This is a genomic window from Dyella sp. 2YAF14 (assembly GCF_052114725.1).
In the GTDB taxonomy this organism is placed as follows: Bacteria; Pseudomonadota; Gammaproteobacteria; order Xanthomonadales; family Rhodanobacteraceae; genus Dyella.
This window is the reverse complement of record NZ_JBFRFH010000012.1, coordinates 1-57,033: the sequence shown is the minus strand read 5'-3', so window position 1 is coordinate 57,033 and position 57,033 is coordinate 1. Positions and strand designations below refer to the sequence as shown.

The following is a 57,033-nucleotide window of genomic DNA, read 5'->3' as shown; positions in this document are numbered from 1 at the left end:
AAGAAGCTCTCCAACCCGACCGCTGACGACAAGGCGATTGCCCAGGTCGGCACGATTTCCGCCAACTCCGACGCCAACATCGGCGACATCATCGCCACCGCGATGAAGAAGGTCGGCAAGGAAGGCGTGATCACGGTCGAGGAAGGCTCGGGTCTCGAGAACGAACTCGACGTCGTCGAAGGCATGCAGTTCGACCGCGGCTACCTGTCGCCGTACTTCATCAACAACCAGCAGTCGCAGCAGGTTGAACTGGACGACCCGTTCATCCTGATCCACGACAAGAAGGTCTCCAACGTCCGTGAGCTGCTCCCGGTGCTGGAAGCCGTCGCCAAGGCCGGCAAGCCGCTGCTGATCGTGGCCGAGGAAGTGGAAGGCGAAGCCCTCGCAACCCTCGTGGTCAACACCATCCGTGGCATCGTCAAGGTTGCCGCCGTGAAGGCGCCGGGCTTCGGCGACCGTCGCAAGGCCATCCTGGAAGACATCGCCATCCTCACCAATGGCGTGGTGATCTCCGAGGAAGTGGGTCTGGCCCTCGAAAAGGCCACGATCACCGACCTGGGCCGCGCCAAGCGCGTGGTGATCACCAAGGAAAACACCACCATCATCGACGGCGCCGGCGAAGCTGAGCGCATCCAGTCGCGCATCGGCCAGATCAAGGCGCAGATCGAAGAGACCTCTTCGGACTACGACCGCGAGAAGCTGCAGGAGCGTGTGGCCAAGCTGGCTGGCGGCGTGGCCGTCATCAAGGTTGGCGCTGCGACCGAAGTCGAGATGAAGGAAAAGAAGGCCCGCGTCGAAGACGCCCTGCACGCCACGCGCGCAGCCGTTGAAGAAGGCGTGGTCCCGGGCGGCGGCGTCGCGCTGATCCGTTCGCTGAAGGCGCTGGAAGGCCTGAAGGGTCAGAACACCGACCAGGACCTGGGCATCGCCATCACCCGTCGTGCGCTGGAAGCGCCGCTGCGCGCCATCGTCTCCAACGCCGGTGACGAGCCGTCCGTCGTCCTGAACAAGGTGAAGGAAGGCAACGGCAACTTCGGTTACAACGCTGCCAACGGCGAGTTCGGCGACATGATCGCGTTCGGCATCCTGGACCCGACCAAGGTCACCCGTTCGGCCCTGCAGTTCGCCGCCTCGGTGGCCGGCTCGATCATCACGACCGAAGCGGCCGTGACCGAAGTGCCGAAGAAGGACGAAGGCCATTCGCACGGCTCGCCGGGCGGTATGGGCGGCATGGGCGGCATGGACTTCTAAGTCCTCGCCTCCAGGCATCGCAACAGAAGGAAAACCCCGCCTCGTGCGGGGTTTTTCTTTTTGGCGGAAAGAAAATTCAAAAAAGTGGCGCCGGCCATTTCCGTTTTGACTCGCCTGGCCGTCTTAGTCCTTGTCACAGTCACCATGCGGGTCGGCGAGCCTTGAACGAACGGAATCTTCAGCCAGGAGAGGAACCCCTGGACGCCGATCTGGTGTTCGCCGCTAGCGGCTGCGCTTACGCGGCGCAACGCTCCCTGGAGCGCGAACTCTGGTGGGCGGGCTTGCCCGACCCGCAGGTGACTGGACCCAAGGAGAGTGCGGCCAAGGAAGGCCACCCTGGGCTGTCCGTATGGTGGCGTTCGTTGTGGGGACGCACCGACTGGCGTGGGCATCTGGGGCAACGCGTGCTGGCAGCGGCGAAATACGTGGCACGCGCGCTATCGATGCCGGTGTTGCACCAGTGGTACCTCGCGTTCCTGCAGTCGGACCCGCTGTTGCAGGCCTGCGTGGACCGCGATCCGCGGCTGCAGGAGCGACACCTGCATCGTTTCGTCAATCGTCAGTGGCATCGCGTGGATCGCGTGCTGGCCGTGCAGGCGCACTACCGGCTGTTGCTGCAGCGCTGGTCGGCGGAGCTGTTCGAGGCGGTGTACGTGGGCGGCCGCGCCACGCTTGGTTCCCTGCGACTCAAGGACGGCAGCGAACTGCGCCTGCATCTGTGCCCGAGTGTGCTCAAGTCATGCGAGGGCGAGCTCACCGTCGAGTTGACCGATGCGTACGACCGAACGCTCTATTGCCTGGTGATGACGCTGATCGATGACGACACGCTGGCCCTCGGCTGCATCCAGGGGCCCGCCGGCGTGGATGCGCGCGAGGTCGTGCGCGAGCTCACGCGCCAGATGCACGGCATGCGCCCCAAGCAGCTCTTGCTGGTACTGGCGTATGCATTCGCGGGCCAGTGCGGCCTGCGCCGGATCCTGGCGGTCGGCAACGTGGCGCACCCGCTGCAGGGACGCACGCGGATGTTTTCCGATTACGATGCCTATTGGCTGGAGCAGGGTGGTGTCGCCGTGCAGGGCGGTTGGTTCCTGCTGCCGGCCAGGTTGCACCACCGCACGGAAGTGGAGACGGAAAGCAAGCGCCGCGCCATGTTCAGGCGCCGCGCGGAGCTGCGCTGGGAAGCGGTCAAACTATTGAATGACGCATTGCGCCCGGTACCGTGGTGGCGCGATGCAACGGAGGCAGCGGCCGATCCGGCATCGTTGCCGCCGCTCCCCGACGTAACCAGGGCAGCCTAGTGGATAGACCCTCCAACACGCCTGCCAACGCGGGCGTGAACCTTGATCCGGCGTTCGCGATGCGCATCGCGGACCTGTTTCGCGATCACAACCGCGCGCTCGTGGCGTTCCTGCAGTGCCGCCTCAACTCGATGTCGGATGCCCAGGAAGTCGCGCAGGAGGCCTACGTGCGCCTGGTGACCATGGACCGGCCGGAGCAAGTGGATTCGCTGCGCGCCTACCTGTTTCGCATCGCCTCCAACCTGGCGGTGGATCGCCTGCGCGCGCGCCAGGTGCGCACCGATCATCCGCTGCTTGCACCGGACGAGGACCTGCACCTCGCACCGATTCCCGAGCGCCACGTGCACGCCGCGGGGCAATTGCAGCAGCTGTACAAGGCGTTGCGCGAGCTGCCGATCAAGACCGCGCGCGCCTTCGTCATGCACGTCATCGATGGCCGCGAGATCAGTGCGATCGCGCGGGCCATGAAAATCAGCGAGCGCATGGTGCGCTATCACGTCGCCAACGCCCTGGCTCATTGCCGGGCACGGGTGGACGAACCGGAGATGCCATGATGGCCAATACTTCCAAAGAACAAACCTTGCGCGTCGCCGCCGACTGGTGGGTACGACTGCGCGATCCCGCTGCCACGGACCGGACGACCGAGCAGTGGCTGGCCTGGGCCGAAGAAGACCTCGAGCACCTGGCGGCCTTCGAACGCGTGACCGAGCTGGCGGCACGGCTGCATGCGCTGGGCGAGGTCTCGCGCGAGCAACTGATCGCCGAATTTTCGCAAGCGCGTGTAGCTACGCGTCGCTGGTGGTTGCCGGCCGCCGCCGCGGCTGCGCTGGTGCTGGCGGTTGGCGGCTACGTCGGCTGGGGCGCCTGGCAGGGCGGCGCCACGCCCCAAACGTATGTCAGCGCCCTTGCCGCGCAACGCAAGGTCACGCTTGAAGACGGTACCCTCGTGACGCTGGGCGGCGCCACTCAGCTGAGCACGCGCTTCAGTCGCGGGCGCCGCCTGGTGGAGCTGGCCGAGGGCGAGGCCTATTTCGAGGTGGTGCACGACGCCGCGCGGCCCTTTGAGGTGCGCGCCGGCGATGTGACCATCGAGGACATCGGCACGGCGTTCAATGTTCGCCGCACGGGCAAGTACGTCACCGTCGCCATGGCAGAAGGGCGCGTACGTGTAGCTGACGCCACCGGTGGCGCCCACAACAGCCTGGAGGCCGTGGCCGGACAGTCGGTGATCTACGATCCCTCGCGTGCGGCCATGAACCTGATTGCCAGCGACCCGGCCAATGCCGCGGCCTGGCGCCAGGAGCGACTGGAATTCGACAACGAACCGCTGGCGGTCGTCGTGGCCAATATCAATCGCTATCGCGCGCAGCCGCTGCAGATCGCCGATGCCGATCTGAAAGCGCTGACGTTTACCGGCACGGTCAAGACCGACGCCATCGACGACTGGTTGAACGCGCTGCCCCAGGTGTTGCCGCTGCAGGTGAATGACAGCGGCGGCCAAACGGTGCTGTCCGATGCACGACGAAAACCGGCCCAACGATGACGCCGGCGTGCTGATCGGACAGCCTCTCGAAAGTCTGCGTTCACGCCGGTGACGTGAGCGCACAAGGGCCGCTGCGCGTGTCAAACTCGCGGTTTTCGCTTGCCATGAAGCGGGGACTATGAGGAAGCGTGCGAAGCTGCTGCTGTCGGGCGGCCTGTGGATGTTTGCGTGCCTGGCCGTGCCGGGCGCTTGCATCGCGCGCGCGTCAGTCATGTCTGATGCTGCGCCCATCGATTTCTCGATACCCGCGCAACCACTCGCCACCGCGCTGATCGCCTTTGGCAAGCAGGCCAATGTGCAGGTGCTCACGGCAGGTTGCACCATTGCGCGTTTTCGTTCGCTCGGCGCCACCGGCAACCTCAGCGCACCGGCGGCGCTTTCGAAGCTCCTTGAAGGCACGGGGCTTGTCTACGAGTTCACTGATCAGGGCACCGTGGTGGTGACCTTGCCCACGCCTGCGGGCAACACGGCATCGTCGAAACCGCGACAGGACGCCAAGCAGCTGACGCCGGTCGAGGCCAATGCCTTGCTCGGCCGCGACGTGGGCTTCAAGGCCTCGCTCACCAGCGTGGGTTCGCGCAACGACGCGGACTTGATCGACGTGCCGCAATCGGTGAGCGTGGTGACGCGCGAGCTGATGGATTCGCAGCAGTCGCTCACCGTGGAAGATGCCGTGCGCAACGTAGCGGGCGTGGCCTTCGTCGAAGGCTCCGACGGCCTGCCGTTGTTTCAGATCCGCGGCTTCTATACCGGCAACGGCCTCATCGACGGCATGCCCAACAGCAATGCCGGTTCCGGCGACTTTCCGCCCTTGATCGGCCTGGAACGCGTGGAAGTGATCAAGGGGCCGCAGTCCATCCTGGGCGATTCCACCGGCAACAGCTTTGGCGGCCTGGTCAACGTCACCACCAAGCAGCCGCAAAGCGAACCGGTGCACGAGGTCAGCTACACGCTGGGCCAGCAGGGCATGGTGCAGGCCGGCCTGGACATGACTGGGCCGCTCGGCCACGTGTCGGGGCTTACCTATCGGCTGGTCATGTCGGGCGATTACGCCGACCGCACGCCGCAGGGCTATCGCAATCGTCGCAGCGGCTATCTCGCGCCGTCGATCGGATGGACCAGCGGTGGCACGCAGCTGGTGGTGGGCGCGCAGCGCATCGTCAACCGGCTGCCGATACCCGACCATGTGGTGATGCTTGGCGACACACTGTCCAGCGCCACGCCGTTCGGCTTGCTCACTGGCAATGAGTACGACTACGCCAACTACCAGACCAACCGCCTCTACTACCTGCTCGACCAGCAACTGGGCAACGCCTGGACGTGGCGCAGCCGCGGGCAGTACGTCCAACAGCAGAACGACCTGCAGAGCTGGACGCTCTACAACCCCACGCCGATCGGCAACGTCTCACCGTATGCCGAAGCCTATCGCTACAACGACACCTACTACTCGCTGCAGAACGATTTCATTCGAGTGTTCGGCATGGGTCCGGTGACGCATACGGTGACACTCGGCATGGACTATTCGCGTTCGCGCGTCGGCCACACCGACGACTTCTGGCATTCGTACAACGACGGTGCCTACAACCTGTTCACTGACGCCGCGCTGCCACGTGTCTCCGCGGTCGTGCAGCCGGAAGACAATGTCCCGCTCTCGGGCACGCCGTGGTCGGTGGACAACGGGCTGTTCCTGCAGGATCAGCTGGCGCTGGGCGAACGCTGGGACATGCTGGTGGGGTTGCGCCGGTCCGCCTACGAAGTGTCGACCACCGATGCGCAAGGCAATCCGTGGACGCCCAAGCGGATCAAGTGGGTACCCAATGCCGGGATTGTCTACAAGCTGACCCCCGATGTCGCCGTCTATGGTTTCACCAGCAATGGCTTCCAGCCGTTGTCCTATCTCGGGGAAAACGGTCGCCCGCTGGTGCCGGCACTGTCACGCCAGCTGGAGACGGGCGCCAAGTTCAACCTGTTCCACGAGCAGGCATGGCTGACGGTGTCGCTGTACCGCATCATGCTCGACCACAGCTATCTGTTTCTCGAAGCCATGCCGAACGTCGCCAGCTTCGGGCCGGGACAGACCAATCGCGGCGTGGAAATCGAATTCTCCGGCCGCCTGGCGCCCGGTCTGGATATCAGCAGCAGCTACACCAACGCCCAGATCACCAACCACGACGGCACGCAGCCGACCGGTGCGCCACGCCAGCGCTTCAACCTGTGGGCCAGCTACTGGTTCCAGGGGGGCGGGCTGCAGGGTTGGGGCATCGCCGGTGGCGTACAGGCGCGTGGCCGATCGTTGGGGCAGAGCGTCGACTACACCACTTACTACGATTCGCCGGGTCAGGCGGAAGTCGACGCCAATGTGTCCTATCGCACCGATCGCTGGCGCATGACGCTGGGCGTCAAGAACCTGTTCGCACGCGACTTGTATTCGGCCGACTTCAACGAAACCTATGTGCCGCTGCGCACGCATCGCAGCGTGATGCTGTCGGGCACGTACGACTTCTGATCGTTGCCCACGAAAAACCCCGGGAGTCGCCTCCCGGGGTTTGGGGTTACATCGTGCGTAGCGACTTACTGCTGGGCGGCGGCCGGCGCGGCTGCCTCGGTCTTGCCGGCGTCGGTCTTGGTGGCGTCCGTCGCCGCAGCCTTGGCCTTGTGGCCGCTGTGCTTGGCAGCCTTGTGCGCAGTGTCGGTGGTCTTGCTGGCGGCCTGATCGGTAGCCTTGGCCGTGTCCTTCGCTGCCGCGCCGGCGGTGGTCGCGCTGGCTTCGGTCTTCGTCGCTGCAGCGGCGTCCTGGGCAAACGCGGGAACGGTCAGGACGGAGGCGGCGGTGACGAGGAGAGCGGCGAGCATGGTCTTGCGCATGAGGTAAACCTCCAGTGTGGGAATGCCAGCGAAGGCGTTGCTTCGTGGCTGGAATCGAAGCTAGACGCACATCGCCATACCGAAGCTGAACCGAACAGGCTCCCTTTAGCGCGCAGACAGATCGCTGAATCGCGGTTATGAAGCAGCGGAGAAAGCGTTTTCGTACCGCTTGAAAAGCGTGGAAAACAGCCGCCACGCTCATTTCGTTTGGACGTCCATTCAATCGGCGACGTTAGATTGCCGTTATTGATGGGCGCCCGCCGACTCGACCTCGCCCGCCCGATTGAGTGGCGTCTCTTCGATCAAACCTGCCGTCTGCGCTTCCGCCTTGGGCCAGAGCGCGTCGAGCTTGCCCTTCATGCGCAGCAGGGCGACGTTGGCCATATCGTCGTCTTCCTGGTGCTCGGCGTTGTCTTCGGCTTCCGGCGGTGCGCCAGGTGCGTGCGTCAAGGCGGCCAGTTGCGGTGCGATCACCTGGGTCAGGGCAAAGTACGCATCGTCACGCACACCGGCCTGTTCAAGCAGACGGCCGGGCAGCATCCATGAGGCCAGCGCCTCGTGCTTTGGCGCCGCGGGATTGCGTGGATTGACCAGCAGCCAGGTGCCGGCCTGGCTGAGCATGTCCTTGCCGTCGACAAACCCGGTGGTGTTGTAGGTATCGGTCAGCGCGGGCAGATGGTCGCCATAGAACAGCAGCAGGGTGGGACGCTCGCGCTGCGCGAGCAGGTCCGCCAGTCGGCCCAGCTCCTGATCGGCATGTCGCATGTGGTAGAGGTAAGTCTGCAGCTCGAGCTTGTTCTGGCCGGTGACGCCTTCGGGCACGGCGATCGCGTCGCGCTCGGCGGCGTGCGCCGGGGGCACGTCATAGGGGCCGTGCGCTTCGATGCTGATGGCAAACAGGAACTGGGGCGGCCCCGCATTCTTGAGCTGCGCCATGATTTCATCAGTCATCGCGCTGTCGGCCATGTACTGCCCGTCCATCGCGGCATGGGTGGGGAAGGACGAGCGTGACACGAAGCGGTCGAAACCGAGCGCCTGGAACGCGGTGTTGCGATTCCAGAAGCGCGGGTCGTTGCCATGCACCGCGATGGTCTCGTAGCCGTGCGAACGCAGCACGCGCACCATGCTCGGCACCACCTTGTGATTCATCTGCAGATACGGGAACTGCATGTCGTCGAAGTAGCGCAACGACAAACCCGTCAGCACTTCGAACTCGGTGCGAATGGTGCCCCCGCCAAAAGTGGGCACGTGCAGCGGGCCGCTCTCGCCCTGTGCAGCAAGGCGGTGAAGATTCGGCGTGAGGTCGGCGTGCTCGAATCCCTTCAGGATCGACGGATCGAAGAACGACTCGCTTTGCACCACGACGATGTCCGGTTCCTCGCCGTTGTTGCGTATCGGCGCCTGCAGATAGGCGCGCAGAGCAAGATCGGAGCGCTCGATCAGCTGCAGCGCGGCCGCCGGGTCAGGCTTCTTGCGCGCATGGCCCTGATGCAGGTGAAACATCATCAGCGAGCTGACCAGGCCCGAATGCTCCGCGGTGGCCGTGGCGGACCACGGTTCCATCCACAGATGGTGACCCCCATAGAGCTTCATCCAGCCGGGCAGGCCCGCGAACAGCGTGCCTATCAGCAGCAGCAAAGCCACACCCGATACCAGACGCTTGCCGCGCGTGCGGCGAGCGAACATGGGCGGTTCGATCCGCCATGCGACGACGATGACGGCCATGGCAGCCAGCAGTGCCAGATACGGCCAGGGACTGGTCGGCAGATAGCTGCCGAGCAACTTCAGGCCGCCGCGTCGCAGCTGGCCCAGCATGCGGAAGTCGGCGGGCATCAATGGCGTATTGAGGTTGCTCACCTTCAGCGCATTGATCGCGTAGAGCACCGTCTGCAGCAGGAAGGCGAGGCCGAACGACAGACATGCCCGGCGGCTCAACACCAGCAGCAACGACGCCAGCAGCAGGCCGGGCAGGGCGTTGGCGACCAGGAACAGAGGTTGGCTGAGCGCCTGCATCGGGCCAACGCCGATGCCGCCGTCGACCACACCAGTCAACAGCGTGAAAACCATGGCCAGCGCGAACACCAACGCAAGCCGGGCGGGCAGGGAGCGCGCACGCAGCGCGGCTGGAGTCGTTGAGGTGGTCATGGCACCCTGTGGGTTGGCTGTCATGGCTCGGAAACGGGAATGTAATGTCCTGGATCTGAACCAGTTGTTGGTGGAGCAGGCGTGTGTCCGTAACTGCCTCTATGGCAACGCCCGATGCGTCGTCGGCGTGCACGCGGTCTGTAAACAGTGCGGTATCCGGTCATGCGCCGGTCATACTGCGGAACCCTGGCTTGAGTGCGCGCGCAGCAAGGCGCAGGACTCTGCGGCAGAATGATCGGATGACTGTGATCCATAGGCCCACCGAATCCCCGGCGCTGCGCGCGCTGATCGACGATCGCTACCGCGACCTGATCGCGCGATGCCGCCAGATGGGCGTGCCCTTGCACGACGACGCCGGCGTGGCCGAGCGCATTCGACGCACCTTGCTCGCCAGCGACTTCGCCTTCGATACCTGGCTGCGCCAACCGCAGCTGCTTGCGCCGCAAGGACTCGAGCGCCTGCGCTCGGGCAGCGATGCCAGCGCACGCATCGATGCGCTGAAGCTCGCCGAGGACGAGGCAGCGTGCCTGACGCAGTTGCGGCGCTTTCGTCACGCCGAGGCGCTGCGTCTGGTGTTTCGCGATGTCAACGGCCTCGATGAGTTGCCCGAGACCCTGTCCGCCACCAGCGTGCTCTACGAAGTCCTGCTGGCCTCCTCGCTGCAGTGGTCCGAACGCGCGCTGGCCGCGCGTTATGGCCATAGCCGCAGCCACGACGGCGAACTGCAGCGCATGGTGGTGGTGGGCTTTGGCAAGCTCGGTGGCAGCGAGCTGAATTTTTCCTCCGACATCGACCTGGTGCTGGCCTATCCGCACAGCGGGCAGAGCGATGGCGCGCGTACGCTCGACAACAGCGAGTACTTCGTGCGCCTGGCGCGCCAGCTGGTGCGCCTGCTCAACGAACCTACCGTCGATGGCATCTGCGCGCGCGTGGACTTGCGCCTGCGTCCATTCGGCAATGCCGGCCGGCTGGCTTTGCCGTTCTCGGCGATGGAGCAGTACTACCAGAGCGAAGGTCGCGACTGGGAGCGCTATGCGTGGATCAAGGCGCGTCCCGTGGCGGGCGATCGCCATGCGGGCAAGGAGCTGCAGGATTTGCTGCGTCCCTTTGTCTATCGCAAATATCTCGACTACACCGCCTTCGCGGGCCTGCGCGAGATGAAGTCGCTGATCGACGCCGAAGTGGCGCGCAAGGATCTGGCGGACAATCTCAAGCTCGGCCCTGGCGGCATCCGCGAAATCGAATTCATCGTGCAGCTGGTGCAGTTGATACGAGGCGGGCGCGAACCCAGCCTGCGCGTGCGCGGGCTGTTGCCTGCGCTCACCGCCTGCGAAGCGCGTGGCCATATCAGCGCCGCGCGTGCGCGCGAATTGCGCGAGGCCTATGTGTTCCTGCGTCGCGTGGAAAATCGCGTGCAGATGTTGCGCGATGCGCAGACGCACGATATTCCGGCAGACGCTCTCAGTCGTGAGCGCATCGCGCTGGGCCTTGGCCTTGGCAGCTGGGAGGAGCTGGAAGAACAGCTGGCCGCCCATCGCGCCAAGGTCAGCGAGGAGTTCGCCGAAGTGCTGATGCCGCAGGGAGGGCGAACGGCAGCCGCGCCGGTGGCTGATGTGGCCTTGTGGCAGCAGGCGTGCGCTGAATCACTGAATGCCGGCGTGATGGAAGCGTCCGGCTTCACGCCAGGCGGTGAGGCGGCGGAGGCTTTGCTGAAACTCAGTCAGGCCGCTTCCGTGCGCGCCATGTCGCAGCGTTCGCGCGAGCAGCTCGACCGCCTGATGCCGCAGCTGCTGGCCGTGGCACGCAACAGCGTGGCGCCCGTCGCCTGCCTGCTTCGCCTGTGCCGGCTGGTGCAGTCGGTGGCGCGACGTTCGTCCTATCTCGCCCTGCTCGAAGAGCAGCCCGCGGCGCGACTGCGCTTGGCGCGATTATTTGCGGAAAACGCCTTCCTCGCCGAACGCGTGATCGCGCAGCCCTTGCTGTTGGACGACGTGCTCGATCCGCGCATCGATCAGTTGCCGCTCAAGCGCGCCGACATCAGCGCAGAAATCACCCGCGTGCTGGCGACGCTGGACGAGCGCGAGGCGGAAGCGGAGCTCGAGCGCCTCAACGAGTTCAAGGCGAGCGTGGCGTTCCGTCTCGGCCTGGCTTTCAGCGACGGACGCGCCGATGCCGTCGCCACAGCGCGGCGCCTGGCGGTACTGGCCGAATCCATCGTCTTGGCCGTCACCGCGCTGGCCGAGCGCGAACTCGCTGCACAGCACGGCCGTCTACCGGGCGACGGCATCGGTTTTGCGGTGCTCGGCTACGGCAGCCTGGGTGGCGAGGAGCTGGGGTTCGCCTCCGACCTGGACCTGGTGTTTGTCTACGACAGCAAGCGCGCGCACGCGATGAGCGATGGTGCGCGTCCGCTGGAAGGCTCGCGCTGGTATCAGCGCCTCGCCCAGCGCGTGATGAATTGGCTGACCGTGCTCACCCGTGCGGGGCGCCTGTATGAAGTGGATACGCGGCTGCGGCCCGACGGCTCCAAAGGCTTGCTGGTGAGCAGCCTCGATGCATTTGAGGCCTACCAGAAGAGCCGCGCATGGACCTGGGAGCATCAGGCGCTGCTGCGCGCCCGCCCTATCGCGGGCGACGCAGGGCTGCACGCCGATCTCGCCACCGTTCGCCGCGACGTGCTGGCGGTGCCGCGCGAGCGCGCCCCGGTGCTGCAGGAAGTCAGCAGCATGCGCCAGCGCTGGCGGGCGGAGCGCGATCGCTCCGATGCGCAGCTGTTTGATCTCAAGCAGGGTCATGGCGGTCTGCTGGATATCGAGTTCGCACTTCAAGGCCTGGTGCTGGCGCACGCGTCAGAACGTTCCGCCCTGCTCAATATCACCGCCAACGCCGGCTTGATCGAAGCCTGCCGGAACGCCGGCCTGCTGGACGGGCGGCAGGCCGGCATATTCGCCGAAGCGCACGCCGAACTGCTGCATCGCGCACTGGCCTGTACGCTCGACCTGCGCTCGCGCATCGCACCGCGTGACGGCGAACTCGACCGCCTCAGCAGCAGTGTGCAGGAGGTGACGACGGAGCTGGGCTTGTGCTTCTGATGCAGCTCACGCCGCCTGGTTTTGCCGGCGCACGATGAGCTCGCGCAGCGTTGCGGCAATCGTGCCGGTGATGCGCAGCGGCGGCACCGGCGGTGTATTGCTGGCATCGAGCGAATGCAGCAGTCCCGCGTCGCGCAAGGCGTGATGGAAACGCTCGAGTTTGTCGGGCAGTGAGCCGAGCACAAAGGTGTGCACCGGGCAGCCCACGGCGCAGGCTTCGGACAGCATATTGACCGAGTCCGGCGTGACGACCAGGCGATCGGCCCAGCCCAGCACGCCGGGATAGGGATTGCCGCCGTCATCATTGCCAGCCCACACCAGCCCTGGCACGTCGCCCAGGCCCTGGCGCATGCGCTCCACCAGGTCCGCCGGTGTGCGTCGCGAGGCGAGCACCATCAGGCTGCCGCCGTCCTGGCGACGCCGCGCATGCAGGCCGCTGATCAACTGGTCGATATAAGCCTCGTTGAAGGTCACGCCCTTGCGCGGGCCGCCCAGCAAGACGCCTATCCGCGGGCGCGGCAATGCCGCAAAGGCAGGATCGGCCTCGCGGCCATCCTGCAGCCAGGCCTCGTCCACCGGATTGAGCGAGCCGAGCGGGCGGATCACGTTGCGGCCGGTCAGCCGATCGTGCTGAGGCGCGATTACCGTGTCCCAGTGTGCCGGATTGACCCGCGGATCAAGAATCTGCACGGTGTAGCAGGCGCCGCCGCTGAGCGAGCGCAGCAGGCGGGTATAGAGCGCGGCGGATCGGCCGCAACCGATCGCCACGGCCGGCCACGGTGGGGCGAACTGCTGGCGCTGGGTGGGGTCGAGCGCCAGCCGGGCGCCAAGCGTGAGATGAGGCGCCAGCCACGACCAGGGTGCGGCGGGCGCAAGCTGCAGGTGCCGCACAGGCATCTCCAGCAGCTCGGCCAGCGCCAGCGCCTGGCGCTGGTTGCCGGCCGCGCCATCGGTGATGACCCAGCAGTCGCCGCGCGGCTTCAGCATAGTCCTGGCCGCCGCATTGTTTCCCTGGACGGTACAGTTCGTTCCATTGGCCTGGGTCCTGTTTGCCTGCGACCCCGCTTACACTTGAGGTCGTTGCGCCGATGCCGGCGCGCCATGTCCACAGGATACCCATGAGCGAGAAGCTTTCCGAGGCGACCTTCGACCAATTGTTTCGCACGGCGCGCACGTATAACGCGTGGCTGCCGAAAGAAGTAACGGACGCGCAGCTTCACGCGATCTACGAGCTGGCCAAGTTCGGCCCCACCAGCGCCAACTCCTCGCCGATGCGTGTGGTCTTCGTGAAATCCAGGGAGGCCAAGGACAAGCTGGCGCCGTTCCTCTCCGATGGCAATCGCGCCAAGACCCTGGCCGCGCCGGTCACCGCCATCGTCGGTACCGACCACGAGTTCTACGAAAAGCTGCCCCATCTGTTTCCGCATGCCGATGCGCGCAGCTGGTTCGCCGGCAACCAGCCGCTGATCGATATCACCGCCTTCCGCAATGGTTCGCTGCAGGGCGCTTACCTGATGCTCGCCGCGCGCGCGGTCGGCCTCGATTGCGGCCCCATGTCCGGCTTCGACAATGCCGGCGTGGACAACGCCTTCTTTGCGGGCACCACGGTGAAGTCCAACTTCCTGGTCAACATCGGCTACGGCGATGCCAGCCGCGACCTGTTCCCGCGCAGCCCGCGCCTCTCGTTCGAAGAAGCTTGCCAGATCGCCTGACGCCTTCATCGGCCTCGATCCAGCAACCCCCAACCCAATGGAGATTCAACCCATGCGTGCACTTCGTTACCTCGTTCTTGCCGGCCTGATCAGCGCTGCCGTGTCCGTCCAGGCCGCTCCGGTCACCTACAAGATGGACCCGGGCCACACCATGGTCCTGTTCAGCTGGAACCACTTCGGCTTCTCCAACCCCACCGCCAACCTCGGCCTTGGCAACGGCACCATCGTGTTCGACGACAAGGACGCCGCCAAGTCGTCCGTCGACGTCACCCTGCCGCTGGCCAACCTCGACACGCACGTGAGCGCGCTCGACGAGCACCTGAAGAAGCCGGATTTCTTCGACGCCGACAAGTACCCGACCGTCACCTTCAAGAGCACCAAGGTGCAGGCCGCTGGCGGCAACAAGTACAAGGTCACGGGTGACCTGACCGTGCACGGCGTGACCAAGCCGGTGACGCTGGACGCCACGCTCAACAAGAGCGGCGAGCATCCGATGCTGAAGACGGCGACGGTGGGCTTCGACGCCACCGCCACGCTGAAGCGTTCCGACTTCGGCGTGGGCGCCTACGTGCCGAACGTCAGCGACGAGATCAAGATCCACATCACCACCGAGGCTTCGGTGCCGAAGGCCGACGCCGCCAAGTAAGCCCAACGCTGGGCATGAGCAGGCCTGCGCTCACGGCGCGGGCCTGTTCTTTTTGGGCTCAACGATTGCTGACGCCTTCGTCTTTCAGTGACGTCAGCTTGTCCAGGTCCATGTCGTTCACGGCCTGCTTCAGGTCATCCATGCTGGCGCCGCTGCCGCTCGCCTTGACCGAGAAACGGTTGGCGACGATCACGCCAAATTCGCCCGTCTTGGTCTGCGAATTCCACGCTTCGTGCATCAGCCGCTCGTGCTCGGTATAGGTCTTTTCGTAACCGTGGTCGGTCTGCTGTTCGGTGGAGTGCGCCACTGCGCTGGCCATCGCCATCATGCCCCGCATATTGCCGGTGTCGGCCAGCTCGATCTTGATGTTGCGATCCTTGCCGTCGCTGTAAGTGGCATAGGCAGTGGATATCTGCATGCCTACCGCGCCGGAGCGTTGCGCGTTGAAGTCACTGCGCTTCATGCCATCGAGCTCCTCGGGCAGGAAGCCACGCAAGGTTTCCGGTGATAGCGACACCGCCACGGTCTTGCCTGCCATGCTGTCTGGATCGACAGTCACCGTGGTTCGATCGCTGCTGGTCGCGTGGATGCCGGCCATCGACGCGCCGGTGAGCGCCGCCGTGCCGATGATGCCGGCCATGATCAAGCCCACGATCCAGCTCAGTACAATCCCGATGATCACGATGACGGCCGTGTACCCGCCGGCGCGCTCGGGTGGGCAGCGCATGGTGTGCGGCAGTCCGAGATAGAGCAGATAAATGCCGTAGATCACGCCGGCAATCGCCACCAGCCAACCGAGCCACGGAATGATCACGGCGATGCCGGCGATCCATCCTGCGGTCCAGGCATAGGCCACCGTCTTGAGCGCCTGCACGGGGTCCTTGCTGCCGCCAAAACTCGGCGCGAACGCATTGACGATGAGGGCGACTAGGTAGACCACCACCAGGGTCAGCAGGTAATGCAGGATCAGGCCGAGCAAGCCCAGGCCCAGCGGCGTGTGCACATGCATGCCCCAGCCGCCGTGACCGAACAGGCTGCCGCGAATGAAGTAGGCGATCACCGGTAGCGCGGCGACGATGCAGATGTAGTTGCGGAACAGGCCGCCGACGGTGGCGGGCTCGGCAGCGATCACCGGCCACTCGGTCTGTGGCGAACTGAGGATGGCCTTGATGCGACTGAAGATCTTTCCGAAGTCCATGACGGCTCCTGCTTCAGGATGTGCCTGTTCCCGCCATCCACCGACCGCTGGATCGCGGGCCGTTCGTTCCCCGTACGCGAGGGCATTCTCGGCCGCCGGGGAGGCCCCCGACATTGGTCGCCCGCACTATGCCCTAGGTCGCAGTCCGCTGCCCGCCGCGTCGCGATGTGGGGTTGGCCTGCTAACATGGTGGGTCTGGTGTCCTGATGGAGTTTGACCCCATGTCGCGTTCCCCTGCGGCTGCCCCGCTGATCCCGGCGAATGCCGAAAATCGTTACGAAGTGACGCGCTCGGACCTTCCGCTGTCCTGTCCGATGCCCGGCATGGCGCTGTGGAACTCCCATCCGAAGGTCTATTTGCCGATCGTGGAGGACGGTGGTGAATCCACATGTCCTTATTGCGGCGCGCATTACGTGCTTCGCGACTGATTTCGACCTCGAAAGTTACAACTGAAACCATATCGGCCGCGCATTTCGGCACGATTGCTGCTTGCCTCTAGGAATGAAGGCACCTTTCGAACAAATCATGTCAGCAATCGCTACACCAGCGCGGTCTCTGACCGTGGTCCAGCTGATCCCTGCCCTGCAATCGGGCGGGGCAGAGCGGTCTGCGCTGGAGATTGCCCGTGCCCTGGTGCAGGCCGGCCATCAGTCCATCGTGATTTCCGCCGGTGGCCGCATGGTGTCGCAGCTGGAAGCCGAAGGCAGCCGTCACATCACGCTGGATATCGGCCGCAAGTCGCTGGGCACCTTCATGAAGGTGGGCGCGCTGCGCAAGCTGCTGCGCGAGCTCAAGCCCGACATCGTGCACGCACGCTCGCGCCTGCCGGCCTGGCTGGGCTGGTGGGCCATCAAGGGCATGAAGCCGGCGCCGCATTTCGTGACCACCGTGCACGGCCTCAATTCGCCCGGCCGCTACAGCGCCATCCTGCTGCGTGGCGAGCGCGTCATTGCGGTATCGCAGACCCTGCGCGATTTCATGCTCAGCCATTACCCCTGGCTGGAACCGGCTCGCGTGCGGGTGATCCCGCGCGGCATCGATCCGGACGCCTTTCCCTACGGGCATCGACCGGACGACAACTGGGTCAAGGCGTTTTTCGCCGAGTTTCCGGCGCTTGCCGGCGGCCCGCTGCTGACCCTGCCGGGTCGCGGCACGCGCCTGAAGGGACACCATGACGCCATCGAACTGGTGGCTGAGCTCAAGCGCCGCGGCATCGATGTGCGCCTGTTGCTGCTGGGCGTGATCGAGCCTGGTCGCGAGGCCTACGTCGAGGAGCTGCGCCATCTCGTGCGCACGCGCGGGCTCGAAGCGCAGGTGGTGATGACGCCGCCGCGTTCCGATGTGCGTGACATCTACGCCGTCTCCTCGCTGGTGCTGCAGTTGTCGAACAAGCCCGAATCGTTCGGCCGCACGGTGATCGAGGCGCTGTCGCTGTGCCGCCCGGTGCTGGGCTATGCGCACGGTGGCGTGGGCGAGTTGCTGGCCGAGCTGTATCCGGCAGGCCGCGTGCCGCCCGCCGATCGCGAGCGCCTGGTGGAACGTGCTGCCGAGCTGCTGCGCGTGGCGCCGCCCATCCCGATGCTGCAGAACTACCGCCTCACCGACATGCAGCAGGCCACCCTGGCCTTGTACGACGAGCTCACTGCGGCCTGACGCAGCGTCGAGCGTCGCCCGTACGGTGACTCACCTACAATGCGCGGGTCACCCTTATTGATCCACGCATGAGCCCTATTGCTGCATTCCTGAAGGCCGCCCTGCGTTCCCCCTTGCTGCCGTTCTGGCTGGTGATCGCCCTGCTGCCGTTCGGGCGCAGCGCCGAGCTGGGGACCTTCCTTTGTCTGATCGGCGTGGTGTTGCTGTTCGTACGCCATCCGTCCGCCTTGCGCGAGCACGCCGGTGCACGGCTGTTGCTGTGGCTGCTGGCGGCTTATGTGGGCGCCGCGCTGATCTCCTCGGTGGACTCGCTGGCGCCTGGCAAGAGCTGGGGCACGGTGGCGTCACTGCTGCGCTACGCCCCGTTGGGCTTGTACGCCTGCTTTGCCATCCGTCGCGAAGACAAGCTCGACGCGCTTTACCTGGCCACGGCTGCGGTCGTGGCGTTCTGGGCGCTTGATGCCTGGGTGCAGGCCCTGACCGGCTGGAGCCTGGGTGGGCACGCCGAGCCCGAGCGCATTTCCGGCATCTTTGGCGCCGCCAATCTGAAACTCGGCCCGTCGCTGTCGGTGCTGTCGCCATTCGTGCTGTGGGCGGCGCTGCGGCGCTTTGGCCTCAAAGGGCTGCTGATCGCCTTCGTGCTGCTGCTGGGGCCGGTGCTGATGTCGGGATCGCGAGCGTCGTGGGTTTGCTACGCCGTGGTGGCACTGGGCTTTGCGTGGCGGGTGTCGGGCTCGCCCCTGCGATTCGTGGCTGCCGCCGGTGCCTTGGCCGCGGTGATCCTGCTCGCCGGCGGCGTCGCCTGGAAAACCTCCGAGCGCTTCCAGCTGCGCATGGATCGCACGCTGCAGGTGCTGCAAGGTTCGGACAAATCGCTCGATTGGGCGCTGAGCGGTCGCCTGGATATCTGGCGCACCAGCGTGGCGATGTTCGAGGGGCACCCGATCAACGGCGTCGGCGTGCGCGCGTACCGCTATGCGTATCCCGCGTATGCGCCAGCCAATGATCGTTTTGTCGTCACCGCCGACGGCTGTGGCGTTGGCGAAGGCGCCTGCCATGCCCATCAATGGCTGCTCGAGGTACTCACGGAAACCGGCGCGCTCGGCATGGCCTGCTGGCTGGCGGCGATCGGATGGGCGGTGATCGTGTGGCGCAGGGTGGGCGCCGCGGCACGTACGCGCGCCTTCCCGGCCACGCTCGCCCTGGGCACGATGCTGTTCCCGCTCAATACGCATCTGGCCTTCTATTCGGCCTGGTGGGGTTTGTTGTTCGCATGGCTGCTGGGCCTGTGGTGTGCGGCGCTCTACGTGCATCCATCGTCGCAGGGAGCTGCCGCATGACGCGCGAGCCGCTGTCGGTAGTCGTGATCACCTTCAACAACGCGGACACGCTCGACGCGTGCTTGAGTCGCGTCGACTGGGCCGACGAAATCGTCGTGCTCGATTCGGGTTCGACCGACGACACCGTCAACATTGCACGCCAACACGGCGCGCGTGTCGCTGTGCATCCGTTCGACGACTACGGCCCGCAGAAGCAGCGCGCCTATGACATGGCCAGCCACGACTGGATCTTGAACCTCGATGCGGACGAGATCCTCTCACCTGGCACGCGCGAGGAAATCGAACGTGCCTTGCAGCATCCCCGGCACGCCGGCTTTCGGCTGCCGCGGCGCGAACGGATGTTCTGGACCGTGCAGCATCGCTGGAGCTGGCGCAACGGCCACCTGCGCTTGTTCGATCGTCGTCGCGGCGGCATGAACGATGTCGAAGTGCACGCGGCGGTGGAAGTGCGCGGCCCGGTGAAAACGCTGCGACGTGCGGACTTCGTCAATGACGGCGATGGCGATATCGCCACGCGCGTGGAAAAGATCAATCGTTACACCACCGGCATGGTGGCCTACAAGCTGCGCACGCGGCAGCGCTTTACCGGCCTGCGCATGGTGTTCTATCCACCGGTGTTCTTCCTGCGGCAGTACATCGGCAAGCGCTACTTCCTCAACGGCTGGGCTGGTTTCATCGCCAGCGTCACTGGTGCGTTCTACGCCTTCCTCAAGTACGCGAAGTTGCATGAGGCGAGGGAGCAGGCATCGCGCAAATCGCGCGGCGAAGAACATTAGTCGCGCGACGCGAGCCTTTTGATGCGTTGGCCTGCCGGAAAAATTCAGCGCGGATTTAGCTAGCTGTACGAGCTGGCGCAAACTCTTGCATGCCGAAATTACTTGCATGCAAAGCCCGTTTTAGCAGTGCCACCATCGCGCCGTGAATCGTGCGTCAATTCCAGGATTTAGACGAACGAAATTGCGCGCACGGGGTCATGCTCGGCGTCGTGCTGATACAACGCGCGAGTACGCTGCAACGTGATGATTCTGATGGCGTGCATGAAGTCGTCACGATCTGGCGCACGTTTTCGCGTCGCGCTCGTTGTGGCGTCGCCGATCGCCTTCCACACTCGCCTGGTTTTCGTGGGGTGTCATCGCGAGCAGATTTTGTTGGCTCTCTCTCGCGCCGTTCTAGGGTGACTTTTACTGCAATGGCATCGCGTCGCCAACACGGTGACGCGACGGGCGACTTCGTCTTACGCACAGCGCGAATCTCAAAGGAGGTCATGCGGGGGAAAGCTGTGGCTGATCGAAAACGGGGGGCTTGTTCTCAATGGATCGCATCAGGGAGACATTGCATGAAACACGAGCACCTGAACCTGCTGGGGGTCATGACCCTGGTCCTCGCAGGCTTGCCGATGGTGGCATCGGCACAATCGAACACTGCGCAAAACGCAGCATTGGCTGGCATCAACACGGCCGAAGCGCCCAGGGTGACGCAGACGGTCGATAGCCGCGCGACATCGACTCTACAGCGCAGTCATCTGAGCCTGGTCGACCGTTCCACGCCGACCAAGGCGATGGACGATGCGGCCGCCATGAATCACATGAACCTGATCCTGCAGCGCAGCGCCAAGCGGCAGGCTGCGCTGGATGCACTGATTTCCGCCCAGCACGACCCGAGCTCGTCGAAGTTCCGCCAGTGGGTGACGCCCGATCAGTTCGGGCAGACCTTCGGCGTATCCGACGCCGATATTGCAGCAACGACCGCGTGGCTGAAATCGCAGGGCTTCACGGTCAACGGCGTCTATCCGAACAAGATGCAGATCGACTTCAGTGGCAACGCAGGGCAGGTGAAGCGCGCGTTCCACACGCAGATGAACCAGTACACCATCAACCAGGCAGCGCACGTGGCCAATGCCAGCGACATCAGCATTCCACAGGCTCTGCAAAGCGTGGTGGCGGGCGTGGCCGGCCTCAATGACATCCATCCCCAGGCACAGCACACGGCGCCGAAGCTGGGCCAGTTCGATGCGAGCTCGCAGCGCTTCAAGGTGCAGCAAGCGAAAACCGCAGCCGCTGGCATGACGCCACAGGCGGTCAACTTCACCAATGGCTCGCGCGGCCTGGTGCCGTACGACATGGCGAAGATCTATGGCACCGACAAGCTCTATGCGAGCGGCCTGACCGGTACGGGCATCACCATTGCGCTGGTCGAGGACAGCTCGATGGTGCCCGATGACTGGACCAACTTTGTCAGCCAGTTCGGGCTGACCAGTTACGGCGGCACGTTCCAGCAAATCCAGCCACAGGCGACCGGCTTCACCAACTGCATCGACCCGACCATCAACTTCCCCGGCGAAGACGACTTCGAGGCCTTGCTCGATGCCGAATGGTCGACCGCGATGGCACCTGGCGCCAACATCTGGCTGGCCAGCTGTGACGATTCCAACGCCACCAACTTCTTCGGCGGCGTGGTCACGGCGGCGACCAACCTGATCAATGGCAGCAACCGTCCCAACATCATCAGCGCCAGCTATGGATACGGCGAAGGCTTCGTCGATGCACCGAGCAAAGCGGCCATCGACCAGATGTGGGCGCAGGCAGATGCGGAAGGCATTTCCGTGTTCGTATCGAGCGGCGATTCGGGCTCCAATCCGAGCTTCAACGGCTTCTTCATCAATGGCGCGGGCATCGATGCCAATGCGTTTGGCACGTCGCCGAACGACACCGTGGTCGGCGGCACGGATACGGCCGACATCCTCGACGGCAGCACGAAGAAGTATTTCAGCTCGACCTTCAACGCGCAGTACGGCTCGGCACTGTCGTATGTGCCGGAGATTCCGTGGAACGAATCCTGCGGCAATGAAGTGGCAGCCAAGTCGCTGGGCTATGCGACGTCGCTGGCGTTCTGCAAGGCCTATCTGCAGTTCGATCCCTACGGCTACTACATCACTTCCGAATCGGGCAGCGGTGGTCCGTCGTCGGTGAATGCCAAGCCGGCATGGCAGCGTCTGGTCTACAACACTGCCAAGGACCAGTCGCGCGACGTGCCCGACGTGGCGTTGTTCGGTGGTTCGTACGGTGGTTCGACCTGGGTGATCGTGTGCTCTTACTACTATCCCTGCACACCGGGATTCACCGGTAGCACGGCGCTGATCGGTGGCACGTCGCTGTCGTCGCCGATGTTCGCCGGCATCCAGGCGCTGATCGATCAAGGGCTGGCAGCCAAGGGCTTGTCGCCTAACCAGGGCAATGCCGCACCGACGCTCTACACGCTGGCCGCCGATGAATACGGTGGTCCGAAAGGCGCCCCGCCGGCCACGCTGGCGACCTGCAATTCGGACAATGGCGCCAAGGGCACCGGCAAATGCGTGTTCCACAATGTCACGCGCGGCAGCATCGCCACGCAGTGCGTGCAGCAGCTGCCGGATGTGGTGACACCCGACTGCTACTACTACGGCACGCTGCCGAACTCCTACCTCGGTGCGATCCAGGTAGGCCTCACCTCGAGCAACGCCAACAAGTACAACGCCAATACGGAAGCGTTTGCGGCGCAGGCGGGCTGGAGTTTTGCGTCGGGCCTGGGTTCGGTCGACGCCAATAATTTGCTGAAGGCGTGGAAGGCCTTCGTCAATGTGAAGTAAGGGGAGTCCCTCGACATCCCCGGCGTTGCGCCGGGGATGTTGTTGTCAGGCTGCCTGCGACAGCGGCAGCGGCTGGTCGCGCAGCGCCGCCAGTAAGCGGGCACACGCTTCGCGACGCAGCATTTCGCGGCGACGGAAGGCGGAGCGATGCTTGCTCTCGACCTGCAGTTCGCTGCGCTCGGGCTCGCTGGTCGGCAAGGCGAAAAAACCATCGGGTTGCAGCACGCCCTGGCACTCTTCCCAGAAGCCGTCGTAGTCGGCCTTGATCTTGTCCGCTTCGCCCGCGAACGGATGCGCCAGGTTGCTGACGCCGCGGATCTGCGTGGCGCCGGCAAACGAACCAAAGGCGAGCAGCAGCGAATGCAGCAGGTTTTTCGGCCGCAATCCGTAGCACTGCTTGGTCAGTTCGCGCACGGCCTCGCGCCCCAATTCGGCGGCGGCGCCCTGCAGGCAGCCGATCAACAGCGTGCGGCCCCGGTCGGCGATGCTGAAGATGGCCGACGACAACACCTGGCCCTGCGTATTGCTAAGGCATAGCGCCAGCTCGCCTTCGCGGCTGCGACCGGTCGGTCGGCGCAATTCCAGCTGCAGCTCGCTGCCGTCCTTCAGGGCGAGCGTTCCCCATCGATGGTGGCCATGCAGATAAACCGCATCCACCATCGCCGCAGGCAGTTGACCAAACACAAAGCGATAGTGCTGGCTGACAATCGACATGCGCTCGGCACGCCCGATCCGACGATTGATGTAGTGATGGTGCCAACGCTCATGCAGGCGCGGATCGTGCGCCAGGATCGACGTGAGCCGTGGCGACCCGTACAGCTCGGCCAGCCACGCCGACTGGCGACGCGCCATGCGCACACTGCGGGCAATGTATTTCAGGCCGGCGGCGAGGCGCTTTGAGGGCGAGCCACTCCAATCGCGGCGTTGGCGCAGCGAGCGCAAAAACAGCCGGAATGTCATGTTGGGTGGGCGGATCGTGGGGATGGTCGGCCGTCTTTTTACCCGCACTGACTGTCATTTATCTGTCAGCGAACAGGACGGCTTCGTGCAAGGCTTAGTAGACCGACGGGCTGCCTTCCGGCCGCGTCTTGAAGCGCTTGTGTACCCACAGGTATTGCTCGGGCGCGGCGCGCACCATGTCTTCGATGCACACATTGACGCGCGCGGTGTCATCGAGCACATCCTTGCTCGGCAAGCCCTCGAGCGGAGCGCCCAGCTTCAGCGCATAGCCCGCGTTGCCGGGCAGGCGGCGGTGATAGAACGGAATCACCACGGCGCCGGACATGCGGGCCAGATGATGGGTCGCCGTGATGGTGGCGGCCGGCACGCCGAAGAACGGCACGAACACATTGTCCTTGCTGCGCATGTCCTGGTCGGGCGCATACCAGAGCGTGCCGCCGTTGCGCAGATGCTTGACGGTGCCGCGGATATCGTCTTTCTCGAACATCGCCTCGGCGTAATCGAGTCGTGCGCGCAGCACGACCCACTCGAACACTGCTGAATCCATGCGGCGATACATGCCGGAAATGCGGATGCGCTGCGAGACCAGCCGCGCGCACAGCTCCAGATGCGAGAAATGGCCGCCCACCAGCAACACGCCCTTGCCCTGCGCACGCGCCGCTTCGAGATGCTCCAGGCCTTCGATGGTCACCGGTACGTTGGCGATCGCGCGCTCGCTGCCCATCCAGCCCAGCGCGAACTCGGCCATCATCAGGCCGATATCGCGCAGATGCGCATCGACCAGCCTGGCTTGCTCTTGCTGGGACAGTTCGGGAAAGCACAGCGCGATATTCACCTCCGCCACGTGTCGCCGCGGCGAGGGTACGCGCTGCACCAGCCAGCCTAGTGCGCGACCAAAGGCCATCAGCCAGGGGCGTGGCAGGCGGGCGATCAGCCAGATCACGCCGGCACCCAGCCAGGCGGGCCAGTGCGTGGGCGAGAGCAGGGAGCGGGTGAAGCTGGGACGAGGCATGCCGGGCATCGCCCGCATTGTAGGGAACAAGCCAAAACGAGGCGAGCCGCGGCGTGGGGCAGGGCCCGTGCGTCCGAGCCGATATACTGGCGCACCGCGATCGAAAGGCTCTCCGTTGCGCTACATCTACACCCTCGCCATGTACCTGGTGACGCCGCTGATCGTGTTGCGGCTGATGGCGCGTGGCGTGCGCTACGGCGACTACCACAAGCGCTGGCGCGAACGCTTCGGCTTCTTCGAGGCCTCGGGCGTGACCGGCAGCCTGTGGGTGCACGCCGTGTCGGTGGGCGAGGTCAACGCGGCCGAGCCGCTGATCAAGGCCTTGCAGACGGACTATCCGAACGCGCCGCTGGTGGTGACCACGGTGACGCCCACCGGCTCCGAACGGGTGCGCCAGCTGTTCGGCGACAGCGTGTTCCACGTCTATCTGCCCTACGACCTGCCGTTCTCGGTATCGCGCTTCCTCAAGCGCGTGCGACCGCGCCTGGCGATCATCGTGGAAACCGAGATCTGGCCGAATCTCTACCTGGCCTGCCGGCGTCGCAGCATCCCGCTGATGATCGTCAACGCGCGCCTGTCCGAGCGCTCGCTGCGCGGCTATAAGCCACTGGGCAACCTTGTGGCGCAGGCCATGCGTTGCGTGTATCAGATCGCCGCCCAGTCGCGTACCGATGCCTCGCGTTATCGCGCGCTGGGCGCCGACCCGGACAAGATCGTGGTCACCGGCAATATGAAGTTCGACATGCCGGTGCCCTACGACGCTGAGCGCAAGGGTGAGGAGCTGCGCCAGCAGTGGGGCCATCTGCGTCCCGTCTGGATCGCGGGCAGCACGCACGAAGGCGAAGAACTGCCGGTGCTCGAAGCCCACCTGGAAGTGCTCACGCGCTGGCCCGACGCCTTGTTGCTGATCGCACCCCGACACCCCGAACGCTTCAAGCTGGTGGAAAACTCCGCGCGCAGCCTGGGTTTCACGGTGGGTACGCGCAGCGCCGACCGCGTGCCGTCGGCGGCTCATCAGGTCTTCGTGATCGATGCGATGGGCGAGCTGATGCCGTTCTACGCTGCCTCCGATCTGGCTTTCGTGGGCGGCAGCCTGGTGCCGATCGGCGGCCACAATGTGCTGGAACCCGCCGCACTTTCCACGCCGGTGCTGGTTGGCCCGAACACCTTCAATTTCGAAGAAATCACCCTCACCCTCATCCGCGAGGGCGGTGCGTCGCGCGTGAACAGCGCCGAGGAACTGGGTCCGGTGGTGCTGCAGCTGTTGCGCGATCCGCCGCAGCGCCAACGCATGGGCGACGCGGCGCGCATCGTGTTCGACAGCGAGCGCGGCGCCGTCAAGCGCGTGATGGGCATGATCGACGACCTGCTGCAGGAATAGACGTCCAGACGTCTGCAGGGCCAAGACGCAACAAGGCCGGGACTTGCCCGGCCTTGTCGGTTGCAGCTTATGCGATGCGCGTTACTGCAGCATCGAATTGACCATTTCCACGTCTTTCACGTCGATCGAGCCTGCCGACTGCTTGAGCTGCAGCTGGTCGAGCACCAGCTGGTGGCGCGACTGCGAGTAGCTGCTCTCGGCCTGGGTCAGGGTCTGAATCGCATTGAGCACGTTCAGCATGGTCTGCGTACCCACGTCGAAGCCGGCGCGGGTGGCTTCCAGTGCCTTCTGGCCGGAGTCGACCGAGGCCTTGTTCGCCTCCACCTGGCTGATGCCGGCGGCGACCGAGCGATAGAAGTTCAGCGTGTCGCGGACTACCTGGCGACGCGTCGACTCCAGCGAGTCCTGGGCTTCGTCGCGCTGGTAGATCGACTGACGAACGCGGGACTGCGTGGCGCCGCCGGAGAAGATCGGAATATTCATCGAGATGCCGACCGTGGTGCCATAGGCGCCATTGCCGGGCACGTTGTAGTTGCCGTGCTCGAGCCAGGTGGTGTCCTTGCCGCGCGACACCGAGGCGTTGATCGTCGGCAAGTGGCCGGCGCGAGCCGCGTCGATGTCGTGCTCGGCCGCCTGCACGGTGTACTGGCTGGCATGGATGCTGGCGTTGGACTGCAATGCAGCCTGCACCCAGGCGTTCGGGTCTGCCGGGTTCGGCGGCGTCAGCGGCAGATCCTCGCGCAGCTTCTTGAGCTCGCCCACCGGCTTGCCGGTGATCTGGGTGAGCGCTTCCTTGGCGTCGTTGAGGGTGTTCTGCGCGGCCACAGTCTGGGCCTTGGCCAGTTCGTATTCCGACTTGGCCTGGTAGACGTCGGTGATGGCCGACAGGCCCACCTTGAAGCGCTGATCGGCCTGGTCGTAGGCCTGCTTGAAGGAGTCCTCGCTGGCCTTGGCGAATATCAGCGCATCCTGGCTGGTCAATACGCCGAAGTAGGCCGTGGTGACACGGACATACAGGTTCTGCGCCGCGGCGTCGTAGGTGGCGTCCTGAGAATGCGCGGCGGATCGCGCTGCCGCGAGGTTGGCCCATTGGCTGAGGTCGACAATCGTCTGGGTCAGCGTGGCCGAAAGATCACGCGTGCGCGAATGGCCGAAAGAGGAGCCGGTGACCGTGCCGTTGGCAAGGTTGTTGCCCGCCGACTGCTGTTGCAGCCCGTAACTGCCATTGAGCTGCGGCAGCATCAACGCACGCGCCTGATCAACGCCTTCACCGGTAGCAAGGCGCGTGGCTTCCGCCTGCGACAGCACCGGGTCATTGGCGCGGGCTTCTCGGTATGCATCCAGCAAGTCCTCGCTGTGGCCGGCCAGCGGCAATGCCGACAGGGCCAGGGCGAGGGTCAGAAGCTTCAAGCGCATGGGTTGCCTCATGTATGGGGAAATAGGTCAGAAAACGAAGCGACGCGGCGGCTCGGCGTGCTTCAAATAGGGCAGGTCGGTCTCAAACAGCGATTCTTCGCGGTAGCGACCATTGCCCTCGTGGGTGAGCAGCAGCACGTGCTGCACCGGCGACTCGCCGCGCACCACCAGCAGGCGGCCACCGGGCTTGAGCCAGCCCAGGAAGCGCTGCGGGATCTGGTACACCGCGCCGGTGACAACCAGTGCGTCGAACAATCCGTTCGGCTGCCAGCCATTCACCGCTTCGCCGGCTTCCAGCGTCACGTTGGCGATGCCTGCGCCAGCCAGGCGCTGGCCCGCTGCAGTGACGAAATCGGCATGGATGTCCAGGCTGGTGACGTGACCAGCGAGCTTGGCCATGCAGGCCGTCAGGAAACCCGAACCCGTGCCGATTTCCAGCACCTGGTCGCTCGGGGTGAGTTCCAGCGCCTGCAGCACCCGGCCCTCGACCACCGGCTTCATCATCACTTCGCCGTGACCCAGCGGCAGGCACAGGTCGGCAAAGGCCAGCTTGCGGTGCTCAGGGGCAACGAAGTCCTCGCGGCGCACGCTGCCCAGCACGTCGAGCACGCGGGCATCCAGCACCTCCCAGGGGCGCACCTGGTTTTCCACCATGTTCACTCGCGCCTGTTCGAAGTTCATCGCCATGTTGCTTAGGTCCTAATGCGAATCGGGAAAAAGGCTAAAAAGGATAAGCGCTTAGCCATCTTCCGACAATGTGCAAAGCCTGCGGGTTCGTACCAACGACACGAAGTGCCGGAAGTCATCGCGCTTGGTTGACGGAAGTCATGCGTGGCGCGGTGTCCGCGGACACTTCGCCATGCCAAGGTTACGCACTACGTCGATGCTTCCCCGTACGCGCGACCACCGTCTGACCAGGGAGTCGCGTGAGTGCATCTTGCATGGCCTGATGCAAGGATGCGTCAAGGCGCTGAACACGGGCCCGGGGCGAGAGGCTGCCGCGGCTCTGTGCCGCGACCTCCAGCCAGGCCAGCCAGCGGGCGATACGGCTGCGTTCGGTGGGGTCAAGCCCGGACAGCGCGGCGCGCGCCGCGAACGCGGCCCGGCGGGCCTCCGCCTGGCCTGGTTCAAGCCAGCAGGCAAGCGAACGCTGGGCGAGTCGATACGCCGGGCTGAGGGAAAGTTCTGCGATAGTGGTGGACATAAGGGAAGCCGTGTATCTTGGCCATGGAAAATAACTAAACCGCCGCGTATACTAAACGGGCGTTATCCATTTGTGAAGCCATTTGTGAAGGTATAGCCATGAGCACGATCCCGCAGACCAAGCCTCAGGGGCCCGGCCGTCCCAAGGACATGGAAAAGCGCGCGGCGATCCTTGAGGCCGCCAAGGGCCTGTTCATCCGCAACGCCTTTGCCGGAACCAGCATGGATGCGGTAGCGGCAGAGGCCGGCGTGTCCAAACTCACCGTCTACAGCCACTTCGGCGACAAGGACAACCTGTTTCGCGAGGTGATCCGCGCGCGCATCCAGGACCTGATCCCCGAAGACACCTACCACTACGACCCCGCCGAAGACATCCGCGTCGCGCTGGAGCGTATCGCCCTGCATCACGTCCGGCTCGACTGCGACGTGCAGAACGTGGGCACCTTCCGCGCCATCCTCAGCGACTGCCGCCAGGGCAACCCGCGCTACGGCAAGTTGCTCTGGGAAGAAGGCCCGGATCGCACCAATGGTCTGATGAAACGCCTGCTGCAACAGGCGGTTGACGACCGCAGGCTGGATATCGCCAACGTGGCCCGCGCCGCCGGCCAGTTCATCTCCCTGATCAAGGGCGAAATGCTGTTGCGCCGCATGTTCGGTTGCGAAGAATGCGCCCAGTCCTACGCCGCTGAGCTCGAACAGACCGCCCGCGATGGCGTGGACATGTTCCTGCGCGCCTATCTGCCGCGCTGATCCCGCCTGATTCAGGCCCGCCAAGGCCGCCGCACTCGCGGCCTCCCTCGCTTCGTGCTCAAATAGCGGCTTGAGGCGGGGGTGCCGGCAACAAGTCGGCTGAGAGAGTCCCTTCGAACCTGATGCGGCTAGTACCGCTGTAGGGAGCTTCGCCGCAATGCCGTAAGGACATTGCGTCCGGTGCCGTCCGCTTCTGTTGCTGAATGCGCGTTTGCATGCGCATCACTCCACACGATCCAGTGTGGACTCCCCAACAAAAGCACGTCCCCTCGGGGACAGCGCCAACGCCCGGACGGACCAAAGCCGATGAATGCCCTGCCCAATGACCTTGCGCGCGCCGCGCAGGAACTCTCCGAAGCCGTGACGCGTCCGATTCCGGGCTCGCGCAAGATCCACGTGCAGGGCAGCCGCCCGGACATCCAGGTACCGTTGCGCGAAATCTGCCAGGCGCAGACGCCGACCCTGTTCGGCGGCGAAGAGAATCCGCCGATCACCGTGTACGACACTTCGGGCCCGTACACCGACCCCGACTACAAGGTGGACCTGGTCACCGGTCTGCCGGCGCTGCGCGCGGGCTGGATTGCCGAGCGCGGCGACACCGAGCAGTTGATCGGCCTGAGCTCCGCCTTTGGCCGCCAGCGCGCTGTCGATCCCAAGCTCGATGCCTTCCGCTTCACCGCGACGCGTGCGCCGCATCGCGCCAAAGCCGGCGCCAACGTCACCCAGATGCACTACGCCCGCCAGGGCATCGTGACGCCGGAGATGGAATACATCGCCATCCGCGAGAACCAGCGCATCGAAGCGCTGCAGGGCAGCGCGCTGCGCACCCAGCACCCGGGCGAATCGTTCGGTGCGGCCTTGCCCAAGCTGATCACCCCGGAATTCGTGCGCGACGAAGTGGCGCGCGGCCGCGCCATCATCCCGGCCAACATCAATCACCCGGAAGCGGAACCGATGATCATCGGCCGCAACTTCCTCACCAAGATCAACGCGAACATTGGCAACTCTGCCGTTTCTTCGGGCATCGCCGAGGAAGTGGAAAAGCTGGTGTGGTCGATCCGCTGGGGCGGCGACACCGTGATGGACCTGTCCACCGGCAAGCACATCCACGAAACGCGCGAGTGGATCATCCGCAACTCGCCGGTGCCGATCGGCACGGTGCCGATCTACCAGGCGCTGGAGAAGGTTAACGGCGTGGCCGAGGACCTTACCTGGGACATCTTCCGCGATACGCTGATCGAACAGGCGGAGCAGGGTGTCGACTACTTCACCATCCACGCCGGCGTGCTGCTGCGCTTCGTGCCGCTGACCGCCAAGCGCGTTACCGGCATCGTCTCGCGCGGCGGTTCGATCATGGCCAAGTGGTGCCTGGCGCATCACAAGGAAAACTTCCTCTACACGCATTTCGAAGACATCTGCGAGATCATGAAGGCGTACGACGTGTCCTTCAGCCTCGGCGATGGTCTGCGTCCGGGCTGCATTGCCGACGCCAACGATGCCGCCCAGTTCGGCGAGCTCGATACGCTGGGTGAACTCACCCAGATCGCCTGGAAGCACGACGTGCAGGTGATGATCGAGGGCCCCGGCCACGTGCCCATGCAGCTCATCAAGGAAAACATGGAGCGCCAGCTGGAGAAGTGCCACGAAGCGCCGTTCTACACGCTGGGGCCACTGACCACCGATATCGCGCCGGGCTACGACCACATCACCAGCGCGATTGGCGCGGCGATGATTGGCTGGTTCGGCACCGCCATGCTCTGCTATGTGACGCCGAAGGAGCATCTGGGCCTGCCGAACAAGCAGGACGTGCGCGACGGCATCATCGCGTACAAGATCGCCGCCCACGCAGCCGATCTGGCCAAGGGTCATCCGGGTGCGCAGGTGCGCGACAACGCGCTGTCGAAGGCGCGCTTCGAGTTCCGTTGGGAAGACCAGTTCAATCTTGGCCTCGATCCGGAAAAGGCGAAGGAATTCCACGACGAAACCATGCCCAAGGATGCACACAAGAGCGCGCATTTCTGCTCCATGTGCGGCCCGAAGTTCTGCTCGATGAAGATCACCCAGGACGTGCGCGACTACGCCGCCGAACACGGCACCGGCGAAGAGTCGGCGCTGGAAGAGGGCATGGCGGAGAAGTCGGCGGAATTCCGCCAGCAGGGCTCCGAGGTTTATCACAAGGCTTGATGTTTCACCTCGTGCCGGCGGTCGCCACCGCCTGCACGAGGTAGAGCACCTTGTGGGAGCGCACCCTGTGCGCGACGGCAACGCTGCGATGTTCCGCTCCGTTGGTTTGTCGCGCACAGGGTGCGCTCCCACACAACGGCCTCACATCCGCACCGCTTTTTTCACCTGCGTTTCGCGCGTCGCCACCTACGGTGCTGGTTCGCCCAGTCAGCCCGATGGAGCCACGCCCATGGCAGCCAAGCCGTTCCTCTCCGATATCGAAACCATCCGCAAGCGCGCCCGCGAACATATCGACAATGGCGCCATCACTTCCGGTTATTCCGCCGATCGCGCGACCGTGGTCAAGATACTCAACGAAGCGCTGGCCACCGAAATCGTCTGCGTGCTCCGCTACAAGTATCACTACTACATGGCCAAAGGCATCCACGCCAAGAGCGTGGCCGCCGAGTTTCTCGAGCATGCGAATGAGGAACAGGGGCACGCCGACCTCATCGCCGAGCGCATCACCCAGCTCGATGGCGCACCCAACTTTTCGCCCGAAGGCCTGCTGTCACGCAGCCACGCCGATTACGTGGAAGGCGACGACCTGGTCGACATGATCAAGGAAGACCTGGTCGCCGAACGCATCGCCATCGACAGCTATCGCGAGATCATCACCTACCTCGGTGCAGCCGATCCGACGTCGCGCCGCATGATGGAAGGCATTCTTGCGATGGAAGAAGAGCACGCCGAGGATCTGGCGACCTTGCTCGACAATCTCGGCAAGAAGGGCGAGCCGGCCAAGCCGGCCAAGGCGCGACCCGAGAAGAAAGCCACCAAGCACTGAGCACAAGTCATCCCGCAGGCGGGTACGTGCGTTGGACAGACTTATTGCACCGGGAGACGCGCCATGGCGACCACGGACAACAACGCCCGCCAGGGACATGGGCTACTAAGGGCTGTATTGACCACGCTCGCACTGGGCGTGCTGCTTGCCAGCGTCGTGATGGCCTGGTGGGTCCGCCGGGCCGATAACAGCGCCAGCATGACGGGGCAGGCGACGGTTTCGGCCGACGCCGGCAGCACGCAAAGCTGAAGCACCATGAAAAACGCCGCCCGAAGGCGGCGTTTTTGGCTTCGATCAGGCCTTCTTGTCGGCCTGGTAACGCTTGATGCCTTCTTCGATTTCGGCCTTCGCCTCATCGGCGCCGACCCAGCCTTCGATCTTGACCCACTTGCCCTTCTCCAGATCCTTGTAGTGCTCGAAGAAGTGGCCGATGCGCTCCAGCCAGTGGCCGGAGACGGACTTGATGTCCTTGATGTGGGAGTAGCCGGCAAAGATCTTTTCCACCGGCACCACCACCAGCTTTTCGTCGCTGCCGGCTTCGTCGGTCATCTTCAGCATGCCCACCGGATGGCAGCGGATCACCGAGCCCGGCACCAGCGGCAGCGGCAGGATCACCAGCGCGTCCAGCGGATCGCCGTCGCCGCCCAGGGTGCCCGGCACATAGCCGTAGTTGCAGGGGTAACGCATCGGGGTCGACAGGATGCGGTCCACGAAAATCGCGCCGCTTTCCTTGTCCACCTCGTACTTGACGGGCTCGGCATCCTTGGGGATTTCGATGATGACGTTGATTTCGTCCGGAACCTTGCGGCCGGCGGGTACGAGGTGCAGACCCATGAGCGTGTCCTTGGCTAGTCAGATGCAAAGACTTGAAAGGATACGTCAAAAGCTGCGCCATCGCAGCCGCGGGGCGGCTTTGCGCCCGGTTCCAGTTCAGCGTGAGACGGGTGCCGAAGCGTGCTCAGGCCTGATATGGCCGTTCGCGTAACCACTTGGTGGCGATCCACTTTTCACCTTTGAGCACGGGCAGGCCGGCATGCAGCGAGGCCTCGTCGCCGGTGTCGTAAGCGAAATAGACGGCTGAACCGCGCATCGCCGTTACCGTGAGGCCGATGCGCGGAAAGGCCGTGCCGCCGCCTTCGTCCGGCGTATTGAGGTACATCACCACGCTGGCAATGCGCTGGCCGCCGCGTGCGGTGACGGCCGAATAGCCCGGTTGGTCAGGATTGAACCAGTCGAAATGTGGCTCGTATTCCTGGCCCGGCTGGTAGTGCAGGATTTGCAGACCCTCGCCGTGACTGACCGGAATCGCGAGCAGGTCGGCAATGCGCTGTTCGATGCGCTGGACCAAGGGTGTCTCGCCGATGGCGAAGAACATGCCCTGGCTGGTGCGGCGTTCATCGGTCTGGTGGCGTCCTTCGACATCCACGGTAAGCGAGCGCGCCAGCCGCGGTTTCGCTTCAGCGACCAGCTCGTCGCATTCCTCCAGCGTGAGCAGGTTCTCCAGTACGCGCACGACCGGCGCTTCGGTGCTCACCGCAATGCGCACCGGATGTCCGTTGACGGTCTCCACCGGCGCCTGCGGATGACGCGTGCGCAGGCCCACGACCTTGGCCTTGGAGGCAGCCATGACCGTAGCCAGCGGCAGGTTCAGTACGCGCGCGACGATCTGGCGGCTCTGCTCGCCGCCGTAGCCGGCGTCCTTGAGCATCTTCAGCAGGTCGCTGAGACTGACGCCGGAGCGGCTGGTGGAAACAATCCATTCGCGCAGTTCGGGACGTATCGTGTGATGGTTCATGCGTCTAAAAAAGCGGCGCCGGCTCGGGCCGGCGCCCTATGTTACGCAGGACGCGCGCTTACTTCACGTGATCCCACAGGTAGGTATAGCCGAGGGCGTTCATGAAGGCCGACTGCTTGTTGTCCGCCGCCGCGCCGTGGCCACCCTCGATGTTCTCGTAGAAGCTGGTGTTGTAGCCGAGCGATTCGAGTTTGGCGGCCATCTTGCGTGCATGCACCGGACCCACGCGGTCGTCGCGGGTGGAGGTGGTGAACAGCACGGGCGGATATTTCTGGCCGGCCTTCGCGTTGAAGTACGGCGAGAACGTCTTGATCCACTCCCATTCCTGCGGCTTGTCCGGATCGCCGTATTCGGCAATCCATGAGGCGCCGGCGGAGAGGTGCGTATAGCGCTGCATGTCGAGCAAGGCCACCTGGCTCACGATCGCGCCATAGAACTGCGGATACAGCGTGAGCATATTGCCCATCAGTAGGCCGCCATTGCTGCCGCCCATGGCGCCCAGGTGTGCGGGCGAGGTGATCTTGCGCTGGATAAGGTCTTCCGAGACCGCCGCGAAGTCCTCGTAGGCACGCAGGCGATTCGCCTTGAGCGCGGCCTTATGCCAGCGTGGGCCGTATTCGCCGCCGCCACGGATGTTGGCAATCACGTAGACGCCGCCCTTCTCAAGCCATGCGCGTCCCACGCTGCCGCTATAGGCCGGCTGCAGCGAAACTTCGAAGCCGCCGTAGCCGTACTGGAGGGTGGGGTTGGTCCCGTCGGCCTTGAGGTTCTTCGGCGCAATCTCGAAGTAGGGCACGCGGGTGCCGTCCTTCGATTCGGCGAAGTGCTGGCTCACGTCGTACTTCGAGGCATCGAAGAAACTCGGGCTGTGTTTGATCGCCTGCGCCTCGCCCTGGCCCAGGCTGCCGTAGTAGAGCGTGGTGGGCTGCAGGAAGCCGGTGACAGTCAGGAAGTAATCGTCGCTGGTGTCGTCATCGACACCGCCGGCGGCGATGGTCGACAAGGCCGGCGCGCCACCCAGCGGCTCGCGCTTCCATGCGCCGTCGCCCGGCGTGAGCACCTCGAGCTTGTTCACCACGTTGTCCATCACGTTGAGGATCAAGTGATGGCGCGTCCACGAATACGCATCCAGCGCCGTGCTATCGGACGGTTCGAACAGCACCGTGATATCGCGCTTGCCGGCCATGTAGTCGTCGAATTTCGCCGCGAGCAGCGAACCGGACTTGTAGGTTTTGCCGGCGACCGTCCAGTCGTTGCGTGGCTCGATCAGCAGCCATTCGCGGTGCACGTCGGTATTGGCATCGTTGGGCACGTCGATCTTGGTGAGCTTGCCGTCCTTGCCGCGCAGATAGGTCTCGCTCTCGTAGAAGGCGATCTGGCGAACCACGAAATCACGTACGAAGCCCGGCGTATTGTCGCGTCCGGCGGACACCGACATATCGTCGTCCCTGGCTTCGTATACCGTGGTCGCGCTCGACAGCGGCGTGCCCCGCTTCCACGCCTTCACAATGCGTGGATAACTCGACTTGGTCATCGAGCCCGGGCCGAAATCGGTGGCGACGTAGAGGTGATCGTTGTCCATCCAGGACACGCGGCTTTTCGCTTCGGGCAGCTCGAAGCCACCCTTCACGAATTGCTTGTCGGTGAGGTCGAACTCGCGCACGACATCCGCGTCGGCACCGCCACGCGACAGCGAGACCAGGCAGCGCTTGTAGTCGGGCTTGAAGCATTCGGCTCCATGCCAGACCCAGTTTTCCTTTTCGCTGGCGGCGAGCGCATCGAGATCGATCACCGTCTCCCACGCAGGCTTGTCCTTGCGGTATTCATCCAGCGTCGTGCGGCGCCAGACGCCCTTGGGGTGATCTTTGTCGCGCCAGAGGTTGTAGTAGCGGTCGCCGATCTTGCTGACCATCGGGATGCGCTCGTTGGAATCGAGCACTTCCAGCAGGCGCGCATCGAGTTGCTTGAACTCGGCGCTGTCGGCGTAGCTCTTCACGGTCTGGGAGTTCTGCTGGCGAACCCAGTCGAGCTGCTTGCTGCCGTCGATGGTTTCGAGCCAGAGGTTGGGGTCTTGGGCGGTGGGGGTGATGTGGTCGGCTGCGTGGGTCATGGTGCCTAGTGTGAGGCCCAGCGCTAGTGCCAGCCAGAGTGTGCTCTTGGAGGTCATGCGGTTTCCTTGGGTGGATGCAGCCGAGGGTTTGAGTTTGGTGGGACTGGGGGCTCGGGGCGCGTGACTAAAGTCAGGGGCAGGGCACCTCAGCGATTCATCTGTGCCGTCATCCCGGCCTGGGCGCGGAGGCGCTTCTCAACAGCCGAATGGCTGGTCATCCAATAACGACGCGCCGCATTTGTCGCGTTACCGCCAGGGTGCCGCCTACGCGGCGGGCGTTTCGATCGGCTGCCGCCGCTCGAGTCACTTTTCTCTTGCTGGCCCAAGAGAAAAGTAACCCAAAGAGAATGGCCTGATAACGCCCGCAGCATCGTGCTGGGATAAGCCCGAATGCTCGAGGGGCGTGGTTGTGGGACAACCTCCGAGGGTACACAGCGGGTACTTCAATGCGCTGCGCAACGCGCCCGAATCCCTGAGGACTGAAAGCCGGGGCTCGCTTCGCATTGCCTCGAGTTTCGCGGTGCACGCCACTTCTCCCTCTCCCCTCCGGGGAGAGGGCCGGGGTGAGGGGCGGGTGCTCGCGAAAAGCTATCCAATCCCCTGCTTTTTTGCTTCGAGCTAAGCCCACCCCTCTTTCGAGGAGTGGGCCAGCAACACCATCGAGAGCTACAGCAGCGGAATCAACAACAGCGCAACGATGTTGATGATCTTGATCAGCGGATTCACTGCCGGGCCCGCCGTGTCTTTGTACGGGTCGCCCACCGTGTCGCCAGTGACGGCGGCCTTGTGCGCCTCGGAGCCCTTGCCGCCGAAGTGATTGTCTTCGATGTACTTCTTCGCGTTGTCCCAGGCGCCGCCGCCGGTGGTCATGGAGATGGCGACGAACAAGCCGGTGACGATGGTGCCGATCAGCACGCCGCCGAGGGCCTGTGCGCCGGCTTCGGGGCCGCCCAGCCACTTGAAGCCGAACACCACCACTACCGGCACCAGCACGGGCAGCAGTGAGGGCACCAGCATTTCCTTGATGGCCGAGCGGGTGAGCAGGTCCACGGCGCGCGAATAATCCGGGCGGGTGGTGCCTTCCATGATGCCCTTGATCTCGCGGAACTGGCGGCGCACTTCCTCCACTACCGCACCGGCCGAACGGCCCACCGCTTCCATCGCCATCGCGGCGAACAGATACGGAATCAGGCCGCCGATCAGCAGGCCGATGATCACGTAGGGATTGGACAGGTCGAAGCGGAAATCGGTGAGGTTGAGGTGCTGGTTGAGGTTGTGCGTGTAGTCGGCAAACAGCACCAGCGCGGCGAGGCCAGCCGAACCGATGGCATAACCCTTGGTCACCGCCTTGGTGGTATTGCCCACGGCGTCGAGCGGATCGGTGACGCCGCGTACTTCGGGCGGTAGTTCGGCCATTTCGGCGATGCCGCCGGCGTTGTCCGTGATCGGACCGTACGCGTCCAGCGCCACGATCATGCCGGTCATGCTTAGCATGGCCGTCGCGGCGATGGCGATCCCATACAACCCGGCCAACTGATATGCGCCCCAGATCGCTGCACACACCGCCAGCACCGGCAGTGCGGTGGACTTCATCGACACGCCGATGCCGGCGATGATGTTGGTCGCATGGCCCGTGGTGGATGCCTGCGCAATGTGCTGCACGGGTTTGTATTCGGTCGCCGTGTAGTACTCGGTGATCACCACCATCGCGCCGGTCAGTACCAGGCCGATCAAGGTGCAGCCATAGAGGCGACCCACGCCGTAAGACGAGTCGGCCATCAGCTGGCTGGTGATGGGCCAGAACGCAATCGCAGCCAACACCGCCGACACTGCCACGCCCGCATAGAGCGCACTCATGATCTTGGTGCTGCGCGCCTTCACGAAGAACGTGCCGATCACCGAAGCCACGATGGACGCACCTCCGAGCACCAGCGGAAACAGCACGCCGTTGCTGCCGGTCTGTTCGGCCATCACGCCGCCGAGCAGCATGGTGGCGATCAAGGTCACCGCATAGGTCTCGAACAAGTCGGCGGCCATGCCGGCGCAATCGCCCACGTTGTCGCCCACGTTGTCGGCGATCACGGCCGGATTGCGCGGATCGTCCTCGGGAATGCCGGCTTCCACCTTGCCCACCAGGTCGGCACCCACATCCGCACCTTTGGTGAAGATGCCGCCACCCAGGCGCGCGAAGATGGAAATCAGCGACGAGCCGAATGCCAGGCCGATCAGTGCATGCAGCGCGTGCATGGTCTCGTAGCCCATGCGGCTCAACACCACGTAGTAGCCGGTGACGCCCAGCAGGGCCAGCCCGACCACCAGCATGCCGGTGATGGCGCCGCCGCGAAACGCGACATTCAACGCGGCGGCCAGGCCATGGCGCGCGGCTTCTGCGGTGCGCACGTTGGCGCGCACCGATACGTTCATGCCGATGTAACCGGTGGCGCCGGACAACAATGCGCCGATGGCAAAGCCAATCGCCGTGCCCCAATCCAAGGCCAATCCAATGATGATGAACAACACGATGCCAACGGCGCCGATGGTGGCGTACTGGCGATTGAGATATGCCTTCGCGCCTTCCTGGATCGCGGCGGCGATCTCTTGCATGCGTGCGTTGCCCGGCGACTGCGCCAAGATCCAGCGCACCGACAGTGCGCCATAAAGAATCGCCAGAACCGCACATGCCAGCACGATCCACAAGCCATACTGCTGCAGCATCGGAGCCTCCCCATGAGTGGTAAACCCAACGTCGGGGACGCCACCGGCTCCCCGACACGGCGGCCGCCCTTGCGGGCGGTCCAGGGGAGTATAGGCAATTGGGATGACGTTCCGTGTTGTGCGGCGCAGCGCTAGGAACGTTCTGATGTGAGTGTGCGCAACATGAATTTCCGACGTGGATGACGGATTGGGCCCACAGATCGACCTGTCTCAGGCCTTCATGTCCCATCAGTACCTGTCGGTAAGGTGCGTGAATGTGATGGGCGCACGCCGTGGAGCACTTGTCGGGACGCATCCGCAGGTTCCGGGCGTTGCGCATCGCCGAAAGATCCAGGGGGAGTCGGCATCCGCCAAGCCCGCTCCTGGTTGCTGTACGACCGATGCAAGCTGGCCCGGACGCTATGTTCCGGCGCCACGCCATCTTTCAGGTCCATCTCGTATTCACCTCCTGAGAGATCCACATGAACCAAGAACAGACCGCCACCGACAGCACCGAAACGACGGCCACCGAAGCCGCACAGACTCACGCCGTCTCCCCTGAGAGCAAGCGCAACGGCAAGCCGTCGTTCTGGCAGACCCGTTATGGGCTGCTACTGGCGCAAGAGTCCAAGGCCACCATGGCTCGTTCGCTGGCCGAATACGGCGAGTGGATCGAACAGGAGCTGGACACGCTCGGTGCCTTGCTCGACGAGGGGCACGTGGCGCTCGAGTACGGCGCTGAATACGGCGCGCAGACGTTGTGGTTGTCGCAACTGGTGGGCGCGAACGGTCAGGTGCATGTGGTTGAACCCCGCCGCTTCGAGCACATTGCGCTGTGCTCGACGCTGGCGCTCAACCAGGTTCGCAACGTTTATCCCTTGCATGCCGCCCTCGGCGACAGCCGCCATGCCACCGTGTTCTTTGCCGCCGCCGATGACCAGCCGGAGGAGACCTCCCGCCAGATCGCGCTGGACACCCTGCGCATGAGCCAGCTCAATCTGATCAAGGTCAATCGCCCGGGCGGCCTGCTGCCGATGCTTGCCGGCGCCGAGGCCACGTTGCGCAGTCATCGACCAAGCATCTATTTCCGCTTGTCCAATACCGACTTGGCCACGGAAGAGATCAACACGCTGAAGTCCATGGGCTACCGCTGCTGGTCGCACCTGCCTTACCTCTACAGCGCGCGCAATTTCGCGGGCAGTACCGCCAACATCTTCCCGGGCTGGGTCAGTCAGAACGTGATTGCGACCCACAAGGAGGTCGCCGCCGAGTTCGTCCACCTCAACGAGCTCTGAGCCAGGTGAGCGCCGCGCGGCCAGCGAAGGGACGATCGCGGGGACGCTCAAGCTGGCGCGTGGTGGAGGCATGCAGCGCGGCTTTGCTGGGGTGCACCGCCCTGGTGGCCTGTTCGCTGGTCAGCCATGTGAACGTGAAGACGCCCCAGCCTGTGCATGAGCTGCCGGAGCCTGCGCCACTGCCCGTCCTGCCGCCGTTCCTGGCCGACGGCGACGGAGTGGCGGAGGTTCTCCCATCGGCACGTGCGGCGGCTTCGCCGGGCGTGCCTGGCGCGCGTGCAGCCGCGGCGCGTCGCACAACGCGGTTTCATTTGTCGCCGCGGGAATCTGCGCCAGAAGGCGCCTCCGTGGATGGGGGCGAGAAGTCGTCATCAGTGGAGCCCGTCGCAAGCATCGCCAGGGCGACACTCGTGCAGCCATCCATATCGGCGGGAAATCAGACGGCCGGCACGCCGCTGGCGTCGTGTTGTGGCGAGGCACATAACCGAACAGGGAAAGTTTCGACGATGTGGCTGCTGGAATGGCGTTATGGGTGGGTTGTGGCGCTGGCCCTGGCCCTGGTGTTGCTGGGTTGCCTGCTGCTTGTGCTGGCGCGTCGCCGCGCGAGGCAGCGGGCCAACAGACGGGCCTTGCCGCGGCTGACCGATGAGGACATCGCCTTCCTCGCACTCAGCTGGGAAGGCGCACCCGCGCCCGATATGGAAGTGGCTCCAGCGCCCGAGCACGCTGAAGTGCTCGAGGCAGCGTCGGCGAGCGCAAGCGATGACGCCATGCCCGCAGCCGTGGCCGAGATATCCTCGCCGCTGGACGCGGTCTTCAACCAGCTCTCCACGCCCGGGGGCGTCTGCGCCACGCGTTCGATCGGCCAGGCATTGCGCGAGCAAGAGCCGATCATTCGTGCCGCCGTCGATATGGGCGAAGGGCCGGGCGTCTCCTTCAAGATCGCAGGCGCCGTGGAATGGCCGCTTTGGGCTCGTCTGTATCACACCGTCCCCGAGGTGATGCCGACCCACACCACGTCGCCCTTGCAGGCGCTGGCTGTCGGCAACCATGAGACGACCTCGTCCATCGTCGAAGCACCCGTGCTGCCCACACTGGAAACCGTCGCTCCCGCTGAACTGCTGGACGCGCTCGAAGCGTTCCTGCGCCAACGTCCCGACGATCTGGAAACCAGGCGGGCCGTGGGACTCAGCTTGTTGGCCGATGCGCAGGATCAGCTTGATGAGCCGACGCGCGCAGGCATGCTCGACGCCAGCATCCGCATCCTGCGTGACGTGGCGCATGCCGATCACGATAGTCTGCCCGTCGTGAAGCTTGGCGAGGCTTGTTATCTGCGCGCGCTGATCGGGCCTGACATCGACGAGGAACTGTTGAACGAGGCCGAGCAAGTCCTTCGCACGGTCATGCAGCAGGATGTTCGGCCGCATTCGGAGGCTGCATGGCAACTGCAGCGCGTATTGCACGCGGCGCCGCGCGGTCTGCCTCGCGGGCGGGTGGCCGAGCGCCTCGAGGAGGCGTGCAGACTGCTGGCCAGAGGCGCGCAAACACCCTGCGGAAACGCGGCCTGGAAGGCAGCGCTGCTGACCACTGAATGGCGTTGGCTGATGACCTGTTGCCAGAACGCGACCGAGCGCCGCCTGCGCCTGCGAGAACTGCATGCGCGATGGTTGCCCGCGATGGAGGCTGAAACGACGGCCGAGGTGCTGGCGGCGTGGGTCGGGCTGCTCTGCGCGATGGCCGAATCGCTTAGCGCGCCACTGGCCCTGGAGCGATACACCGAGGCGCGGGGCGTGCTGCGCCGACTGCTGGCTGACGACGGCGAGAGTGCGCGTTACGCACGAGCCGTGGCGCAGGTGGCGCTGGGCCGGGCGCGTCTGGAGCGTGGTCCGGCGAGGGCTGCGCTGCTGGATCAGGCCGATACGGTCCTGCATCCGTTCATCGATCGCGACGACAGTCTGCGCCTGGAAGCGTGCCGGGTCGCGTTGACTCATGCCCAGGACAAGGACATGGTCGGCGCGCGCAGCTTCTACCTGCGTGCCATCGAACTCGCGCGCCCGCTGACGGCGGCGCCTGCGCTCACCGTCGATGCCCTGCGCTGCATGCTCACGGCCCTCCTCGCGCTCGGCGAGGAAAAGGATCGTCGGGTGTACGCCAAGTGCCTGGAGATCGTCACCGAAGACGACGATACCGACTCGCAGCTGCTTCTGGCGGAGTGTCACCTGCGCAGCGCGGACCACCGCGCGGGTTGCCTGTGCGCCGAAAGGGCATGGCGTGCAGGCGCCGCTTTGCCGTCGACGGTGCTGGCCTTATGGCAGGCCGCTTATCCGGCCTGGGCGGCGCGGGCCGGGCCGTCGGCCGAGCTCGCCAGCAATCGGCAATCGCTGCGCATGGCATCCAGCGCCGCCGGCATCAGTAACCGCGCGGCGCCATGACCACCGATTTCGTGCTGGCGGTTGAACCGATGCGCGTCAGCGAATGACCAGGTCCAGGATCATGCTGTCGCCGATGGAGACCAGCAGGAAGTTGCCGTCGTTGCGCACCCAGCGATAGCCGTAGGGCGGCGGGGCGAGCTGGTAGCCGCGATAGTCGTTGACGATGTACATCGGACCGTCGTAGCGGTAGCCGCGTTCCCAGCGATGCGGGCGGCCGTAATAGCCGCGGTCGCTGTAGTAGCGACGATTCCAGCCGTCGTGACGGTCGCGATCGTGCCAGCCGTCGCGATCATGGCGGCCGCCGTGGTTGTCGTAGCGATCGCCGCGATCATGTCGATCATCATGGCCATGTCCCCGATCGTGGTCGTGCCAGGGGTCGGCCAGCACCGCGCCGCTGCCGGCAAGCAGGGCCAGGGCCACTAGTGCACGGGAAAGGGTCTTCATCGCATCCTCCTGGGATGCCCGCCAACGCCACGGGCGCTGGATCGATCGGGCAGAATCATCGTAAAAATCTGCGTCTGAACGCCGAGCGTGCTTTTTTGAAAGCGTCGTGCAAGCTTTCAGCCTGCGCTTATCGATCTGAATCGCCGTACAGAATCCGCCCGGAGACACCTTGATGTTCCTGCGAGTAATGCTGGTGTTCGTGGCGCTGGCCGTCGTGTTGTACGGCGGCATCTGTCTGGCCATGTTCCTGGGGCAGCGGCAGCAGATCTATCACCCGGAGGCGAGCTGGCGCGTGCAGCAGCCACCGGATTTCGATTTGGCCAACGAGGGAGTCAGGCTGCGCGGGTGGGTGATGAACCCAGGGCGTGCAAAGGCCTTGATCTATTTCGGCGGCAACGGCGAGCGCATCGAGGATGCCCGCAATGAACTGGCTCTATGGTTTCCGGATCGCACGATCTATCTGCTGCCCTATCGCAGTTATGCGGCGAGCGCGGGAAAGCCCACCGAGCAGGCCCTGGTCAGCGATGCGCTGGCCTTGTTCGACCATGTGGCGCGCGAGCACGCGAGCCTTGCGGTGATCGGACGCAGTCTGGGCAGCGGCGTGGCCGTGCAACTTGCAGCGCGTCGGCCGGTGGAGCGCCTGGTGCTGGTCACGCCATTCGACAGTCTGGTGCGCGTGGCAGCGGGTTACTTCAGCTGGCTGCCGGTGAACGCGCTGATGCGTGATCGCTACGAATCCTGGCAGTACGTCAACGACATCCATTGTCCGGTACTGGTGATACGTGCCGAAGATGATGAAATCATTCCCGCCGAACGCACCCTGGCCTTGCTGAAGGCATTCAAGCAGGCGCCCATGGTGCAGGTGATCGCCGATGCCGGCCACAACACGGTCCAGGATCACGCGGACTATCGCGTGAGCCTGGAGCGCTTCCTGAAATAAGGCTCAGCGCCCGAACGGCTCGAGCTTGCGCGCCACCATGGTGTTCTTGAGCGTCGCGTACTGCGGTAATCCGTTCTTGCCATACGGGGGAGGCGCTTCGCCCTGGATCAGCGGGCCAAGGTAACGACGTGCGGCGGCCGTGATGCCAAAGCCGTCGCGCGTGATGAAACTCGCCGGCATTTTCTTTTCGCGATTGGCGATTTTCGACAGCGGCGCCGGTTCGATCTTCCAGCGATACGGCGCGTCGCTGCTGCGCACGATTACCGGCATCACGGCATTCATGCCGGCCAAGGCGTATTCGACTGCAGCCTTGCCCACCGCGTAAGCCTGATCGGCATCGGTTTTCGAGGCCAAATGACGCGCCGACCGCTGCAGGTAATCGGGCAGCGCCCAGTGGTATTTGTAGCCGAGTTTTTCCTTGACCAGCGCGGCGAGCACCGGCGCCACGCCGCCGAGCTGGCTGTGACCGAACGCGTCGCGCGTGCCTGCCTCAGCGAGGAACTGGCCTTCGGCGTTGAGCAAGCCCTCCGACGCAACGACCGTGCACCAGCCCACGCGTTCCACGGTGGCCTTCACCTTGGCGAGAAAGGCGGCTTCATCGAACGCGCGTTCCGGAAACAGGATGATGTGCGGCGGCGCATCCGTGCCTTCGCCTGCCAGGCCTGCGGCAGCGGCAATCCAGCCGGCGTGGCGGCCCATCACTTCGAGGATGAAGACCTTGGTCGAGGTGTCTGCCATCGAGGCCACGTCAAGGCTCGCCTCCAGCGTGGACACGGCGATGTATTTCGCCACCGAGCCAAAGCCGGGGCAGCAGTCGGTGACGGCCAGATCGTTATCCACCGTCTTGGGCACGCCGATGCAGCGAATGTCGTAATTCATTGCCTTGCCGAGTTGCGAGATCTTCAGCGCGGTATCGGCCGAGTCGTTGCCGCCGTTGTAAAGGAACCAGCGGATGTCGTGCGCGCGGAATACGTCGATGAGCCGCTCGTATTCGGCGCGATTCGTATCCAGCGATTTGAGCTTGTAGCGGCACGAACCGAACGCGCCACCGGGTGTATGACGCAGGGCTGCGATCGCGGCCTTGGTTTCCTTGGAGGTATCGATCAACTCCTCGCGCAAGGCGCCGAGGATGCCGTTATGCCCCGCGTACACGGGCACGCCTTTGGCACGCGCCGCCTCGATCACACCCGCGGCGGTGGCATTGATGACGGCGGTGACGCCGCCGGACTGGGCGTAGAGCAGGCGACCGCTGGGCTTGGCTTTTGTCGTCATGAGATCTCAATCCGGTAAGGCGAGGTTGCCCTGGCCATCAAACACGAAGTAGGGGTTGAACGCGAATTCCCATAAATGGCCATCGGGATCGGCGAGGTAGCCCGAGTAGCCGCCCCAGAATGCCTCCTGCGGTGTCTTCAATTCGCGTGCGCCGGCGGCCAGCGCCGTGGCGAACCAGGCGTCCACTTCGTCCTTGGAGCTCGCGTTGCGCGCCAGCGTGACGGCGGCAAAGCCCGTGGGCAGGTCTTCGGTAAGCGCGTCTTCGGCCAGCGCATCGCGCCCGTAAAGCGCCAGGACACCGGCGCCGCCCTTGAGGAAGACGATGTTGTCATTGCTCGCCGAGGAGGCCTTCCAGCCCCAGGCCTCGTAGAACTGACGCGAGCGCGCCAGGTCGCTGACGCCCAGCGTGACGATGTGGATACGGGGTGCAGACACGGCGTTTTCCTCCCAGTGGTCCCGGCGAGCTTAATCCGGCCCGCCCGCGGCGTCCCTGTGACAACAACGTGTCAGGGTTAACTCTTTTGGCAACAACTACTTGCCGTTTCCGAGCCGCTTTCTCGGTTTGACGTTGACGCTGCCAGAAGTTAAGTTGAACGCCATTTTCTTGCATCCCCGGGTCCCGCAGCGTGCGCGGCCTTCGGATACCTTGGAGCACTATGCGACTCGTCCTACTCGGTCCGCCCGGTTCGGGCAAAGGCACCCAGGCTGCGCGTCTGAAGGTGGAACTCGGCGTCCCGCACATCTCGACCGGCGACATGTTGCGCGCGGCGGTGGCCGCGGGTACGCCGACGGGCCTGAAAGCGAAGGCGGTGATGGACGCAGGCAAGCTCGTCTCTGACGACATCCTGCTGGCCATGCTCGAAGAACGCCTCTCGCAGGACGACGTCCGCGGTGGCTTCATCCTCGACGGCTACCCGCGCAACCTGGCCCAGGCCGACGCGCTCGATCATCTGCTGGCCAAGATCGGCCAGCCGCTGGACGCTGTGGTGAAGCTGGACGTGCCCAACGAAGTGATCATCGGCCGCTGCGAAATCCGTTTCGCCGCCGAGCACCGCAAGGACGACGATCCGGTGGTGGTGCGCGATCGCCTGAAGGTCTATGCCGAGCAGACCGCGCCCGTGGCCGATTTCTTCTCCCGCCGCGGCAAGCTGCAGGTGGTCGACGGCGTGGGCGAGCTCAACGAAGTCACCGCGCGCGTCAAGCGTGCGCTGGCTGACGAATCGGCCGCCGCCAACGGCTGACGCTCTGGGCCGCCGCAAGGCGGCCCGATGTTTTTGGGCTGGCGCATCGGCTGGCCGGGTTCTATCGAGCAGGTAACACATGCGTCTGCACATCCTGGGCATCTGCGGCACCTTCATGGGCGGCGTCGCCGCACTGGCGCGTGAGCTTGGACTCACCGTCGAGGGTTCCGACGCCAACGTCTATCCGCCCATGAGCACCCAGCTCGAAGCCTTGGGCATTGGCCTGATGAACGGCTACCGCGCCGACTACCTCAAGCCGGCGCCCGACCTGGTGGTGGTAGGCAACGCCATGACGCGCGGCAACCCGGCCGTGGAATACATGCTCGACGAGCAGCTGCGTTACATCTCGGGGCCGCAGTGGCTGGGCGAGACCCTGCTGCCGGGCCGTGAAGTGCTGGCCGTGGCCGGCACGCACGGCAAGACCACCACGACCAGCCTGCTGGCGCACCTGCTGGAGAGCGCAGGCCTGTCGCCCGGCTTCCTGATCGGCGGCGTGCCCGGCAACTTCGAGACATCGGCCCGCGTGGGTGGCGGCAAGCCGTTCGTGATCGAAGCGGACGAATACGACAGCGCCTTCTTCGACAAGCGCTCCAAGTTCGTGCACTACCGCCCGCGCATCGCCATCCTCAACAACCTCGAATACGACCACGCGGACATCTTCCCCGACGTCGCCGCGATCCAGCGCCAGTTTCATCATCTGGTGCGCACCGTGCCCGGCAATGGACGTCTGATCGTCAACGCGCACGATCAGCATCTCGCCGAAGTGCTGGCAATGGGCTGCTGGACCCCGGTGGAAACCTTTGGCATCGGGCAGGGCGACTGGCAGGCCGAGCTGATCGAGGCCGACGGCTCGGCCTTTCGCGTGCGCCACGGCGCCGATTTGATCGGCGAAATCCATTGGCCGCTGCTCGGCAACCACAGCGTGATGAATGCGCTGGCTGCCTTGGCGGCTGCCGCGGCCGCGGGCGCCGATCCGCGTGCATTGCTGCCGGCTTTTGCGAGTTTCCAGAGCGTGAAGCGCCGCATGGAAGTCGTGGGCGAGGCGCACGGCGTGCGCGTCTACGACGATTTCGCGCATCACCCTACGGCCATCGCGACCACGCTTGCCGGCTTGCGCGCCAAAGTGGGCAAGGCGCGCATCGTCGTGGCGCTGGAGCCGCGTTCCAATTCCATGCGGCTGGGTGCGCATGCCGAGGCACTGGCGCCGTCGCTGGCCGATGCCGATGCGGTGGTCTTCCTGCATCGCCCGGAGCTTGCGTGGGATGCCGGCCGCGTGACCGCCGCCTTGAACGGCCGCGGCAGCGCCGTGCCGACCGTGGATGCGTTGATCGACACCTTGCGCAACCAAGTGCGCGCAGGCGATCACGTGGTCTTCATGTCCAACGGCGGCTTCGAAGGCGCACCGCGCCGTTTCGCCGAATCGCTCACCTCGTAACGCGCCCCGGGCTGCCGCTCCCTTCCCTGGTGGGAGCGCACCCTGTGCGCGACTGGCCTCGCGATAGGAAACCGATTTTTCGGTCGCGCACAAGGTGCGCTCCTACAACGCAAGCCCGCGGTTAAACTCATCGCATGGCTGCCAAGACTCCATCGATCGACCTCCCGCTATTCCCGCTGAGCACCGTGCTGTATCCCGGTGGACAGCTGTCACTGCGCATTTTCGAGCCCCGCTATCTGGACATGATTCGCGAGTGCGCACGCACCGGCAGCTCGTTCGGCGTGTGTCTGATTCTTGATGGACGGGAGGCCGGCGCCCCTGCCTTGCCCGCCGCCGTCGGCACACTTGCTCGCATAGTTGATTTCCATAATCGCGAAGATGGGCTGCTGGGCATCCTGGCCGAAGGCGGCGAGCGATTCCGCGTGCTGCGTACGCGGGTGCGTTCGGATGGACTGGTCCGCGGCGACGTCGAACCATGGGCCGCGGAGCCTGCACAAGAAGTACCGGTGGAATTGACGTTGCTGCAATCGATCCTCGAGCGCTTGATCGAGAACCTGGCGCCGCAGTGGCGCCACGCGCCCAAGCATCTCTACGAGGACGCCAGCTGGCTTGGCTTTCGCCTGGCGGAACTGCTGCCGTTGCAGACCGACGAACAGCAGCGCCTGCTTGAACTGACTGATCCCGTACGACGACTGGGCGAATTGCGCGACATCCTCCCGCGTTTCCAGCGAGCGTGAACGCGTTGCACTTTGCGCCTGCATGAGGCGCTTCTACACTCGTCCATTCACAAATGAGGTGACCCTCCATGAGCAGCCTGGCCGGTAAGACCCTCTTCATCACCGGCGCCTCGCGCGGCATCGGACTGGCCATTGCGCTGCGCGCCGCGCGCGACGGCGCCAACATCGCCATTGCCGCCAAGAGCAACGTGCCCAATCCGCGATTGCCCGGCACCATCTTCAGCGCAGCCGAAGAGATTGAAGCGGCCGGCGGCAAGGCCCTGCCAATCAAGTGCGATATCCGCGAAGAAGACGAAGTGAAGGCCGCCGTGGCCGCCACCGTCGAGCGCTTCGGCGGCATCGATATCCTGGTCAACAACGCCAGCGCGATCTGGCTGGCCGGCGTGGCAGATACGCCTATGAAACGCTTCGACCTGATGCAGCAGGTGAATGCGCGCGGCAGTTTCCTTTGCGCGCAGGTGTGCCTCCCGCATCTGCTCAAGTCCGACAATCCACACATCCTCACGCTGGCGCCACCGCCGTCGCTCGATCCAAAGTGGTGGGCGCCGCACACCGGTTACACGCTCGCCAAGATGGGCATGAGCTTCGTGACGCTGGGGCTGGCCGGCGAGCTTGGCAGCAAGGGCGTGGCAGTGAATGCACTGTGGCCGCGCACCATCATTGCCACCGATGCGCTCAACATGATTCCGGGTGTGCCGCTGGAACGCTGCCGCAAGCCAACCATCGTGGCGGACGCGGCGCATGCCGTGCTCACGCGACCGGCCAAGGGATTCGCAGGCAAATTTCTTATCGATGAAGAGGTGCTGCGCGAGGCGGGCGTCACCGACTTCGCGCAGTACGCGGTCGATCCCTCGCAGTCGCTGCTGCCCGATCTGTTTCTGGATTGAGCGTCGTGTCCTGCCCGTTCTGCGAGATCGTCGCTGGTCGAGGCGCCGCCAGCGTAGTGGCGCAGACGGACAACGCGCTGGCCTTTCTCGATCTTCGGCAAGCGATGCCCGGTCATGTGTTGGTGGTGCCCAAGGCGCATGTGCAGGACATCTACGCCATCGATGCCGCGCTCGCCGGCGAAGTGATGCAGCTGGGTGTGCGCGTGGCGCATGCCTTGCGCGAAGTGTTTCACTCGCCCGGGCTCAATCTGTGGCAATCCAATGGCGCGGCCGGCGGGCAGGAAGTGCCGCACTTCCATCTGCACGTGCATCCGCGTCGCGTGGCCGATGGCTTGTTTCGCGTCTATCCGCACGGCGTGCCGACACCGTCGACACGCGACGTGCTGGATGATCTGGCGCAGCGGATTCGACTGGTGCTTCCCCACGATGGCGGCGTCCCCACGCCACGGAGTTCTGCATGAAATATCTGCACACCATGATTCGCGTGCGCGACATCGACGCAAGCCTGCGTTTCTTCTGCGATGGACTCGGGCTGAAGGAAACACGTCGCAGCGAAAACATCGCGGGTAAGTTCACCCTGGTCTTTCTGGCCGCTGCCGATTCGCCGGAGGCGGAAATCGAGCTGACCTACAACTGGGGCTCGAGCGAGGACTATGGCAGCGCGCGCAATTTTGGCCATCTGGCGTTTCGCGTGGACGACATCTACCAGACCTGCGCGCACCTGCAATCGATGGGCTACACCATTCATCGCCCGCCACGCGATGGACACATGGCTTTCGTACGCTCGCCGGACCTGATTTCGGTGGAACTGCTGCAGGACGGGCATCTGCCGCCGCAGGAGCCGTGGGCATCGATGCCCAATACGGGTGTCTGGTAGGGCGCTGGCTGTCGCGTGGCTTGCTGGAGGCCCTGGCGGGCCTTCGGCGTGGGTCCAAGGACTCTAGGCCATAGGTGCTAGCCCAACTGCCTGCCTCCGGCTTACGTCCGACGGTTTTGCGCCATTGGTAGGGTGACTGTGAGGCGCAGAGTTGTATATTGTGTGACCCATATCACATTTTTGTAGCGGTCGCGGGTTAGCTTGGCGCGACGGGCGTGGTAACCGGGGGGTAGCCATAGGACATGGCAACGACCGGCCGAAACCTGTGACCCCTAGAGGGGTTGGGGGAGGGAACCATGGCTGTAATGAGGGAGGAGGCCAGGCGATGCGTCGTCTGGTTTGGTCAACCGGCCGGCGAAGAGCGGGCAGGGTTGGCCAATGCGGGATGGATTATCCGCGTCGCCGATGCCGGTACTCAGGGCGGCGTCGGCATGCGAAACAACGATACGGTGGTGGCGCTGGCCGACCTTAGGCACGGCGATCCTGCTTCCGCCCAGGCCATGGCTCAGCTCATGGCTGATCACCCCTGGCTGCCGTGGGTGGCGCTCATACCACCGGCCATGTCGGTGCACGAGCCGCTTATCGATCGCGTGCTGGAAGCGAGCATCGAATACTTCGCCACACCGGTGGATGTCGACCGCCTGGTCGAGGCGCTTGCCCGCGTGGGCGGCGACCAGCCGCGCGCGGCTGAGCCGGGCGACGTCGGCGTGACTGGCCGCAGTGCCGCCATCGGTGCCGTGGTGGCCAGCGTGCGCAAGTACGCACCGGTTGAACTGCCGGTATTGATCACCGGCGAAACGGGCACGGGCAAGGAGGTTGCGGCGCGGGCCCTGCATAGTCTTTCGGCGCGTGCCGATCGGCCGTTCGCCGCGATCAATTGCGGCGCGCTGCCGCCCAACCTGGTGCAGTCCGAACTGTTTGGTCATGAGCGTGGTGCATTCACCGGCGCCAACGCCCGCCGCATCGGCCATTTCGAAACAGCCGCGGGCGGCACCGTGTTTCTCGACGAAGTGGGCGATCTACCACTCGACGCACAAACCAGCCTGTTGCGCTTCCTGCAGGAAGGCACGCTGGAGCGCGTGGGCAGCAGCCAGTTGATCAAACTGGACGTGCGCGTGCTCGCCGCCACCCACGTGGATCTGGAAAAAGCAGTCGAGCAAGGCCGCTTCCGCGAAGATCTCTATTACCGCCTCAACGTGCTGCGCCTGCGCATGCCGCCGCTGCGTGAGCGCGAGGACGACGTGGTGCTGTTGGCGCAGAAATTCCTCGACGCCTTCCGCGAACAGCATGCCAGCCGCGGGCGCGCCTTCAGCGCCAGCGCGCGGCGAGCCATGCTCGACTTCAGCTGGCCGGGCAACGTGCGAGAGTTGCTCAATCGCGTGCAGCGTGCAGCGGTGGTGGCGGAAGACGCCCTCATCAGCGTCAACGACCTGGATCTGGCCGACGTGCTCACCAAGCAGGCGGCGCGCTCCAGCCTGGGCAGCACGCGCGTGGCAGCCGAGCGCGATGCCGTGATCGCGTGCCTGCGCGAGAGTCGTTTCAATGTGAGCGAATGCGCGCGTCGACTGAAGGTGTCGCGCGTGACCATCTACCGCCTGTGCAAGAAGCATCAGCTCGCGCTCGACGAGCTGCGCTAAGCGTACGTCCGAGCCTCGCAAGGGCGCCCCACGGAAAGAATCATGCTGGCCACCCCTTGGGGTGGGCGGCGCGTGCGCATTCCTTCTAGCGAATGCGGCGATGTGCCGCCCGATGGGCGAGTGCACCCACGACAAAAAGGAAGGCCCCCGACCCGCAGGGGTCGGGTCGGGGGCTTCCATTGGTGCCCCGGCCACAGGGGTTGCCGGGTTACCGCCCTCATCACCGCCATGCGGCGGAATGCTTTGACGACCTCTCAGCAAGCTGAGAGGCGCGGAAAGGGTGCTTCCAATGCCAGCTGCGAAGTCCGTGCCGACTTGCCCCGGGCCACCCAGAAGCGTCGCCATCCTGTCGTCGCGAGATCCTTATCGCGGCGTCCGGCGCGTTTATCGCAGCTGGCCCTTCCCCCTTCCCGCCTGTACGGGGTTAAGAGAGCAATCGCCGTGCCAACGATCGCCAATGGCTGAAAAACGGGGGTTTTAGCGCCTTTGCAGCACAGTGGACGATTTTGAACCGTGCTAAAGGCGTTACAGCCCCAGCCTGAAATGTGGCCTTCGGAAGGCGCTTAACGCGTGCAGTTAAGCGGTTTCGCGCAGGTGTAACAGGCGCTTTACGGCGGACAGGCGAAATGTCACACCTTTTGCCGGCGCAGCCGTGGTCCGGGCAAGTTGGCTGCGTCTCAGTTGCCGCGTCCTCGTTTCTTCCCGTTCAAAGCGCGTCCACCGGGTCCGGAGCCGTGCAAAGGCGCTACTCAGGGCTTAGGATGCAGGCGCGCCGCTGCTTGCGACGCATCCCCATCCCCGATCCCCTTTGAGCATGGTGTCGTCGCCCTCGACGATGCCCGGAGTACGACATGCACGCGCAAGACCCGTCCGCCCAGTCCCTGATCGATCTCGGCAAGCGCTACTGGTTGCCGGTGTATCGACCGCGCGATGTGGTGCTGGATCACGGCAAGGGCGCGCGGGTGTGGGATACGCAGGGCCGCGACTACCTCGACTTCGGCGCCGGCATCGCTGTAAACGCGCTCGGCCATCAGGATCCCGATCTGCTCGAGGCCTTGACCACCCAGGCCCACAAGCTCTGGCATACCAGCAACGTCTTCTACACCGAGCCGCCGCTGCGCCTGGCCGAGGAACTGGTGTCGGCGTCAGGCTTTGCCGAGCGCGTGTTCCTGTGCAATTCCGGTACCGAAGCCAATGAAGCGGCTATCAAGCTGGTGCGCAAATGGGCTGCCGCGCAGGGCCGTGCGGCCGATAAGCGGGTGATCATCACCTTCCGCGGCTCCTTCCATGGACGCACCCTGGCGGCCGTCACGGCCACCGCCCAGCCGAAGTACCAGGAAGGCTACGAACCGCTGCCCGGCGGCTTCCGCTATCTCGATTTCAACGATGTGCCGGCCCTGGAAGCGGCATTTGCCCACGGCGACGTAGCCGCCGTGATGCTCGAGCCGGTGCAGGGCGAGGGCGGCGTGCTGCCGGCCGCGCCCGGCTTCGTCCAGCGCGTGCGTGAGTTGTGCGATCAGCACCTGGCGCTGCTGGTGCTGGACGAGATCCAGAGCGGCATGGGCCGCACCGGCACCTTGTTCGCCTACGTGCAGGACGGTGCCAAGCCCGACATCGTCACCATGGCCAAGGCCCTGGGTTGCGGCTTCCCCATCGGCGCCATGCTGGCCGGCCCCAAGGTGGCCGAGGTGATGCAGTTTGGCGCCCACGGCACCACCTTTGGCGGCAATCCGCTGGCGGCCGCCGTGGCGCGCGTAGCGCTGCGCAAGCTGTCGTCGCCTGAGTTGCTGGCCAACGTGGCGCGCCAGTCGCAGGCCTTGCGTGATGGCCTGACGCGCATCAATGCGTCATTGCAGCTGTTTGATGAGGTTCGCGGCCGCGGCCTGATGCTTGGCGCCGTGCTCAACGAGGCGAACAAGGGCAAGGCTGGCGCCATCCTCGATCACGCTGCAGCCCACGGCTTGCTCGTGTTGCAGGCGGGTCCGGATGTGCTGCGTTTCGTGCCCGCCCTCAATATCAGCGATGAGAATCTGGCTGAAGGCCTTGCGCGCCTCGAAGCGGCGCTACGCAGTTTCGTGGCGAGCTAAGCGACGTCACCCAACAAGCGCTCCTGGCTTCAGGAGCGCTTGCCGAGGGCCTCAGCCTGCTCGCGCCGCGCGCAGCGCACCACGTGCCGCTTCCAGCGTCTCGGCGATGTCCTGCTCGCTGTGCGCACTGGACACAAAGCCCGCCTCGAACGCCGAGGGTGCGAGATAGACGCCACGCTCCAGCATGCCGTGGAAGAAGCGGTTGAACATCGCCGTGTCTGCCGCCGTCGCCTGCGCGTAGCTATCCACCTTCTGCCGGGTGAAGAACAGGCCGAACATGCCGCCCACGCGATTCGTGCTGAAGGCCACCCCTTCGCCATCCGCCACGGCCTGCAGGCCATCCGTGAGAAGGCGCGTGCGCGCGGCGAGCTGATCGTAAAAGCCCGGCGCCTGGATCAATTCCAGCATGGCCAGACCCGCTGCCATCGCCACCGGATTACCCGATAGCGTGCCCGCCTGGTAGATCGGTCCAGAGGGCGCGATCTGCTGCATCAGGTCACGACGACCGCCATAGGCTCCCACCGGCATGCCGCCGCCGATGATCTTGCCGAAGGTGGTGAGATCCGGCGTCACGCCGTAAAAGGCCTGCGCGCCACCCAGGGCCACGCGGAAACCCGTCATCACCTCGTCGAAGATCAGCAGCGCGCCGTGCTTCGTGCACAGCTCGCGCAGGCCCTGCAGATAGCCGTCCCTGGGCGGAATGCAGTTCATGTTGCCGGCGACCGGCTCGATGATCAGGCCGGCGATATCGTGGCCGTGCTCGTCGAACAGGCGCACGGCAGCATCGAGATCGTTATAGGCCAGGGTGAGCGTGAGGTCCGCATTGGCCTTGGGCACGCCGGGCGAGGTCGGCACGCCAAAGGTGAGTGCGCCCGAACCGGCCTTTACCAGGAAGCTGTCGCCATGGCCGTGGTAGCAGCCTTCGAACTTCACGATCAGGTTGCGACCGGTGGCGCCACGCGCCAGGCGGATCGCCGACATGGTCGCTTCCGTGCCGGAATTGACCATGCGCACCATGTCGATCGACGGAATCAGGCGCGTGATGGTCTCCGCCATGGTGACTTCGGCGGGGCAGGGCGTGCCGTACGACAGGCCGTTCTTCACCGCGCGTTCCACCGCCTCACGCACATGCGGGTGGTTATGGCCCACGATCATCGGGCCCCACGAGCCCACGTAGTCGATATAGCGCTTGCCTTCGACGTCCCACAGATACGGGCCATCCGCACGCGCCGTGAAGAACGGCTCGCCGCCCACCGACTTGAAAGCGCGCACCGGCGAGTTCACGCCGCCAGGCATCAGCTGCTGCGCGCGTTGGAAGAGTTCGTGGTTGGTGGTCATCGTGGGTGTCTCAAGGCGTAGTGAAGAGTTGGGCGAATCGTGCAGCGGCGCCGCGCACGTCGGGATCGCCGAAAACCGCGGAAATCACGGCGAGATAGTCGGCGCCGGCGTCAATCAGCGACTGCGCATTGTCTGGCGTGATGCCGCCGATCGCCACTCGCGGCACACCGAGCGCGGCGCTCTGTCGCAGCAGGTCGAAGGAAGCACGGCGTGCATGCGGCTTTGTGGGCGAAGGAAAAAAGGCGCCAAAGGCGATGTAGTCGGCGCCCGCGGCGGCGAGCTCGCGCGCTCGTGCCAGCGAGTCGTAGCAGGACACGCCGATGATGGCGTCTTCACCCAGCACCGCGCGAGCCGCGGCCACATCGCCGTCCTCCTCACCCAGGTGCACCCCCGCGGCGCCTGCTGCGTGGGCTAAGGCCACGTCATCGTTGATGATCAGGGGTACCTGACGGGCGGCGCACAGGGCGCGGATGGCGCGGGCTTCGGTGAGCCGGCGCGCGTCATCGCGCGTCTTGTCGCGGTATTGCAGCAGCCGGGCGCCGCCGGCCAGGGCCTGCGCCACCGCCTGGAACAAGTCGGGGCGCGGGCCATCGGTAATCACATAAAGGCCACGGCCCTGGAGTTTTTCACGCATGCCAATCGATCCTGGAGAGCTGCGCCATACGCTTTCGCATCGGCGGGGGAGTTGCGAGAATGACCTACTTATTCTCCATAGCAAGCCATTGACGATGAATCAGAGCACCAACGAAACCGGCACCCTGCGCAAATGGATGTGTGTCGTTTGCGGCTTCATCTATGACGAGGCGCTGGGCGTGCCCGACGAGGGCATCGAGCCCGGTACGCGTTGGGCCGACGTTCCCGATACCTGGACCTGCCCGGATTGCGGCGCGACCAAGGAAGACTTCGAGATGATCGAAATCGACTGAATCCCACCGCATTGCCCTCAAACGGCCCGAATCCGTCATCGTACGGACCGGGCCGTTTGCTTTAATGCTCCTGCGCGCCGGAAAAACCGCGCAACCCCGGCAGGAGCAGGACCATGCAGCAATTCATTCCGTTCGAAGACGAGTGGGACATCCTGGAAAGGCTGAGTCTGGAGTCCCTCATCCCCTATCACGTCGGCGTGCCCTGCCGGCATGACCTGGCGGCCAACGGAGACGGCGCCACGCCCGTGGCGGCCAATGCACCCGTGGCAAACACGCCGATCTCATCCGCAGCCAAGGGCAGCGAGGCGTAAATAGCCCTTCCAGTTCTCCGCGGGCACGGAATCACTGCCAGAGCGCCATGAAATAGCGCCGGTCTTGCCACTGCAAGGCCGGCGTATCCGCGCGTCGTGCGTCGCGTCCTGTCACGAACATGAAAAAAATTCGTATAGACCCCTTCCCAACCCTGTGGAGGGACGCTATAGTTTCGCTCCTCCCCGGACGACTCGCTCTTCAACGGGGTTCCACTGAAAACCCACAGCAAAAAAGATTCACGCTGAGGTGTTGACGGACCGGAAAGATGATGTAAGATGAGCGGCTCACTCGGAACGAAATGTTCCAACGCAGAAACGGCAACGTGCTGCAAGTGATTGAGATCTTTGACAGTGTGCGCAGGTGACTTGTGTGGGCGTCTTGCGACGGACGATTGAATGTCCAATATATGCAAGCGTCTAACCTAAGAGTCAATTCAAAAGCTTGACGTTTATGGTTAGGAACAACGCTTCAGAA

At 64.6% G+C, this 57,033-nt stretch carries 48 protein-coding genes and 1 riboswitch (1 of these 49 only partly in view); of the genes, 31 read left to right on the top strand and 17 right to left on the bottom strand.

What is annotated here, in order from left to right:
- From groL to AB4Y82_RS16300, 5 genes are all read left to right on the top strand, one after another.
- Positions 1–1,251, top strand: partial view of a chaperonin GroEL gene (groL, locus tag AB4Y82_RS16320; RefSeq protein WP_441604811.1) — the 3' portion only. Its footprint begins 393 nt before the window's first position; 1,251 of the gene's 1,644 nt are visible here — the last part of the coding sequence; its start codon lies off the left edge, out of view; its stop codon occupies positions 1,249–1,251.
- A gap of 161 nt (positions 1,252–1,412) precedes the next feature.
- Entirely contained in the window at positions 1,413–2,549 is a 1,137-nt protein-coding gene (locus AB4Y82_RS16315; RefSeq protein ID WP_441604810.1) for a VirK/YbjX family protein, read from the top strand.
- Positions 2,549–3,103, top strand: a complete 555-nt coding sequence (locus AB4Y82_RS16310) for an RNA polymerase sigma factor (RefSeq protein ID WP_441604809.1) — start codon at positions 2,549–2,551, stop codon at positions 3,101–3,103. The genes AB4Y82_RS16315 and AB4Y82_RS16310 overlap by 1 nt, the downstream gene beginning before the upstream one ends.
- On the top strand, positions 3,100–4,092 hold the full coding sequence (locus tag AB4Y82_RS16305) for a FecR family protein (protein ID WP_441604808.1): 993 nt from the start codon (positions 3,100–3,102) through the stop codon (positions 4,090–4,092). Before AB4Y82_RS16310 ends, AB4Y82_RS16305 begins: the two co-directional genes overlap by 4 nt.
- Positions 4,093–4,210: 118 nt before the next feature.
- On the top strand, positions 4,211–6,598 hold the full coding sequence (locus AB4Y82_RS16300) for a TonB-dependent siderophore receptor (protein WP_441611476.1): 2,388 nt from the start codon (positions 4,211–4,213) through the stop codon (positions 6,596–6,598).
- Positions 6,599–6,663: 65 nt separating this feature from the next.
- On the opposite strand, the gene AB4Y82_RS16295 is transcribed toward AB4Y82_RS16300, so the two are convergent.
- Together AB4Y82_RS16295 and AB4Y82_RS16290 are read right to left on the bottom strand one after the other, a co-directional pair.
- Positions 6,664–6,957: a hypothetical protein gene (locus AB4Y82_RS16295; protein WP_441604806.1), complete on the bottom strand. Its 294-nt coding sequence runs from the start codon at positions 6,955–6,957 to the stop codon at positions 6,664–6,666.
- A 243-nt stretch (positions 6,958–7,200) separates the two neighbouring features.
- A complete protein-coding gene (locus AB4Y82_RS16290) occupies positions 7,201–9,102 on the bottom strand; it encodes an LTA synthase family protein (RefSeq protein ID WP_441604805.1) in 1,902 nt (633 codons plus the stop codon).
- Positions 9,103–9,341: 239 nt separating this feature from the next.
- On the opposite strand from AB4Y82_RS16290, the gene glnE reads away from it, so the two are divergent.
- The gene (gene glnE, locus AB4Y82_RS16285) at positions 9,342–12,194 is read left to right on the top strand and encodes a bifunctional [glutamate--ammonia ligase]-adenylyl-L-tyrosine phosphorylase/[glutamate--ammonia-ligase] adenylyltransferase (RefSeq protein ID WP_441604804.1); all 2,853 of its coding nucleotides are present in this window, start codon (positions 9,342–9,344) and stop codon (positions 12,192–12,194) included.
- A gap of 6 nt (positions 12,195–12,200) precedes the next feature.
- On the opposite strand, the gene AB4Y82_RS16280 is transcribed toward glnE, so the two are convergent.
- The gene (locus AB4Y82_RS16280) at positions 12,201–13,181 is read right to left on the bottom strand and encodes a mitochondrial fission ELM1 family protein (RefSeq protein WP_441604803.1); all 981 of its coding nucleotides are present in this window, start codon (positions 13,179–13,181) and stop codon (positions 12,201–12,203) included.
- A 131-nt stretch (positions 13,182–13,312) separates the two neighbouring features.
- On the opposite strand from AB4Y82_RS16280, the gene AB4Y82_RS16275 reads away from it, so the two are divergent.
- Together AB4Y82_RS16275 and AB4Y82_RS16270 are read left to right on the top strand one after the other, a co-directional pair.
- Positions 13,313–13,906, top strand: coding sequence for a malonic semialdehyde reductase (locus AB4Y82_RS16275; RefSeq protein ID WP_441604802.1), 594 nt, complete (start codon positions 13,313–13,315; stop codon positions 13,904–13,906).
- Between the two features lie 52 nt (positions 13,907–13,958).
- Positions 13,959–14,552 (top strand): YceI family protein, encoded by a 594-nt coding sequence (locus tag AB4Y82_RS16270; RefSeq protein ID WP_441604801.1) that lies wholly within the window; start codon positions 13,959–13,961, stop codon positions 14,550–14,552.
- 58 nt (positions 14,553–14,610) lie between these two features.
- Here the strand turns inward: AB4Y82_RS16270 and AB4Y82_RS16265 are convergent, their stop codons facing one another.
- On the bottom strand, positions 14,611–15,750 hold the full coding sequence (locus AB4Y82_RS16265; protein WP_441604800.1) for a Yip1 family protein: 1,140 nt from the start codon (positions 15,748–15,750) through the stop codon (positions 14,611–14,613).
- 221 nt (positions 15,751–15,971) lie between these two features.
- On the opposite strand from AB4Y82_RS16265, the gene AB4Y82_RS16260 reads away from it, so the two are divergent.
- The 5 genes from AB4Y82_RS16260 (at position 15,972) to AB4Y82_RS16240 (ending at position 22,368) form a co-directional block, all read left to right on the top strand.
- Entirely contained in the window at positions 15,972–16,178 is a 207-nt protein-coding gene (locus AB4Y82_RS16260) for a zinc-finger domain-containing protein (protein ID WP_046970205.1), read from the top strand.
- A gap of 97 nt (positions 16,179–16,275) precedes the next feature.
- Positions 16,276–17,403 (top strand): glycosyltransferase, encoded by a 1,128-nt coding sequence (locus tag AB4Y82_RS16255; RefSeq protein ID WP_441604799.1) that lies wholly within the window; start codon positions 16,276–16,278, stop codon positions 17,401–17,403.
- Positions 17,404–17,471: 68 nt separating this feature from the next.
- Positions 17,472–18,743 carry an O-antigen ligase family protein gene (locus AB4Y82_RS16250; RefSeq protein WP_441604798.1) on the top strand — a complete coding sequence of 424 codons (1,272 nt, stop codon included), beginning with the start codon at positions 17,472–17,474 and terminating at the stop codon, positions 18,741–18,743.
- A complete protein-coding gene (locus AB4Y82_RS16245) occupies positions 18,740–19,519 on the top strand; it encodes a glycosyltransferase family 2 protein (RefSeq protein ID WP_441604797.1) in 780 nt (259 codons plus the stop codon). The genes AB4Y82_RS16250 and AB4Y82_RS16245 overlap by 4 nt, the downstream gene beginning before the upstream one ends.
- Positions 19,520–20,079: 560 nt before the next feature.
- The gene (locus tag AB4Y82_RS16240; RefSeq protein WP_441604796.1) at positions 20,080–22,368 is read left to right on the top strand and encodes a S53 family peptidase; all 2,289 of its coding nucleotides are present in this window, start codon (positions 20,080–20,082) and stop codon (positions 22,366–22,368) included.
- Between the two features lie 45 nt (positions 22,369–22,413).
- Here the strand turns inward: AB4Y82_RS16240 and AB4Y82_RS16235 are convergent, their stop codons facing one another.
- Positions 22,414–23,328 (bottom strand): VirK/YbjX family protein, encoded by a 915-nt coding sequence (locus AB4Y82_RS16235; RefSeq protein WP_441604795.1) that lies wholly within the window; start codon positions 23,326–23,328, stop codon positions 22,414–22,416.
- A 94-nt stretch (positions 23,329–23,422) separates the two neighbouring features.
- Positions 23,423–24,340 (bottom strand): LpxL/LpxP family Kdo(2)-lipid IV(A) lauroyl/palmitoleoyl acyltransferase, encoded by a 918-nt coding sequence (lpxL, locus tag AB4Y82_RS16230; protein ID WP_441604794.1) that lies wholly within the window; start codon positions 24,338–24,340, stop codon positions 23,423–23,425.
- A 115-nt stretch (positions 24,341–24,455) separates the two neighbouring features.
- Between lpxL and waaA the strand changes: the two genes are divergently transcribed.
- Complete coding sequence (gene waaA, locus AB4Y82_RS16225; RefSeq protein ID WP_441604793.1) at positions 24,456–25,721, top strand: lipid IV(A) 3-deoxy-D-manno-octulosonic acid transferase; 1,266 nt, start codon at positions 24,456–24,458, stop codon at positions 25,719–25,721.
- 81 nt (positions 25,722–25,802) lie between these two features.
- Here the strand turns inward: waaA and AB4Y82_RS16220 are convergent, their stop codons facing one another.
- Both AB4Y82_RS16220 and AB4Y82_RS16215 read right to left on the bottom strand, forming a co-directional pair.
- Positions 25,803–27,137, bottom strand: a complete 1,335-nt coding sequence (locus AB4Y82_RS16220; RefSeq protein ID WP_441604792.1) for a TolC family outer membrane protein — start codon at positions 27,135–27,137, stop codon at positions 25,803–25,805.
- 27 nt (positions 27,138–27,164) lie between these two features.
- The gene (locus tag AB4Y82_RS16215; RefSeq protein ID WP_441604791.1) at positions 27,165–27,824 is read right to left on the bottom strand and encodes a protein-L-isoaspartate O-methyltransferase family protein; all 660 of its coding nucleotides are present in this window, start codon (positions 27,822–27,824) and stop codon (positions 27,165–27,167) included.
- A 615-nt stretch (positions 27,825–28,439) separates the two neighbouring features.
- Here AB4Y82_RS16215 and AB4Y82_RS16210 point away from each other — a divergent pair.
- The 4 genes from AB4Y82_RS16210 to AB4Y82_RS16195 all read left to right on the top strand — a co-directional run bounded on the left by AB4Y82_RS16210 (position 28,440) and on the right by AB4Y82_RS16195 (position 32,349).
- Complete coding sequence (locus AB4Y82_RS16210; protein WP_441604789.1) at positions 28,440–29,090, top strand: TetR/AcrR family transcriptional regulator; 651 nt, start codon at positions 28,440–28,442, stop codon at positions 29,088–29,090.
- 67 nt (positions 29,091–29,157) lie between these two features.
- Positions 29,158–29,253, top strand: a riboswitch (TPP riboswitch).
- A 143-nt stretch (positions 29,254–29,396) separates the two neighbouring features.
- A complete protein-coding gene (thiC, locus tag AB4Y82_RS16205; RefSeq protein WP_441604788.1) occupies positions 29,397–31,274 on the top strand; it encodes a phosphomethylpyrimidine synthase ThiC in 1,878 nt (625 codons plus the stop codon).
- A gap of 229 nt (positions 31,275–31,503) precedes the next feature.
- Positions 31,504–32,100: a ferritin-like domain-containing protein gene (locus AB4Y82_RS16200; protein WP_441604787.1), complete on the top strand. Its 597-nt coding sequence runs from the start codon at positions 31,504–31,506 to the stop codon at positions 32,098–32,100.
- 63 nt (positions 32,101–32,163) lie between these two features.
- Positions 32,164–32,349, top strand: a complete 186-nt coding sequence (locus tag AB4Y82_RS16195; RefSeq protein ID WP_441604786.1) for a hypothetical protein — start codon at positions 32,164–32,166, stop codon at positions 32,347–32,349.
- A 45-nt stretch (positions 32,350–32,394) separates the two neighbouring features.
- On the opposite strand, the gene ppa is transcribed toward AB4Y82_RS16195, so the two are convergent.
- The 4 genes from ppa to AB4Y82_RS16175 form a co-directional block, all read right to left on the bottom strand.
- Complete coding sequence (gene ppa, locus AB4Y82_RS16190; RefSeq protein ID WP_441604785.1) at positions 32,395–32,934, bottom strand: inorganic diphosphatase; 540 nt, start codon at positions 32,932–32,934, stop codon at positions 32,395–32,397.
- Positions 32,935–33,058: 124 nt separating this feature from the next.
- Positions 33,059–33,895, bottom strand: coding sequence for a 2OG-Fe(II) oxygenase (locus AB4Y82_RS16185; RefSeq protein WP_441604784.1), 837 nt, complete (start codon positions 33,893–33,895; stop codon positions 33,059–33,061).
- 58 nt (positions 33,896–33,953) lie between these two features.
- Complete coding sequence (locus AB4Y82_RS16180; protein WP_441604783.1) at positions 33,954–36,062, bottom strand: prolyl oligopeptidase family serine peptidase; 2,109 nt, start codon at positions 36,060–36,062, stop codon at positions 33,954–33,956.
- A gap of 609 nt (positions 36,063–36,671) precedes the next feature.
- Positions 36,672–38,720: a sodium-translocating pyrophosphatase gene (locus tag AB4Y82_RS16175; protein WP_441604782.1), complete on the bottom strand. Its 2,049-nt coding sequence runs from the start codon at positions 38,718–38,720 to the stop codon at positions 36,672–36,674.
- A gap of 461 nt (positions 38,721–39,181) precedes the next feature.
- On the opposite strand from AB4Y82_RS16175, the gene AB4Y82_RS16170 reads away from it, so the two are divergent.
- Together AB4Y82_RS16170 and AB4Y82_RS16165 are read left to right on the top strand one after the other, a co-directional pair.
- The gene (locus AB4Y82_RS16170; protein WP_441604781.1) at positions 39,182–39,994 is read left to right on the top strand and encodes a hypothetical protein; all 813 of its coding nucleotides are present in this window, start codon (positions 39,182–39,184) and stop codon (positions 39,992–39,994) included.
- Positions 39,995–40,500: 506 nt separating this feature from the next.
- A complete protein-coding gene (locus AB4Y82_RS16165; protein WP_441604780.1) occupies positions 40,501–42,426 on the top strand; it encodes a hypothetical protein in 1,926 nt (641 codons plus the stop codon).
- A gap of 36 nt (positions 42,427–42,462) precedes the next feature.
- On the opposite strand, the gene AB4Y82_RS16160 is transcribed toward AB4Y82_RS16165, so the two are convergent.
- A complete protein-coding gene (locus AB4Y82_RS16160; protein WP_441604779.1) occupies positions 42,463–42,870 on the bottom strand; it encodes an RcnB family protein in 408 nt (135 codons plus the stop codon).
- A 172-nt stretch (positions 42,871–43,042) separates the two neighbouring features.
- Between AB4Y82_RS16160 and AB4Y82_RS16155 the strand changes: the two genes are divergently transcribed.
- Positions 43,043–43,810 (top strand): alpha/beta hydrolase, encoded by a 768-nt coding sequence (locus AB4Y82_RS16155; RefSeq protein ID WP_441604778.1) that lies wholly within the window; start codon positions 43,043–43,045, stop codon positions 43,808–43,810.
- 3 nt (positions 43,811–43,813) lie between these two features.
- On the opposite strand, the gene AB4Y82_RS16150 is transcribed toward AB4Y82_RS16155, so the two are convergent.
- Both AB4Y82_RS16150 and AB4Y82_RS16145 read right to left on the bottom strand, forming a co-directional pair.
- A complete protein-coding gene (locus AB4Y82_RS16150) occupies positions 43,814–45,082 on the bottom strand; it encodes a 6-phosphofructokinase (RefSeq protein WP_441604777.1) in 1,269 nt (422 codons plus the stop codon).
- Positions 45,083–45,088: 6 nt separating this feature from the next.
- Positions 45,089–45,517, bottom strand: coding sequence for a VOC family protein (locus tag AB4Y82_RS16145; protein WP_441604776.1), 429 nt, complete (start codon positions 45,515–45,517; stop codon positions 45,089–45,091).
- A gap of 221 nt (positions 45,518–45,738) precedes the next feature.
- Between AB4Y82_RS16145 and AB4Y82_RS16140 the strand changes: the two genes are divergently transcribed.
- From AB4Y82_RS16140 to AB4Y82_RS16105, 8 genes are all read left to right on the top strand, one after another.
- On the top strand, positions 45,739–46,323 hold the full coding sequence (locus AB4Y82_RS16140; protein ID WP_046973153.1) for an adenylate kinase: 585 nt from the start codon (positions 45,739–45,741) through the stop codon (positions 46,321–46,323).
- A gap of 79 nt (positions 46,324–46,402) precedes the next feature.
- Positions 46,403–47,758 carry a UDP-N-acetylmuramate:L-alanyl-gamma-D-glutamyl-meso-diaminopimelate ligase gene (mpl, locus tag AB4Y82_RS16135; RefSeq protein ID WP_441604775.1) on the top strand — a complete coding sequence of 452 codons (1,356 nt, stop codon included), beginning with the start codon at positions 46,403–46,405 and terminating at the stop codon, positions 47,756–47,758.
- A gap of 134 nt (positions 47,759–47,892) precedes the next feature.
- A complete protein-coding gene (locus AB4Y82_RS16130) occupies positions 47,893–48,495 on the top strand; it encodes an LON peptidase substrate-binding domain-containing protein (RefSeq protein ID WP_441604774.1) in 603 nt (200 codons plus the stop codon).
- A gap of 68 nt (positions 48,496–48,563) precedes the next feature.
- Positions 48,564–49,382, top strand: a complete 819-nt coding sequence (locus tag AB4Y82_RS16125) for an SDR family oxidoreductase (protein WP_441604773.1) — start codon at positions 48,564–48,566, stop codon at positions 49,380–49,382.
- A gap of 5 nt (positions 49,383–49,387) precedes the next feature.
- The gene (locus AB4Y82_RS16120; RefSeq protein ID WP_441604772.1) at positions 49,388–49,843 is read left to right on the top strand and encodes an HIT family protein; all 456 of its coding nucleotides are present in this window, start codon (positions 49,388–49,390) and stop codon (positions 49,841–49,843) included.
- Positions 49,840–50,259, top strand: coding sequence for a VOC family protein (locus AB4Y82_RS16115; RefSeq protein ID WP_441604771.1), 420 nt, complete (start codon positions 49,840–49,842; stop codon positions 50,257–50,259). The genes AB4Y82_RS16120 and AB4Y82_RS16115 overlap by 4 nt, the downstream gene beginning before the upstream one ends.
- 296 nt (positions 50,260–50,555) lie before the next feature.
- Positions 50,556–51,896: a sigma 54-interacting transcriptional regulator gene (locus AB4Y82_RS16110; protein WP_441604770.1), complete on the top strand. Its 1,341-nt coding sequence runs from the start codon at positions 50,556–50,558 to the stop codon at positions 51,894–51,896.
- Positions 51,897–52,747: 851 nt separating this feature from the next.
- Positions 52,748–53,983: an acetylornithine transaminase gene (locus AB4Y82_RS16105; protein ID WP_441604769.1), complete on the top strand. Its 1,236-nt coding sequence runs from the start codon at positions 52,748–52,750 to the stop codon at positions 53,981–53,983.
- 51 nt (positions 53,984–54,034) lie between these two features.
- Here AB4Y82_RS16105 and hemL read toward each other — a convergent pair whose 3' ends face one another.
- Both hemL and thiE read right to left on the bottom strand, forming a co-directional pair.
- Positions 54,035–55,321, bottom strand: a complete 1,287-nt coding sequence (gene hemL, locus AB4Y82_RS16100) for a glutamate-1-semialdehyde 2,1-aminomutase (protein WP_441604768.1) — start codon at positions 55,319–55,321, stop codon at positions 54,035–54,037.
- Between the two features lie 10 nt (positions 55,322–55,331).
- Positions 55,332–55,955, bottom strand: a complete 624-nt coding sequence (gene thiE, locus AB4Y82_RS16095; RefSeq protein WP_441604767.1) for a thiamine phosphate synthase — start codon at positions 55,953–55,955, stop codon at positions 55,332–55,334.
- A gap of 94 nt (positions 55,956–56,049) precedes the next feature.
- On the opposite strand from thiE, the gene AB4Y82_RS16090 reads away from it, so the two are divergent.
- Together AB4Y82_RS16090 and AB4Y82_RS16085 are read left to right on the top strand one after the other, a co-directional pair.
- The gene (locus AB4Y82_RS16090) at positions 56,050–56,247 is read left to right on the top strand and encodes a rubredoxin (RefSeq protein WP_046973142.1); all 198 of its coding nucleotides are present in this window, start codon (positions 56,050–56,052) and stop codon (positions 56,245–56,247) included.
- Positions 56,248–56,360: 113 nt separating this feature from the next.
- Positions 56,361–56,558 (top strand): hypothetical protein, encoded by a 198-nt coding sequence (locus tag AB4Y82_RS16085; protein ID WP_441611473.1) that lies wholly within the window; start codon positions 56,361–56,363, stop codon positions 56,556–56,558.
- Positions 56,559–57,033: the final 475 nt, after the last annotated feature.

What these genes read in the sequence shown, in the direction of transcription:
- AB4Y82_RS16185 (WP_441604784.1), bottom strand. Translation starts at nt 33,895, where the DNA reads ATGAACCATCACACGATACGTCCCGAACTGCGCGAATGGATTGTTTCC.
- AB4Y82_RS16295 (WP_441604806.1), bottom strand. Translation starts at nt 6,957, where the DNA reads ATGCGCAAGACCATGCTCGCCGCTCTCCTCGTCACCGCCGCCTCCGTC.
- hemL (WP_441604768.1), bottom strand. Translation starts at nt 55,321, where the DNA reads ATGACCACCAACCACGAACTCTTCCAACGCGCGCAGCAGCTGATGCCT.
- AB4Y82_RS16115 (WP_441604771.1), top strand. Translation starts at nt 49,840, where the DNA reads ATGAAATATCTGCACACCATGATTCGCGTGCGCGACATCGACGCAAGC.
- AB4Y82_RS16195 (WP_441604786.1), top strand. Translation starts at nt 32,164, where the DNA reads ATGGCGACCACGGACAACAACGCCCGCCAGGGACATGGGCTACTAAGG.
- AB4Y82_RS16130 (WP_441604774.1), top strand. Translation starts at nt 47,893, where the DNA reads ATGGCTGCCAAGACTCCATCGATCGACCTCCCGCTATTCCCGCTGAGC.
- glnE (WP_441604804.1), top strand. Translation starts at nt 9,342, where the DNA reads ATGACTGTGATCCATAGGCCCACCGAATCCCCGGCGCTGCGCGCGCTG.
- ppa (WP_441604785.1), bottom strand. Translation starts at nt 32,934, where the DNA reads ATGGGTCTGCACCTCGTACCCGCCGGCCGCAAGGTTCCGGACGAAATC.
- AB4Y82_RS16165 (WP_441604780.1), top strand. Translation starts at nt 40,501, where the DNA reads ATGTGGCTGCTGGAATGGCGTTATGGGTGGGTTGTGGCGCTGGCCCTG.
- AB4Y82_RS16235 (WP_441604795.1), bottom strand. Translation starts at nt 23,328, where the DNA reads ATGACATTCCGGCTGTTTTTGCGCTCGCTGCGCCAACGCCGCGATTGG.
- AB4Y82_RS16105 (WP_441604769.1), top strand. Translation starts at nt 52,748, where the DNA reads ATGCACGCGCAAGACCCGTCCGCCCAGTCCCTGATCGATCTCGGCAAG.
- AB4Y82_RS16270 (WP_441604801.1), top strand. Translation starts at nt 13,959, where the DNA reads ATGCGTGCACTTCGTTACCTCGTTCTTGCCGGCCTGATCAGCGCTGCC.
- AB4Y82_RS16085 (WP_441611473.1), top strand. Translation starts at nt 56,361, where the DNA reads ATGCAGCAATTCATTCCGTTCGAAGACGAGTGGGACATCCTGGAAAGG.
- AB4Y82_RS16265 (WP_441604800.1), bottom strand. Translation starts at nt 15,750, where the DNA reads ATGGACTTCGGAAAGATCTTCAGTCGCATCAAGGCCATCCTCAGTTCG.
- AB4Y82_RS16260 (WP_046970205.1), top strand. Translation starts at nt 15,972, where the DNA reads ATGTCGCGTTCCCCTGCGGCTGCCCCGCTGATCCCGGCGAATGCCGAA.
- AB4Y82_RS16175 (WP_441604782.1), bottom strand. Translation starts at nt 38,720, where the DNA reads ATGCTGCAGCAGTATGGCTTGTGGATCGTGCTGGCATGTGCGGTTCTG.
- AB4Y82_RS16240 (WP_441604796.1), top strand. Translation starts at nt 20,080, where the DNA reads ATGAAACACGAGCACCTGAACCTGCTGGGGGTCATGACCCTGGTCCTC.
- AB4Y82_RS16170 (WP_441604781.1), top strand. Translation starts at nt 39,182, where the DNA reads ATGAACCAAGAACAGACCGCCACCGACAGCACCGAAACGACGGCCACC.
- AB4Y82_RS16210 (WP_441604789.1), top strand. Translation starts at nt 28,440, where the DNA reads ATGAGCACGATCCCGCAGACCAAGCCTCAGGGGCCCGGCCGTCCCAAG.
- AB4Y82_RS16300 (WP_441611476.1), top strand. Translation starts at nt 4,211, where the DNA reads ATGAGGAAGCGTGCGAAGCTGCTGCTGTCGGGCGGCCTGTGGATGTTT.
- AB4Y82_RS16290 (WP_441604805.1), bottom strand. Translation starts at nt 9,102, where the DNA reads ATGACCACCTCAACGACTCCAGCCGCGCTGCGTGCGCGCTCCCTGCCC.
- AB4Y82_RS16220 (WP_441604792.1), bottom strand. Translation starts at nt 27,137, where the DNA reads ATGCGCTTGAAGCTTCTGACCCTCGCCCTGGCCCTGTCGGCATTGCCG.
- AB4Y82_RS16280 (WP_441604803.1), bottom strand. Translation starts at nt 13,181, where the DNA reads ATGCTGAAGCCGCGCGGCGACTGCTGGGTCATCACCGATGGCGCGGCC.
- AB4Y82_RS16250 (WP_441604798.1), top strand. Translation starts at nt 17,472, where the DNA reads ATGAGCCCTATTGCTGCATTCCTGAAGGCCGCCCTGCGTTCCCCCTTG.
- AB4Y82_RS16255 (WP_441604799.1), top strand. Translation starts at nt 16,276, where the DNA reads ATGTCAGCAATCGCTACACCAGCGCGGTCTCTGACCGTGGTCCAGCTG.
- AB4Y82_RS16215 (WP_441604791.1), bottom strand. Translation starts at nt 27,824, where the DNA reads ATGGCGATGAACTTCGAACAGGCGCGAGTGAACATGGTGGAAAACCAG.
- thiE (WP_441604767.1), bottom strand. Translation starts at nt 55,955, where the DNA reads ATGCGTGAAAAACTCCAGGGCCGTGGCCTTTATGTGATTACCGATGGC.
- AB4Y82_RS16125 (WP_441604773.1), top strand. Translation starts at nt 48,564, where the DNA reads ATGAGCAGCCTGGCCGGTAAGACCCTCTTCATCACCGGCGCCTCGCGC.
- AB4Y82_RS16110 (WP_441604770.1), top strand. Translation starts at nt 50,556, where the DNA reads ATGGCTGTAATGAGGGAGGAGGCCAGGCGATGCGTCGTCTGGTTTGGT.
- AB4Y82_RS16090 (WP_046973142.1), top strand. Translation starts at nt 56,050, where the DNA reads ATGAATCAGAGCACCAACGAAACCGGCACCCTGCGCAAATGGATGTGT.
- lpxL (WP_441604794.1), bottom strand. Translation starts at nt 24,340, where the DNA reads ATGCCTCGTCCCAGCTTCACCCGCTCCCTGCTCTCGCCCACGCACTGG.
- AB4Y82_RS16150 (WP_441604777.1), bottom strand. Translation starts at nt 45,082, where the DNA reads ATGACGACAAAAGCCAAGCCCAGCGGTCGCCTGCTCTACGCCCAGTCC.
- AB4Y82_RS16200 (WP_441604787.1), top strand. Translation starts at nt 31,504, where the DNA reads ATGGCAGCCAAGCCGTTCCTCTCCGATATCGAAACCATCCGCAAGCGC.
- AB4Y82_RS16155 (WP_441604778.1), top strand. Translation starts at nt 43,043, where the DNA reads ATGTTCCTGCGAGTAATGCTGGTGTTCGTGGCGCTGGCCGTCGTGTTG.
- AB4Y82_RS16140 (WP_046973153.1), top strand. Translation starts at nt 45,739, where the DNA reads ATGCGACTCGTCCTACTCGGTCCGCCCGGTTCGGGCAAAGGCACCCAG.
- AB4Y82_RS16275 (WP_441604802.1), top strand. Translation starts at nt 13,313, where the DNA reads ATGAGCGAGAAGCTTTCCGAGGCGACCTTCGACCAATTGTTTCGCACG.
- thiC (WP_441604788.1), top strand. Translation starts at nt 29,397, where the DNA reads ATGAATGCCCTGCCCAATGACCTTGCGCGCGCCGCGCAGGAACTCTCC.
- AB4Y82_RS16305 (WP_441604808.1), top strand. Translation starts at nt 3,100, where the DNA reads ATGATGGCCAATACTTCCAAAGAACAAACCTTGCGCGTCGCCGCCGAC.
- AB4Y82_RS16245 (WP_441604797.1), top strand. Translation starts at nt 18,740, where the DNA reads ATGACGCGCGAGCCGCTGTCGGTAGTCGTGATCACCTTCAACAACGCG.
- AB4Y82_RS16160 (WP_441604779.1), bottom strand. Translation starts at nt 42,870, where the DNA reads ATGAAGACCCTTTCCCGTGCACTAGTGGCCCTGGCCCTGCTTGCCGGC.
- mpl (WP_441604775.1), top strand. Translation starts at nt 46,403, where the DNA reads ATGCGTCTGCACATCCTGGGCATCTGCGGCACCTTCATGGGCGGCGTC.
- AB4Y82_RS16180 (WP_441604783.1), bottom strand. Translation starts at nt 36,062, where the DNA reads ATGACCTCCAAGAGCACACTCTGGCTGGCACTAGCGCTGGGCCTCACA.